The sequence below is a fragment of the Hymenobacter coalescens genome (assembly GCF_054783195.1).
In genome coordinates this window covers 1-57,671 of sequence record NZ_BAAGRA010000026.1, presented here as the reverse complement: position 1 = coordinate 57,671, position 57,671 = coordinate 1, and the positions used below count along the sequence as shown (strand labels likewise).

Annotated in this window: 46 protein-coding genes and 1 pseudogene (1 of these 47 running past the window's edge); 24 read left to right on the top strand and 23 right to left on the bottom strand. The window is 64.4% G+C overall.

The features are described from left to right. On the top strand, positions 1-1,230 hold the end of the coding sequence (locus ACYVKQ_RS21860) for a valine--tRNA ligase (RefSeq protein ID WP_460677496.1). It extends 1,401 nt beyond the left edge of the window; the window shows 1,230 of its 2,631 coding nt (coding positions 1,402-2,631); the start codon falls outside the window, past its left edge; its stop codon occupies positions 1,228-1,230. Positions 1,231-1,355: 125 nt separating this feature from the next. Here ACYVKQ_RS21860 and ACYVKQ_RS21855 read toward each other — a convergent pair whose 3' ends face one another. From ACYVKQ_RS21855 to ACYVKQ_RS21845, 3 genes are all read right to left on the bottom strand, one after another. Continuing rightward, the gene (locus ACYVKQ_RS21855; protein ID WP_460677495.1) at positions 1,356-1,574 is read right to left on the bottom strand and encodes a hypothetical protein; all 219 of its coding nucleotides are present in this window, start codon (positions 1,572-1,574) and stop codon (positions 1,356-1,358) included. Positions 1,575-1,643: 69 nt separating this feature from the next. Beyond that, positions 1,644-3,038: a dihydrolipoamide acetyltransferase family protein gene (locus ACYVKQ_RS21850; RefSeq protein WP_460677494.1), complete on the bottom strand. Its 1,395-nt coding sequence runs from the start codon at positions 3,036-3,038 to the stop codon at positions 1,644-1,646. 168 nt (positions 3,039-3,206) lie between these two features. Then, positions 3,207-4,487, bottom strand: coding sequence for a competence/damage-inducible protein A (locus ACYVKQ_RS21845; RefSeq protein WP_460677493.1), 1,281 nt, complete (start codon positions 4,485-4,487; stop codon positions 3,207-3,209). Positions 4,488-4,623: 136 nt separating this feature from the next. On the opposite strand from ACYVKQ_RS21845, the gene ACYVKQ_RS21840 reads away from it, so the two are divergent. Together ACYVKQ_RS21840 and ACYVKQ_RS21835 are read left to right on the top strand one after the other, a co-directional pair. Continuing rightward, positions 4,624-5,484 (top strand): DUF4197 domain-containing protein, encoded by an 861-nt coding sequence (locus tag ACYVKQ_RS21840; protein ID WP_460677492.1) that lies wholly within the window; start codon positions 4,624-4,626, stop codon positions 5,482-5,484. A gap of 87 nt (positions 5,485-5,571) precedes the next feature. Next, positions 5,572-6,330 carry a DUF4197 domain-containing protein gene (locus ACYVKQ_RS21835; protein WP_460677491.1) on the top strand — a complete coding sequence of 253 codons (759 nt, stop codon included), beginning with the start codon at positions 5,572-5,574 and terminating at the stop codon, positions 6,328-6,330. A 116-nt stretch (positions 6,331-6,446) separates the two neighbouring features. Here the strand turns inward: ACYVKQ_RS21835 and ACYVKQ_RS21830 are convergent, their stop codons facing one another. The 6 genes from ACYVKQ_RS21830 to ACYVKQ_RS21805 form a co-directional block, all read right to left on the bottom strand. Continuing rightward, positions 6,447-6,815 carry a hypothetical protein gene (locus ACYVKQ_RS21830; RefSeq protein ID WP_460677490.1) on the bottom strand — a complete coding sequence of 123 codons (369 nt, stop codon included), beginning with the start codon at positions 6,813-6,815 and terminating at the stop codon, positions 6,447-6,449. Positions 6,816-7,027: 212 nt separating this feature from the next. Next, the gene (locus tag ACYVKQ_RS21825; protein WP_460677489.1) at positions 7,028-7,657 is read right to left on the bottom strand and encodes an ABC transporter ATP-binding protein; all 630 of its coding nucleotides are present in this window, start codon (positions 7,655-7,657) and stop codon (positions 7,028-7,030) included. Then, positions 7,647-8,444 carry an acyl-ACP--UDP-N-acetylglucosamine O-acyltransferase gene (gene lpxA, locus ACYVKQ_RS21820; protein WP_460677488.1) on the bottom strand — a complete coding sequence of 266 codons (798 nt, stop codon included), beginning with the start codon at positions 8,442-8,444 and terminating at the stop codon, positions 7,647-7,649. The genes ACYVKQ_RS21825 and lpxA overlap by 11 nt, the downstream gene beginning before the upstream one ends. Positions 8,445-8,551: 107 nt before the next feature. Further along, positions 8,552-9,946 carry a bifunctional UDP-3-O-[3-hydroxymyristoyl] N-acetylglucosamine deacetylase/3-hydroxyacyl-ACP dehydratase gene (locus ACYVKQ_RS21815; protein WP_460677487.1) on the bottom strand — a complete coding sequence of 465 codons (1,395 nt, stop codon included), beginning with the start codon at positions 9,944-9,946 and terminating at the stop codon, positions 8,552-8,554. A 115-nt stretch (positions 9,947-10,061) separates the two neighbouring features. Next, positions 10,062-11,111 carry a UDP-3-O-(3-hydroxymyristoyl)glucosamine N-acyltransferase gene (gene lpxD / locus ACYVKQ_RS21810; RefSeq protein WP_460677486.1) on the bottom strand — a complete coding sequence of 350 codons (1,050 nt, stop codon included), beginning with the start codon at positions 11,109-11,111 and terminating at the stop codon, positions 10,062-10,064. Between the two features lie 95 nt (positions 11,112-11,206). After that, positions 11,207-12,445, bottom strand: a complete 1,239-nt coding sequence (locus ACYVKQ_RS21805) for an HD domain-containing protein (protein WP_460677485.1) — start codon at positions 12,443-12,445, stop codon at positions 11,207-11,209. A gap of 418 nt (positions 12,446-12,863) precedes the next feature. Between ACYVKQ_RS21805 and porX the strand changes: the two genes are divergently transcribed. Further along, positions 12,864-14,435, top strand: coding sequence for a T9SS response regulator signal transducer PorX (gene porX / locus ACYVKQ_RS21800; protein WP_460677484.1), 1,572 nt, complete (start codon positions 12,864-12,866; stop codon positions 14,433-14,435). A gap of 81 nt (positions 14,436-14,516) precedes the next feature. Here the strand turns inward: porX and ACYVKQ_RS21795 are convergent, their stop codons facing one another. The 7 genes from ACYVKQ_RS21795 to ACYVKQ_RS21765 form a co-directional block, all read right to left on the bottom strand. Next, positions 14,517-16,208, bottom strand: a complete 1,692-nt coding sequence (locus ACYVKQ_RS21795; protein WP_460677483.1) for a glycosyltransferase family 39 protein — start codon at positions 16,206-16,208, stop codon at positions 14,517-14,519. 47 nt (positions 16,209-16,255) lie between these two features. Continuing rightward, the gene (locus tag ACYVKQ_RS21790; protein ID WP_460677482.1) at positions 16,256-17,293 is read right to left on the bottom strand and encodes a UbiA family prenyltransferase; all 1,038 of its coding nucleotides are present in this window, start codon (positions 17,291-17,293) and stop codon (positions 16,256-16,258) included. Further along, the gene (locus ACYVKQ_RS21785) at positions 17,268-17,993 is read right to left on the bottom strand and encodes an HAD family hydrolase (protein WP_460677481.1); all 726 of its coding nucleotides are present in this window, start codon (positions 17,991-17,993) and stop codon (positions 17,268-17,270) included. Before ACYVKQ_RS21785 ends, ACYVKQ_RS21790 begins: the two co-directional genes overlap by 26 nt. Positions 17,994-18,343: 350 nt before the next feature. Continuing rightward, on the bottom strand, positions 18,344-20,917 hold the full coding sequence (locus ACYVKQ_RS21780) for a TonB-dependent receptor (protein WP_460677480.1): 2,574 nt from the start codon (positions 20,915-20,917) through the stop codon (positions 18,344-18,346). A 274-nt stretch (positions 20,918-21,191) separates the two neighbouring features. After that, the gene (locus ACYVKQ_RS21775; protein ID WP_460677479.1) at positions 21,192-23,690 is read right to left on the bottom strand and encodes a TonB-dependent receptor domain-containing protein; all 2,499 of its coding nucleotides are present in this window, start codon (positions 23,688-23,690) and stop codon (positions 21,192-21,194) included. Between the two features lie 204 nt (positions 23,691-23,894). Then, positions 23,895-24,326, bottom strand: coding sequence for a MarR family winged helix-turn-helix transcriptional regulator (locus tag ACYVKQ_RS21770; protein WP_460677478.1), 432 nt, complete (start codon positions 24,324-24,326; stop codon positions 23,895-23,897). Positions 24,327-24,439: 113 nt separating this feature from the next. Continuing rightward, positions 24,440-26,917 (bottom strand): outer membrane beta-barrel protein, encoded by a 2,478-nt coding sequence (locus ACYVKQ_RS21765; protein WP_460677477.1) that lies wholly within the window; start codon positions 26,915-26,917, stop codon positions 24,440-24,442. Positions 26,918-27,310: 393 nt separating this feature from the next. Here ACYVKQ_RS21765 and ACYVKQ_RS21760 point away from each other — a divergent pair, with 393 nt between their 5' ends. Beyond that, positions 27,311-27,619, top strand: a complete 309-nt coding sequence (locus tag ACYVKQ_RS21760; protein ID WP_460677476.1) for a VF530 family protein — start codon at positions 27,311-27,313, stop codon at positions 27,617-27,619. Positions 27,620-27,646: 27 nt separating this feature from the next. On the opposite strand, the gene ACYVKQ_RS21755 is transcribed toward ACYVKQ_RS21760, so the two are convergent. Next, positions 27,647-28,903 (bottom strand): pyridoxal phosphate-dependent aminotransferase, encoded by a 1,257-nt coding sequence (locus ACYVKQ_RS21755; protein ID WP_460677475.1) that lies wholly within the window; start codon positions 28,901-28,903, stop codon positions 27,647-27,649. A gap of 133 nt (positions 28,904-29,036) precedes the next feature. Here ACYVKQ_RS21755 and tsaE point away from each other — a divergent pair, with 133 nt between their 5' ends. From tsaE to ACYVKQ_RS21725, 6 genes are all read left to right on the top strand, one after another. Then, positions 29,037-29,471, top strand: coding sequence for a tRNA (adenosine(37)-N6)-threonylcarbamoyltransferase complex ATPase subunit type 1 TsaE (gene tsaE / locus ACYVKQ_RS21750; protein ID WP_460677474.1), 435 nt, complete (start codon positions 29,037-29,039; stop codon positions 29,469-29,471). A 95-nt stretch (positions 29,472-29,566) separates the two neighbouring features. Continuing rightward, complete coding sequence (locus ACYVKQ_RS21745; RefSeq protein WP_460677473.1) at positions 29,567-30,799, top strand: alanine dehydrogenase; 1,233 nt, start codon at positions 29,567-29,569, stop codon at positions 30,797-30,799. A gap of 101 nt (positions 30,800-30,900) precedes the next feature. After that, on the top strand, positions 30,901-31,713 hold the full coding sequence (locus ACYVKQ_RS21740) for a hypothetical protein (RefSeq protein WP_460677472.1): 813 nt from the start codon (positions 30,901-30,903) through the stop codon (positions 31,711-31,713). An 81-nt stretch (positions 31,714-31,794) separates the two neighbouring features. Beyond that, complete coding sequence (locus ACYVKQ_RS21735) at positions 31,795-32,643, top strand: GNAT family N-acetyltransferase (protein ID WP_460677471.1); 849 nt, start codon at positions 31,795-31,797, stop codon at positions 32,641-32,643. Between the two features lie 94 nt (positions 32,644-32,737). Then, the gene (locus tag ACYVKQ_RS21730) at positions 32,738-33,631 is read left to right on the top strand and encodes a hypothetical protein (protein WP_460677470.1); all 894 of its coding nucleotides are present in this window, start codon (positions 32,738-32,740) and stop codon (positions 33,629-33,631) included. Positions 33,632-33,636: 5 nt separating this feature from the next. Beyond that, the gene (locus ACYVKQ_RS21725; RefSeq protein WP_460677469.1) at positions 33,637-34,602 is read left to right on the top strand and encodes a hypothetical protein; all 966 of its coding nucleotides are present in this window, start codon (positions 33,637-33,639) and stop codon (positions 34,600-34,602) included. Between the two features lie 3 nt (positions 34,603-34,605). Here ACYVKQ_RS21725 and ACYVKQ_RS21720 read toward each other — a convergent pair whose 3' ends face one another. From ACYVKQ_RS21720 to ACYVKQ_RS21710, 3 genes are all read right to left on the bottom strand, one after another. Beyond that, positions 34,606-35,538 (bottom strand): flavin reductase family protein, encoded by a 933-nt coding sequence (locus ACYVKQ_RS21720; RefSeq protein WP_460677468.1) that lies wholly within the window; start codon positions 35,536-35,538, stop codon positions 34,606-34,608. A gap of 45 nt (positions 35,539-35,583) precedes the next feature. Further along, complete coding sequence (locus ACYVKQ_RS21715) at positions 35,584-36,123, bottom strand: hypothetical protein (protein ID WP_460677467.1); 540 nt, start codon at positions 36,121-36,123, stop codon at positions 35,584-35,586. A 132-nt stretch (positions 36,124-36,255) separates the two neighbouring features. After that, positions 36,256-37,530: a tetratricopeptide repeat protein gene (locus ACYVKQ_RS21710; RefSeq protein WP_460677466.1), complete on the bottom strand. Its 1,275-nt coding sequence runs from the start codon at positions 37,528-37,530 to the stop codon at positions 36,256-36,258. A 621-nt stretch (positions 37,531-38,151) separates the two neighbouring features. Here ACYVKQ_RS21710 and ACYVKQ_RS21705 point away from each other — a divergent pair. From ACYVKQ_RS21705 to acs, 10 genes and pseudogenes are all read left to right on the top strand, one after another. Continuing rightward, entirely contained in the window at positions 38,152-39,069 is a 918-nt protein-coding gene (locus tag ACYVKQ_RS21705) for a M28 family peptidase (RefSeq protein ID WP_460677465.1), read from the top strand. Positions 39,070-39,230: 161 nt separating this feature from the next. Next, positions 39,231-39,326, top strand: a pseudogene (locus ACYVKQ_RS21700) (transposase-like zinc-binding domain-containing protein); the annotation flags it as partial. 12 nt (positions 39,327-39,338) lie between these two features. Then, entirely contained in the window at positions 39,339-39,653 is a 315-nt protein-coding gene (locus ACYVKQ_RS21695; RefSeq protein ID WP_460677613.1) for a helix-turn-helix domain-containing protein, read from the top strand. A 359-nt stretch (positions 39,654-40,012) separates the two neighbouring features. Next, entirely contained in the window at positions 40,013-41,401 is a 1,389-nt protein-coding gene (locus ACYVKQ_RS21690; RefSeq protein ID WP_460677464.1) for a hypothetical protein, read from the top strand. A gap of 45 nt (positions 41,402-41,446) precedes the next feature. Then, complete coding sequence (locus ACYVKQ_RS21685) at positions 41,447-42,943, top strand: MFS transporter (protein ID WP_460677463.1); 1,497 nt, start codon at positions 41,447-41,449, stop codon at positions 42,941-42,943. Positions 42,944-43,072: 129 nt separating this feature from the next. Next, complete coding sequence (locus ACYVKQ_RS21680; RefSeq protein WP_460677462.1) at positions 43,073-43,291, top strand: hypothetical protein; 219 nt, start codon at positions 43,073-43,075, stop codon at positions 43,289-43,291. 90 nt (positions 43,292-43,381) lie between these two features. After that, entirely contained in the window at positions 43,382-46,126 is a 2,745-nt protein-coding gene (locus ACYVKQ_RS21675; RefSeq protein ID WP_460677461.1) for an ATP-binding protein, read from the top strand. Between the two features lie 92 nt (positions 46,127-46,218). Next, a complete protein-coding gene (locus ACYVKQ_RS21670; RefSeq protein ID WP_460677460.1) occupies positions 46,219-46,611 on the top strand; it encodes a response regulator transcription factor in 393 nt (130 codons plus the stop codon). A gap of 134 nt (positions 46,612-46,745) precedes the next feature. After that, entirely contained in the window at positions 46,746-48,731 is a 1,986-nt protein-coding gene (locus ACYVKQ_RS21665) for a propionyl-CoA synthetase (protein ID WP_460677459.1), read from the top strand. 124 nt (positions 48,732-48,855) lie between these two features. Beyond that, entirely contained in the window at positions 48,856-50,784 is a 1,929-nt protein-coding gene (acs, locus tag ACYVKQ_RS21660) for an acetate--CoA ligase (protein ID WP_460677458.1), read from the top strand. Positions 50,785-50,978: 194 nt separating this feature from the next. On the opposite strand, the gene ACYVKQ_RS21655 is transcribed toward acs, so the two are convergent. Beyond that, on the bottom strand, positions 50,979-51,530 hold the full coding sequence (locus ACYVKQ_RS21655; protein ID WP_460677457.1) for a hypothetical protein: 552 nt from the start codon (positions 51,528-51,530) through the stop codon (positions 50,979-50,981). Positions 51,531-51,542: 12 nt separating this feature from the next. Further along, a complete protein-coding gene (locus ACYVKQ_RS21650) occupies positions 51,543-52,697 on the bottom strand; it encodes a zinc-dependent alcohol dehydrogenase (protein ID WP_460677456.1) in 1,155 nt (384 codons plus the stop codon). Positions 52,698-53,031: 334 nt separating this feature from the next. Between ACYVKQ_RS21650 and ACYVKQ_RS21645 the strand changes: the two genes are divergently transcribed. Continuing rightward, positions 53,032-53,634, top strand: coding sequence for an SET domain-containing protein (locus ACYVKQ_RS21645; protein ID WP_460677455.1), 603 nt, complete (start codon positions 53,032-53,034; stop codon positions 53,632-53,634). 80 nt (positions 53,635-53,714) lie between these two features. Continuing rightward, entirely contained in the window at positions 53,715-55,073 is a 1,359-nt protein-coding gene (locus tag ACYVKQ_RS21640; protein ID WP_460677454.1) for an MATE family efflux transporter, read from the top strand. 84 nt (positions 55,074-55,157) lie between these two features. Here the strand turns inward: ACYVKQ_RS21640 and fahA are convergent, their stop codons facing one another. Continuing rightward, positions 55,158-56,438 (bottom strand): fumarylacetoacetase, encoded by a 1,281-nt coding sequence (gene fahA / locus ACYVKQ_RS21635; protein WP_460677453.1) that lies wholly within the window; start codon positions 56,436-56,438, stop codon positions 55,158-55,160. A gap of 242 nt (positions 56,439-56,680) precedes the next feature. On the opposite strand from fahA, the gene ACYVKQ_RS21630 reads away from it, so the two are divergent. After that, a complete protein-coding gene (locus ACYVKQ_RS21630) occupies positions 56,681-57,364 on the top strand; it encodes a hypothetical protein (RefSeq protein WP_460677452.1) in 684 nt (227 codons plus the stop codon). Positions 57,365-57,671 lie beyond the last annotated feature (307 nt).

Sequence of the window (57,671 nt, the reverse complement as noted above, 5' to 3'; positions counted from 1 at the left end):
ATTTCCGTATTCGACGGCTTCAAGGACCCGGACAACGCCGACGTCAACTATTACTACCCCACCGACGACCTGGTCACGGCCCCGGAAATCCTCTTTTTCTGGGTGGCGCGCATGATCATGGCCGGGCTGGAGTACCGCCAGGACGTGCCCTTCCGCAACGTGTACCTCACGGGCATTGTGCGCGACGACCAGGGCCGCAAGATGAGCAAGCAACTCGGCAACTCGCCCGACCCACTGGACCTCATTGCCAAATACGGCGCCGACGGCGTGCGCACCGGCATGCTGTTCTCCTCGCCGGCCGGCAACGACCTGCTCTTCGACATGAAGCTGGTGGAGCAGGGCCGCAACTTCACCAATAAGCTCTGGAACGCCTTCCGCCTCACCCAGGGCTGGGAGGTGGACGAAGCGCTGCCCTTCGCCAATGAGAAGGCTACGGAATGGTTTCAGGCCAAGCTGCAGGACGCCCTGCAGCAGCTCGACGAGCATTTCGACAAGTTCCGCATGTCGGACACGCTGATGACCGTCTACAAGCTGGTGTGGGACGACTTCTGCTCGGTGTACCTGGAAATGATCAAGCCGGCGTACCAGGCGCCCATTGACGCCGAAACGCTGCGCCGCACCACCGGCTTCTTCGAGCAGCTGCTCAAGCTGTTGCACCCGTTCATGCCCTTCATCACGGAGGAAATCTGGCATCACCTGGCCGAGCGTGGCCCCAAGGACTACGTTTGCGTGGCCGCCTGGCCCAAGCAGCACCCCGTGGCCGGCGGCGCCGAGCTGCTCAGCCGCATGGACAAGGCCCTGGACATCGTGGCGGGCGTGCGCAACATCCGCAACCAGAAGGGCCTTGGCCCCAACAAGCCCCTGACGCTGGCCGCCAAAACCGACGACGCGCAGCTGTTGCAGGAGTACGACGGCATCATCCGGAAGCTGGCTTCGCTGAGCGACATCCGCGTAGTGGAGGCCGCGCCGGCCGCGGCCGTGGGCTTCGTGTCGGGTGGCGTGGAGTTCTTCGTACCGCTGGAAGGACAGATTGACCTGGGGGCGGAAAAGGAGCGCCTCTCCAAAGAGCTGGAGTACGCCCAGGGCTTCCGCGACTCGGTGCTCAAGAAGCTGGCCAACGAGAAGTTCGTGCAGAATGCCAAGGCCGACTTGGTGGAACGGGAGCGGCAGAAGCTCGCCGACGCCGAAGCCAAGATTGCGGCGCTGGAACAAAGCATGGCCGCGCTGTAAACGCCTTTCGGCCGACAACAAACCGGCTGCCCTCCGCAAGGAAGGCAGCCGGTTTGTTTTTGGGCAGACTGGAAAATCGGGCCTCATCCTGAGCGCAACGCAGAATGACGGGCATTTCGGCTGGGCTAGTGCTGCTCCCCCGGAATCGGTTGGCCGGCCTGGGCCTCCTTGGCGCGGTTCAACTCGGTAAGTTGGTTTTGCAGCTGAAACGTTACCTGCTCGCAGTCGGCGGCCCGGCGGCGGACCAGGTCCAACTCCCGCTCGGCTGCGGTGAGGCGCATGTAGAGGTACACAATCAGGGCCAGCGAGATAATCAAGGCCCCGAGGGTTGCGAAGTTTTTCATAACCAAAAGAAAGTCAAAAAGAAAAGCCCGCCGGGATGACGGGCTTCTTTAAGTACGGGCATGCCGGCACTAGATGGCCGTGTTCGGGTCGAACTGCTCGAGGTAGTCGGCCACGCGGCGCACGAACATGCCCCCGAGCGAGCCGTCCACCACGCGGTGGTCGTAGCTGTGGGAGAGGAACATGAAGTGGCGCACCCCGATCAGGTCACCCTGCGGCGTCTCGATAACGGCCGGCTTCTTCTTGATGGCGCCCACGGCCATGATGGCCACTTGTGGCTGCATGATGATGGGCGTGCCCATCACGTTGCCGAAGGAGCCCACGTTCGAGAGCGTGTAGGTGCCGCCTTCCAGGTCCTCGGGCTTCAGCTTGTTGGCCCGGGCGCGGGTGGCCAGGTCGTTCACGCGCTTCGAGAGGCCGTTCAGGTTCAGCTGATCGGCGTTGTGAATCACCGGCACGATGAGGTTGCCCGAGGGCAGGGCCACGGCCACGCCGATGTTGATGTCGCGCTTCTTGATAATGTAGTCCCCGTCCACCGACACGTTGATGTTCGGGAAGTCCTGGATGGCGCGGGCCACGGCCTGGATGAAGATGGGCGTGAAGGTGAGGTTTTCGCCTTCGCGCTTTTTGTAGGCGTCCTTGTGCTTGTTGCGCCAATTCACGATGTCGGTCACGTCGGCTTCCACGAAGCTGGTCACGTGCGGCGAAATGCGCTTCGAGTCGACCATGCGTTGCGCAATCATCTTGCGCATGCGGTCCATCTCGATCAGCTCCTGGGTGCCGCTCACCGAGGGCGCCGGCTTGCTCGCGGCGGCAGCCTGCGGAACGGGCGCCGCGGCCGGGGCTGCTTGCGGAGCCGGCTGCACGGGCGCGGCCTGTGGGGCCGGGGCGGCAGCGGCTGCCGGGGCTGCCGCTTGCGGGGCCGGCTGCTGACTGCGGCCTGCCACGTAGTCCAGAATGTCTTTTTTGGTCACGCGGCCCTGCTGGCCGGTGCCCGGCAGACGCTCCAGGTCGCTCATCGAAATGCCTTCCTCGCGGGCGATGTTGAGCACCAACGGCGAGTAGAATCGGCCGGGCTGGGCCTCGCCGAGCTGCGCACCGCCGGCAGTGGCGGCGGCGGCGGCGGCATTCGGCACGAAGGGAACGGCTTCGGCAGCCTGCGCTTCCTGGGCAGCGGCCGGCGCAGCGGCGGCCGCCGGCGCCTGGCCGTTGGAGGCCGCCGCGGCATCGGTTTCGATGACGGCAATGGGGGCGCCCACGGCCACTACCTGGCCTTCCTCCACCAAGATCTGCTGCAACACGCCGGCGTGGATGGCGGGTACCTCGGTGTCCACTTTGTCGGTGGCCACTTCCAGCACCGATTCGTCCTGCTCAATGGTGTCGCCCACCTGCTTGAGCCATTTCAGGACGGTGCCTTCCATGATACTTTCGCCCATTTTGGGCATCACCATTTCCACTCGTGCCATGCGGAGGTTGCTTTGATAATTGGGGGTGGGAGGAGCTTGGTCTGTTCGGGGATGAAAGCGGCTGGGAAAGCCGAAATCGGGGCCAAAGGTAGCGGATTTGCCAATTGCCGCGTAATCCGACCCGAACACTTGTTAGGCAGCGCTGAAAAGGTGCTGCCTGTCAGCTGCCTACGTGCGCGAAGCCGCCGTTTGCTCCGCCGCCGGCAGGTGCTGGCGTACCAGATTCAGGGCCACGGTGCTGATGTATTCGATGTTGAGCTGCCGGCCGCGGTTGAAGCTGATCTTACGGGCTACGGTCTGGTGAGCGTCGGCGTAGGCCAGCCAGAATGTGCCCACGGGCTTCTCGGCGGAGCCGCCGCCCGGGCCGGCAACGCCGCTGGTGGCCACGGCCACGTCGACGCCCAGCTGGCGGCGCAGGCCTTCGGCCATTTCGCGCACCGTCGCCTCACTCACGGCGCCGTGGGCTTCGAGGGTGGCGGGCTGCACGCCGAGCTGCCGCACCTTCACGTCGTTGGCGTAGGCCACCACGGCGCCCTGGAAGTAGGCCGAGCTACCCGCCACGCTGGTCAGGCGCTGCGCGATAAAGCCGCCGGTGCAGCTTTCGGCCGTGCCGATGGTAAGGCCGCGCTCCTGCAGCTGCGCGCCCAGGGCGGCCTCCAGGCTCACTTCGCCCTCGGCGTAGAGGTAGGGGCCGAGCAGGGTGCGCACGGCGGGCAACTGGGCTTCCAGGCGGCCGCGCAGATCGGGCTGGCCGTCGTCGGTGGCGGTGAGTCGCAGGCGCACGCCGCCCAGGTAAGGCAGGTAGGCCAGCTTCATGTTCGGGGGCAGCTGCGCCTCCCAGCCGGCAATCTGCTCGGCCAGGAAAGATTCGCCTTGCCCGACGGTCTGCAGCACGGCGTGCTCAATGGGCGGCACCCGGAAGTGGGCCTGCAGCTTGGGCAGCACGTGCGTGGTCATCAGGTGCTTCATCTCGAAGGGCACCCCGGGCATGGACACGAACACCACGCCATCCTCGCCGTCGAACCACATGCCGGGCGCGGTGCCGACGGTGTTGCGCAGCGGCGTGCAGGCCGTGGGCAGAAACGCCTGTTGGCGGTTTACTTCCAGCATCGGGCGGTTGAAGCGGGCGAAGATGGCCTCCACGTCGCGCAGGGAGGGCTCGTACAGGGCCAGTTCCGAGCCGAAGTAGCGGGCCAGCACGTGCTTGGTCAGGTCATCCTTGGTCGGGCCCAGTCCGCCGGTCATGAGCACCACCTGCGCGCGTTGGCGAGCCTGGTCAAGGGCGCGCACGATTTCCTCGGCCTGATCGGAGACGGAGCTGATCTGGCGGATGCGCAAGCCGATGCGGCCCAGCTCCTGGCCCATCCAGGCCGAATTCGTGTCGATAACCTGGCCGTAAAGCAGTTCGTCGCCGATGGTGATGATTTCGACGGCTGGCGTATGGGGCATAGCGAAAGGGAATGGTAAGCAATTTCGGCGCAATTTGCGCACGGCGTTTGTAAGACCGCCGCCGGGCGGCGGCGGTCTTACAAACGCCGGCTCTTTTACGCCGCGTTTTTCCTTGATTTCTCTCAACTCCCACAGCATGAACTGCATTCGTTATTCGGCCTTCGTCCTGGCCCTGGGCCTGCTCACGGCCGCTCCCGACGCTTTGGCTCAAACCAAGTCGAAGACCACCGCCAAGACGACCACGACCAAAACCACCACCGCCAAGAAAACCACGACCAAGACGCCCGCCAAAACCACGGCCAAGGCACCGGCTAAAACGAGCGCCAAGCCGGCCGTTACCAAAGCCGCGCCGACGCCACCCCCGGCGCCCACCCCCGTACCGCTCACGGCCGAGGAGGCCAACGCCGGCGTGCGCGAAGCGCTGAACCTGAGCGTCACCCGCGCCCTGGAGGCCGGCGCCACGGCCGACGGCTTCAACGCCAACGCCGACATCCGACTAGCTTTTCCGCCGGAGGCCGAGCTGGTCAACACCACCCTGCGCGGCCTGCGCATGGGCGCGGTCATCGATAAGTTCGAGGTGCAGATGAACCGCAGCGCCGAGGCCGTGGCGGCCAACCCGCAAACGCAAACCATCCTGGCCAGCGCCGTGCAGCGCCTGGCCGTGGCCGATGCTCTGGCCCTGGTGAACACCCGCGAAAGCCGCGCCATGGCCAAGCTGCTGAAAGAGCAAACCCAGGCCCAGGTGCAGCAGGAGCTGCGCCCGCTAATGGACGCCGCGCTCGAGCAGACCGGCGCCAAGCAGGCGTACGGCGAGCTGATGCTGCGCTACAAGAAAGTGCCGCTGGTGACGCCCATCACCACGAACCTGACCGACTACGCTACCGGCAAGACCACCGAAGGCCTGTACACGCTCATCGCCGACGAGGAAAGCCGCATTCGGCTGAATTCCGCCGCCCGCACCACCAGCACGCTCAAGCGCGTGTTCAGCGGCGACTAAAACCGGAGCCAGCCCCTCGTTCCGCGTATTTGGTCCGGTTTCTGCCTTTCGGCGAACCGAAAGCCGCTTTACTGGATTTACTAGCTCATGAAGACCTTCCGCTCCGCCGCCCTGCTCACCGCCGCTGCCCTGGCCCTGGCCGGTGCTACCACCGTCCAGGCTCAGATTCGCCTGCCCAAAATCGGAACCATCAGCCTGCCCAAGCCCACGACCAAAACCACCACCGGCGGCAGCGTAACCCAGCAGGAAGCGGCCCTGGGCCTGAAGGAAGCCCTGACGCAGGGCATCAGCAAGGGAGCCGATCAGGCATCAAAGCAGGACGGCTTCTACCTGAACAGCCTCATCCGCATTCCGTTTCCGCCCGACGCGCAGCGCGTGGCCACCACGCTGCGCAGCCTCGGCCTGGGCGGCGAGGTTGATAAGTTTGAGCTGGCGCTGAACCGCGGGGCCGAGCAGGCCGCCATCAAGGCCAAGCCCATCTTCATTTCGGCCATCAAGAGCCTCACGTTTACGGATGTTTGGAACATCCTCACGGGCCAAAAGGACGCCGCGACGCAGTACCTGAAGCGCACGACGACCAGCCAGCTCGTGTCGGCCTTTTCCCCCATCATGCAGCAGGCCCTCGATCAGACGCAGGCCACCAAGTACTACTCCGGCCTGGTGTCGCGCTACAACAAGATTCCGCTGGTAAAGCCCGTGAATCCGAATTTGAACGAATACGCCACGGGGAAGGCAGTGGACGGGCTGTTCACCCTCATTGCGCAGGAGGAAGCCAACATCCGCGAAAACCCGGTTGCGCGCACCACGGAGCTGCTGCGCAAAGTGTTCGGCAGCAAAAAGAGCTAACCGGCTGCTACAGCCGCAATTTTTGGCGTCGGGCGCCCTTCAACAGCCCGAAAAAAAAAGCGGTGCCACGACCTTCGGGAGTCGTGGCACCGCTTCACGTTAGGGGCTAAGCCGGCCTAGTATTCGTCGTCGTCGTCGCGGCCACCGCGGCGGCTGCGGCGCTGCGCTTCGTAGCTGTCCTCGTCGTCGAGGCCCAGGTCGTCGTCCTCGTCGTCGAGCCCGCCGTAGCGGTTTGAGCCTTCCGGATCTTCCTGCGCTTCGGCCGCGGCAAATTCATCTTCGGTCAGGCTGGCCAGGTCCAGGGCCTCGTCGTGCGAGGAACCCGTGTCGCGCCACATCAGGTAGTCGGCGTACTTGGCCGACAGGGAGTCTTCGGCCGAAGCGCCTTTGCGGCCGCCGCGGGCCGGGCGCGCACCAGCCGGGGGAGTATCCAGCTCGTCGTCGTCATCGAACAGATCGTCGTCGAGGTCGTCGTAGCTTCTCATGAGGAGGTAAAGTAAGGAGGTTAAGCTGGAGGCAAAAATAGGGGACAGGCCCGAACCAAGCCCGAAAACGCAGGTGCCTCGGACGGGGTTACACGTATTTTCGTGCGTGCCGGAAAGGCACGAATGTTGAGCGGCCGCAACGCCAGGCAAGCCAGCTGGACCTTTGGCTGGGAACAGCTGAGGTGCTTAGACGGGAGAGAAAGGCCGGGCGGCTACGTACGGCGGGGCGCAAAATCCGTCACCATCAGCCGCTCTTGGCAGAAGGCGTATTCCTCCTCCACGTTGGAGCTGACGAGCACCAGCCGGCCCGGCGTCGTGGCGGCCACGTGCTCGTGGTACCAGGCCACGCCGGCGCGGTCCAGGTTGGTGGTGGGCTCGTCGAGCAGCAGCAGGGGGGCCTCGGCGTATAGGGCCAGGCCGAGTTTGACGCGCTGCTTCATGCCGGAGGAAAAGTCGCGCAGCAGCTTGTGGCGCGCGTGCGGCAGCTGCAGCCGGTCGATAAGCTGCGGGGCCGAAAGGCCCGCCTGCAAGGGGCGGAAACGGGTGTGGAAGTGCAGCAGTTCCGCCAGCGTAAGCTCCTCGATCAGTTCGAGGTACGGCGCGCAAAGGGCCAAGTGTCGGGCCACCTCATCGGGCCGCACCGCGCGGCCCTGCAGGGTGTAGCGCAGCTCCCCGGCCGTAGGCAGCGTGTAGGCGGCTAGTACCTGCAGCAGGGTGCTCTTACCTGAGCCGTTCGGGCCCAGCAAGGCCGTGGCCGAGCCCGGCCCGAACGTACGCGTCAGGTCCCGGAAAATCCAGTCGCGGCCGAAGCGCTTGCCCAGCCCGCGGGTCTCAATCTGCACCGTTGCCGTTGCGCGAATAGCCCTTGATGATGCCCCGGCTGGAGTTGCGCACGAAGTTGACCACCTCGTCGCGCTCGGGCGAAGGAGCCAGCTCCAGCTCGATCTTGTCGAGGGCGTCACTGGTGTTCAGCCCGCTCATGAACAGCAACCGGAAGCACTGCTGTATCTGCAGGATGGCGGCCTCGGAGAAGCCGCGGCGGCGCAGCCCCACCGAGTTGACGCCGGCGTAGGTCAGCGGCTCGCGGCCCACCTTGATGAACGGCGGCACGTCTTTGCGCACCAGGGAGCCGCCGCCGATGAAGGCGTGCTGGCCGATGTTGACGAACTGGTGCACGGCCGAGGTGCCGCCCAGAATGGCCCAGTCGCCGATGACGACGTGGCCCGCCAGCTGGGTAGCGTTGGACAGGATGCAGTAGTCGCCCACCACGCAGTCGTGGGCCACGTGCACGTAGGCCTGCAGCAGGCAGTTGGCGCCCACCACGGTTTTCATGCGGTCCACGGTGCCGCGGTTCACGGTCACGCACTCGCGCAGCACGGTGTTGTCGCCGATGTGCACGGTGGTTTTCTCGCCGGCAAACTTGAGGTCCTGCGGAATGCCGGCCACCACGGCGCCCGGGAAGATCTTCACGTTCTTGCCGATGCGCGCCCCCGCCATGATGGTCACGTTGGGGCCGATCCAGGTGCCTTCCCCGATTTCTACGTCCTGCGCGATGGTGGTGAATGGTTCGACCACCACGTTCTGGGCAATGCGGGCTTCGGGGTGAATGTAGGCGAGCGGCTGAGTCATTTCGGGGAAGTCAGATTCAGAGGTTCCGGCCGGGGCAAACGGAAGGGTGTGGGCGGAAGGCAAAAGGCTTGCCGAAAAGCGGTGATGAAAAACGAAACCGGGGCCAATCAGACGTCTTTGCGTACGATGCTGGCCGACATCTCAGCCTCCATCACCACCTTGCCGTTGACAAACGCCTGGCCGCGCATCTTGGCAATGCCGCGCTTGATGGGCGACACCAGCTGGCACTTGAAGATGATCGTGTCGCCGGGTATAACCTTGCGACGGAACCGGCAGTTTTCGATGCCCAGGAAATACGTCCAGTAATTTTCCGGGTCGGGCACCGTGTTCAGCACCAGGATGCCGCCCGTTTGGGCCATGGCCTCGATCTGCAGCACGCCCGGCATTACGGGGTTGCCGGGGAAGTGCCCGGTAAAGAACTGCTCGTTCATCGTCACGTTCTTCACGCCCGTCACCGTGGTGGCGTCGAGGTGAATGATCTTGTCGATGAGCAGGAAGGGGTAGCGATGGGGCAGGATCTGGGCAATCTGGTTGATGTCCATCACCGGCGGGCGCGACGGGTCGTACTGCGGCACCGGCGAGGAATCCACCTCCAGCATCTTCTTCTTGATTTTCTTGGCGAAGGCCACGTTGGCGGCGTGGCCGGGGCGGGCCGCCAGGATCTGGCCTTTCAAGGGGCGGCCTACCAGGGCCAGGTCGCCCACCACGTCGAGCAGCTTGTGGCGGGCGGGCTCGTTTTTGTGGCGCAGGTCCACGTTGTTGAGGATACCTTCCTTCTTGACGGCCACCTTGGGTTTGCCCAGCATGGTGGCCAGCTCACCGAGTTCTTCTTCGCTCACCACGCGGTCCACCACCACGATGGCGTTGGACAGGTCGCCGCCCTTAATCAGGTTCGACTTGTAGAGGGCCTCGAGCTCGTGCAGAAAGCAGAAGGTGCGCGAAGCGGCAATGTCGTCGGCAAACTGCGTGATGTTGGTCAGCGAGGCGTGCTGCGAGCCCAGGACCGGCGAATTGTAGTCCACCATCACCGTCACGCGGTAATCGTTCAGCGGCAGGGCGGCAATTTCCACGCCGCGGGCGTTGTCGATGAAGCGGATTTCGTCGGGAATCTCGAAGTAGTTGCGCAGCGCGTTCTGTTCCTCGAGGCCCACTTCCTGCAGCGCCTCCACGAAGGGCAGCGAGGAGCCGTCCATGATGGGGGGCTCGGGGCCGTCGAGCTGAATCAGCACGTTATCGATCTGCAGGCCCACCAGGGCGGCCAGCGTGTGCTCCACGGTGTTCACGCGGGCACCGTTCTGCTCGATGGTGGTGCCGCGGGAGAGGTCCACCACGTTGTCCACGTCGGCATCGACGGTGGGCTGCCCCTCCAGGTCCATGCGCCGGAACTTGAAGCCGTGGTTGACCGGGGCCGGGCAGAAAGTCATTGTGGCCTGAACGCCCGTGTGCAGCCCCACGCCGCTCACGGTTACCGGGGCCTTAATCGTATGCTGTTTGTCGAACATGATGTCAGTAGGGAGTTGACAGCGGCGGGTTGTCAGCTGGCAGCTCGTTCAAGGGCGGAACGCCCCTGAGAACTGACAACTTCCAACGGATAACTGCCAACATCGGCCCGCAAAGCTATGACTTTTCCGGCGCGTCTGACTTTCCCTGGGCCCGCTCCAGGTTCAGGAGGCGGCGTTCCAGCTCCGGCAAATGGCGGAATACGGCGTTGGCCCGCAGCGAGTCACGCAGATTGAACGCCGGCGCGCCCTGCAGAAACTGCCCTTCCTCCTTCACCGATTTGCCCACGCCCGACTGCGCCGTGACGGTGGTGCGGTCGGCCAGGGTAAGGTGCCCGGCCAGGCCGGTCTGGCCGGCCAGCACGCAGTAGTTGCCGACTTTGGTGGAGCCCGAAATGCCGGACTGCGAGGCCACGACCGTGTGCCGGCCGATTTCCACGTTGTGGGCAATCTGCACGAGGTTGTCAATCTTGGCGCCCTCCCGGATGATGGTGGAGCCCATCGTGGCGCAGTCGATGGTGGCGTTGGCGCCGATGCTCACGTTGTCTTCGAGCACCACGTTGCCGATCTGCGGGATGGGCCGGTAAGAACCGTCGGGCTGCGGGGCGAAGCCAAAGCCGTCGGAGCCGATAACGGCGCCCGCGTGGATGACGCAGCGCGCCCCGATGACGGTGTCGGCGTAGATCTTGGCCCCGGCGTAGATGATGGTGCCGTCGCCGATGCGGCACCGGTCGCCGATGGTGGCGTGCGGGAAAATGAGCACGCCACGGCCGATCTGGCAGCTTTCGCCGATGTACGAGAAAGCGCCGCGGTAGCCGTCGTCGCCGACTTCGGAGCCGGAGCCGAGGAAGCTGGGCTGCTCCACGCCGCGCTTGCCGGTGCGGGCAAACTGCTGGTAGAACTCGAGCAGGGTGGTAAAGCCCAGGTACGGATCATCGACGCGGATGAGGGCCGCCCGTACCGGCTGGCGGAGCACCAGGGCCTTGCTCACGATGACCGCCGTGGCCTCGGTGGAGTAGAGGTGGGGCTCGTACTTGGGGTTCGACAAAAACGCAACGGCGCCCGTGCGGGCTTCTTCGATTTTGGCGAGCCGGTCGACGCGCAGGGAGGAGTCGCCCTCCACCGTGCCGTTCAAAACGCCCGCAATCTGGCCTACCGTGAATTCCATAGGCGGCAAAAGTAAGCAGTTGGCAGTTGTCCGGAGCGGGTTGCCGGCCTCAGCTGCCCGAACCGCCGCCCAGTCCGTCTCGAACAACCGTCAACTCACTCCTGGGTTATTTCCTTGGGGTAGCAGACGTAGTACTTCTCCACGCGCTTGCTCAGGGAGGTAATATTCGGCAAGTCAGATGCTTGGGCGACGTCGATGACGTGGCCACGCTTGGTGAGCACGTTGATGGCGTCGTCGCCGGTGGCGTCGTAGGCATTGTTGCTGATGCGGCCGGCAATCATGAGCATGGCCGCTTCGGCCATGGGCAGACGGAAGTGGTCGGCAATCAGCTCGGTGATGCCCAGCTTGAAGTCCTCATCGAGGGGCTGGTTGTCGAGCGTGATTTTAAAAAGGCGACGCTCCAGCAGGCTGTGGGCCAGAAACGACAGCACGAAGTCGGGGTGCGCGGCCCAGCTTTTGATGGCCGACCAGATGTCCGTGTCGTCGAGGCGCACGAAGCGTTGCATGATGGCCGGGTCCTGTTCGAAATCCAGCATCCGCACCGGGTTCAGCAGGAAAAAGCCCAGCTCGGGCGAGGCCGGCACCAGCACGCCGGCGCGGGCCAGGTCGCGGGCCCGCTCCATGAGCCGAATGACCATCTGCTCGGCCGACGTAACGGCTTTGTGCATGTACACCTGCCAGTACATCACGCGGCGGCTCACCAGGAAGTTTTCGATGCTGTACACCGCTTTTTCCTCCAGCACCAGCCGCTCGTCGGGGCTCACGGTGAGCATCTTGATGAGGCGGTCGGCGCCGGGCTGGCCTTCCTTCACGCCGGAGTAAAACGAGTCGCGGTTGAGGTAGTCGAGCCGGTCCATGTCGAGCTGGGAGCTGACCAGCTGGTGGAAAAACGGCCGCGGGTAGGAGCCCTGGAAAATATCAATGGCCAGCTGCAGCCGGCCGTCGAATTCCTGGTTGAGCAGCTCCATCAGGTGCAGGGAAATCCGCTCGTGCGGCACGTCCTCGAAGAGGGAGTGCTCCAGGGCGTGGGAGAGGGGGCCGTGGCCGATGTCGTGGAGCAGGATGGCAATCTGGGCCGCCTGGCCTTCCTGGGCCGTTATGCGCACGCCTTTGTCCTTGAGCGTGCGCAGCGCCAGCGACATCAGGTGCATGGCACCCAGCGCGTGGTGAAAGCGCGTGTGCAGGGCGCCGGGATACACAAAATCCGTCAGGCCGAGCTGCTTGATGCGCCGCAGCCGCTGAAAGTAGCGGTGCTCGATGAGGTCGAAGATCAGCTCGGTCGGGACGCTGACGAACCCGTAGACCGGGTCGTTCAGGATTTTTTTCTTATTCAAGGGGCGCAGGGCGAGGGTTGGCGGCCGAAAAGTACCGCGAATGGATGGTACAGACATACGCGGCCGGCGGGCAAATGTAGCGCTGCGCGGTCCGGGGCCTCGTATGGCCGCTGCGGGGCGGGCGCAGGCCCCACGCGCCAGAATGCCGACAGTAGTGCGGGGCGCAATGCCTCGGATGAGGCCAATAAAAGTCGGTGGTCAAGCGCTGCTGCGGCTACATAGCGCGGCGCGAATGCAACCCTTGGCCCCGGTTTGGGGTTACCTTCTCTTGAAGCTGACCAAACCCACGTACACCGGGCTGTATCATAAATCAGCCCCGTTGCGTTAGGTTGCGCACCGCAAACGCTGCGGCGCGGCCGGCTTCGGCTGCCGCAAGGGGCTATGCAAGCCCCCATACTCTCAACCCGAATCCAACTGCATGCAACGGTACAACATCCTCTGGGCCGACGACGAAATAGACCTGCTCAAGCCGCACATCCTTTTTCTGAAGGAGCGCGGCTACGACGTGACCGGCGTCAACTCCGGCGCCGACGCCATTGAGGAAGTCCAGGAAAAAACCTTCGACCTGGTTTTCCTCGACGAAAACATGCCCGGCATCACCGGCCTGCAGGCCCTGGCCGAAATCAAGGCGGCCAAGCCCACGCTGCCGGTGATTATGATTACCAAGAGCGAGGAGGAGCACATCATGGAGGAGGCCATCGGCTCCAAGATTGCCGACTACCTCATCAAGCCGGTGAATCCCAACCAGATTCTGCTGTCGGTGAAGAAGGTGCTCGACAACAAGCGCCTGGTGTCCGAGAAAACCAACAGCTCCTACCAGCGCGACTTCCGCCAGCTGGGCATGCAGCTCTCCGACCGCCTCACGCCCACCGAATGGGCCGAAGTGTACAAGAAGCTCACGTACTGGGAGCTGGAAATCAACGAAACCGAGGGCAAGAGCATGGCCGAGGTCTTTAACATGCAGAAGGACGAGGCCAACACCTACTTCGGCCGCTTCATCACCGAGAACTACGAGGACTGGGTAAACGGCGACGACAAGGACGCCCCGCTCATGTCGCACCAGCTCTTCAAGGAGCGGGTGTTCCCCCTGATGAAGCAGACCGGCGAGCAGCCGGTGTACTTCGTGCTCATCGACAACCTGCGCTACGACCAGTGGAAGGTGCTCGAGCCCATCATCGCGGAGATGTTCACGGTGGATCAGGAGGAAATGTACTATTCCATCCTGCCCACCACCACCGCCTACGCCCGCAACGCCATCTTCTCGGGCATGATGCCCGGCGAAATCCAGAAGAAATACCCCAACCTGTGGGTGTGGGACGACGACGACGAGGGCAAAAACCTGCACGAGGCCGAGTTCATGGAAATCATGTTCCAGAAGGCCAACCAGAAGCAGAAGTACAGCTACAACAAGGTGACCAACCTGCAGGCGGGCAAGGACCTGCTGGGCAAAATGGCCAACCTGCACAACAACTACAAGCTGAACGTCATCGTCTACAACTTCGTGGACATGCTCTCGCACGCCCGCACCGACATGGCGATGATCCGCGAGCTGGCCGCCGACGAATCGGCGTACCGCAGCATCACCCGCTCGTGGTTCCTCCACTCGCCGTTGTACGAGATGCTGCAGCAGATTGCGGACCGCAAGGGTAAGCTCATCATCACCACCGACCACGGCACCATTCGTTGCAAGCGGCCCTACAAAATCGTGGGCGACCGGAACACCAACACCAACCTGCGCTACAAGCACGGCAAGAACCTCGGGTTCGACGAGACGCGCGACGTGTACGTGGTGCGCAAGCCGGAGCGCATTTTCCTGCCCCGCGAAAACGTGTCCACGGCCTACGTGTTCACCCTGGGCGACTACTTCTTCGCCTACCCGAACAACTACAACTACTACGTGAACTTCTACAAGGATACCTTCCAGCACGGCGGTATCTCGCTGGAGGAGTGCATCATCCCGTACATCACGCTCAGCCCCAAAGGCGCGTAAGCAGATCGGGCGAAGCCCCCACAAAAAAAGGAATGCCAGCCCGGCATTCCTTTTTTTGTGGGGGCTGCAGCCGCCGCGGGCTTACGGTTTCAGCTCGTAGAGGTCCACGGTGCTCCGGTTGCGCTGGAAGTGCCCCACTCGCTGGCCGAACCCGGAGAAGTGGTTGTGCAGCAGCTCCGGTGCCTTGAAACCGGGCCGGTGGTACCATTCCGGCAGGGTCACGTAGTCGCCGATGGCGGTCTGGCTGTCGTTGTCGTAGATAAACCAGAGTCGTTGGTGTCCTTTGAATTGGTCGAAATCGGGCTGGAGGTTGCGTAAATAGTCGGCCGGGCTGCGGGAAATATTTTTCACGAAGCTGCCTTCCACGGCGGTGTACTTCAGGGGGTACGTGAGCTTGTAGTACTGGTAGCCCTGTTTCATGTTCCAGAACACGTACACCGCGTCGCCTTCCCGGAAATGGTCGTTGACGTACAGCAGCACGTCCCGGTTGTATTCGGCGTGCATCATGCGGCGGTCGGCCACTTCCATGCCGGCCGTAACCACCGTGGGCGCAAAAAACAGCGTTACCAGAACCGCAAATACTCCTTTGTAGCGTGCCAGCAGCAGCTGCAGGTGCTCCAAACCCAGGCACACGACGATGATGAGCGCCGGCATCAGAAAGAGGGTAAACCGCTCGTGGAAAGGGTACACCCGCAGGGCCGAGGCGGCCAGGGCCAGCAGCAAGGGCAGCAGCAGCACGGCAAAATTCAGCCGGTCTTTGCGAAAGAAATACGCTAGGCCCACCACCAGGCACGCCGCGTGCAGCCAGCCCATTTTGATGAGGTGCCGGATGGGGTGGTGTTTTAGCGGTTCCATGCTGGCCTCGCCGTCCAGATCGAGCAGCAGGTTGAGCGGATACAGCAGGGTCAGGTACACCTTGTGCGCCAGCCACTTGGCCATGCCCAGGGCGGAAGCAGACAGCGGAATAAAGGCCTGGTCGATGCGGTCAAAGTAGTCGATTAGCCAGCCCGACTGGTGGTACTTGCTGGTAATCAGTACGTACTGAATGCCGAAGCTGAGCAGCCACAACGAGAACGGAACAGCGTACTGAAACATGCGCCGCCACTGCCGGCGCAGGACGGTATCAAGGCTAACGGCTATGCCGATGCTGGCCAGGATGAAGATCAGCGAAAACGAAAACCAGAGCAGCACGCTCCCGAGTACTCCCCAGGCCAACAACGAGCCCGCGTCGGTTTTGTCGCGGAAGCGGATGTATAGCCACAAGGATAGCACAGCCGCGAATAGCTCGGTGGAGTACTGCTTGGCTTCCACCGAGTGGAAAACGCACCCGGAGGAAAAGGCCATGATGGCCACGGCGGCTACCACCGTCCACGACTTCAAAAAGTAGCGGGCCACCGGCACTAGGACAAACAAGGAACCGATGCCGCTCAGCAAAGGGACCAGCCGCAGGGCTTTCTCGCCGTTGCCAAACAGTAGCGTCACCGCCTTCACCACCCACAGGTACCCGATGGGCGCTTTTTGCTCGTACTCAAAAGGCTCGGTCGCCAGGGCCCAAAAGCCTTTCTGCACCACGTTGACGCCGAGGTACAGCTCATCGGTGACAAACGAGCGGTTGTGGAAGTAGTGAATTAGCCGGAGCATCACGCCCAGCGCCAGCACCAGGTATACCAAGCGGCGTTGGAAATCATCGGTGGAGGCAGGGTGCGCGGAAGCCGTGCGCACGGCGGGCTCGAGCAGGCCGGGCGTGCGAACTTTCTTTAATAGAAGAAGCATTATGCCGGGTTCTGGGTAAGGGTGGAGAATAGCATAAGCCGCCGCTGCTAGCGCCCTAGGTTGTAATGGTCCTGCAGCAGGTTGTGCAGCGCCGGAATCTTGACGAACATGAGCGTGGTGAGCAGCAGGCAGAACAGCACCACGTAGGTCATAAACCAGTAGCGGGTGTAGAGCTTTTCGGAGCCTTGCACCGGTGAGTCTTTGAGCAGCCCGATGCGCAGGTACCACGAGAAGAGCAGCGCGAAGAAAGGGAAGCTCACCAGCAACTCGATGCGGTTCTTGATCAGGAAGATGCCCAGGAAGAACGCGCACGTGAGGGCGTAGAAAAACATGGAGATGAGCAGGCTGTGCTCGGTGTAAAACTTAAAGGAGCGGCGGTAGAGCCCGGCGCGCTCCGGGTCGCCGATGAGGCGGTACTCGGCAAAGCGCTTGGTGGCCATCAGGAAGGCGCCGCCCATCCAGTAGGCCACGATGATGCTCGAGGGCGGGAAGCTGTTGAGCATCTGTAGCAGGTCCATGTTGGCCAGGGAGAGGGCCGGCGCCACTGTAAACCACCCCAGTGCGAAGCGGATGGGGTTGTTGACGGACTCCGACAGCACGTCGATGTACGGGCGCTCCTTGGTGCGGAACGGCCGCACGTTGTACATCACGCCCATGAAGAGTAGGAACATGGACACCAACAGGAACTGCATGCTGATCTGGTAAGCCAAGGTAAAGCCGGCCAGCGCCAGGCCCAGCCACTCCGCGTATACCAGCGCCGGCTTCACCACCCGCACCACCGAGGTGCGCTTTTTCTTCAGGGGATGAAACTTGTCGAATTCGGCATCGAGGTACTCGTTGATCACGTAGTTGGCGGAGGCCACCAGGCAGGTACTGATAACCCCCAGCACCACCTTCGCCAGCAGCGACGAATCAATGACCGGGCTGTATACGATCAGGGCAAACAGCACCCCGGGCATCATGAAGACGTTTTTGACCCAGTTGTCGGGGCGGGCTATGGCCACGTAATCCTTCAGGCCGGCGGGAATGGTGGCAATACCGGGGCTGGCGGCTTCGGAATCAGGAAGTAAGGATGTTGGCTGCATAATCAGTGGACGTGAAGTGGGCGAAGAGTTGCTCGGTGAGTTGGGGGTAGAAATCCGGCACGCCGGGCGCCGGGCGCGGCACCAGCAGGTAAGGCATGCCCGCCTGCCGGGCGCAGGCGCCGTCCAGTTCGGGCCGGTCGCCGATGAAAAGGCACGCCTCGGGGGGCAGGCAGAAGTAATCGGCCAGGTAGAGCAGGCCCTTGGGGTCCGGTTTGAGCCGGTCGATTTGCGGGTCGATGGAACTGACGACGGCGTCGGCCTGCAGCCCCATGGCGGCGAGTTTGGCGTGGGCCGGGTAATCGGAGTAAATACCGATGGCTATGCCCTGGGTCCGTAGCCCCCCCCAAAACTCCTGGACGCCCGGCAGCATGCAATCGGTGAGGTATTGGTTGGGGTGCTCGAGCATCCAGCGCGTTACCGCGCGCCGGACCGTTGCCGGGCTGTAGGGCGTGCCGGCAGATGCCCAGTCGTACTGGACCTCCGCCAGGTTGCCGCCGGCGTAGCCTGGCCGCTTTTCGCGCGCGGCCCGGAAGCGCTGCAGCAGCCACAGCTCGTGGGCTTGCCAGGGCCGCCGGGCGTAGTAGCCCAGCAGCGCCCGCATCATCTTGCGGCGCAGTACACTCTGCGTGTATAGAGTGCCGTCCACGTCAAATAGCACAGCTTTAACGGAACTCCACTCGACTTTGTATACTTGTGTCATGCCGTTAAAGTAGTATTAAATGTTGATTAACTACAATAATTTACTTGTTTATTTTTTGATATGGGCTGGTGTTTAACAAAGAATAGGTGGCGGCGCTACTGGGTAAGTAGCCCTTGGCTGCCAAGCTCAACCGTACATGGATGGCGGCTACCGGCCGCGCTGTGCCGCCCAGCCCAAGCACTGATTAGCGCGGTAAATCAGGCCATAGAGTAGAGGTAGGCAACAGGGAAAGTGCCCGCGGTCCGGGTGGTGAAGTGAGGAATGCGGATGCCGCATCAAGCCAAAGCCCCGGCCCCGGCGCAGTTGCGCGCCACGGACCGGGGCCAGGAACAGTAGCCAGGGTGCTACGCTCAGCCGTTGCCGCCGCCGCTGCCCTGCTTCTGGTCGTCGTTCTGGATGCTTTTCTTCGGCCGGCTCGGGCCGTTGTCGAGCTTGCCGAAGCGGTAGCCGAAGGTCACGCGCAGTTGGCGGTTGTAGAAATACGCGTTGTTCTCGTAGTCGAAGCGCGGCGACGTCAGCTCGTTGCGGAAAGCCAGCGTGCGGTTGAAGGGGTTGATGACCGACACCACGACGTTGGCTTTCTTGTCCCAAAACTCCTTTTTAGCCCCGAAGCTGTACACGCGGTAGCCCGAGGTGCGGCCCTGCAGCGCCACCTGCCGCGAGTTGACGAAGCCGAAGAACTGCGCGCTCCAGCCCTTTTCGAACTGCCAGCTGGAATTCAGGTTCAGGTTGAACATGCCCCCGCCGTTGGAGATGCGCAGCGTGGGGCTGGTCACCTGCCGGTAGTAGAAGTTCACGTTGCCGCTCAGGCTCCACTTCGGCGTAAGCTTGGTTGAGCCAAAGGCCGACAGGCCGTAGTTGGCGTTGCGGGCCAGGTTGCGGAAGGTGGTGAAGAGGATGCGCGTGGTGTCGTCGGTGGGGAGCAGTTGGGTACCGGGCACCAGCCGGGCCACGCTTTCGATGGCGTTGTTGGTCTGCCGCCAGTAGCCCGAAAAGGTGACCGAGCTTTTCTTCACGAAGGTGGTGTACGTCAGCTCGTAGGCGTCGGTCAGCTCCGCGTTCAGGTCCGGGTTGCCCGACGATACGTTGCGCCGGTCCGCTGTGTTGATGTACGGGTTCAGAAACCAGATGCCCGGCCGCTGAATGCGCCGCGAGTAGCTGAGCTTCAGGGTGTGGTCGGGCGTCAGCTTCCAGGCGGCCTGCAGGTTGGGGGCCAAGTTGGTGTAGTCGGTGCGCAGCTGGGTCTGGCTGCTCCGGAATTCCCCGTCGATGCGGGTGTGCTCCAGCCGGGCGCCGCCCTTGAAGGTCCACTTTTTGCCCAGCGCGAAGCCGTAGGAGGCGTAGCCGGCGTACACGTTCTGGTCGTAGCGAAACTCGTTGGAGCGCGCCGGCACCGGGCGGTAGCCGCGCCCGTCCAGGCTGTCCCCTTCGATGCGGTAGTCGCTGTTGACGTGGCGCAGAATGGTCTTCACCCCGGTTTCCAAAGTGCTCGTGCTGTCCATGGGCTGCACGTAGTCGGCCTGCAGCGTGATTTCGCGGTTGCGGTTGTCGTTGAAGCTTTTCTCGCGGTAATCCGTGAATTCGGCCCGCTTCTGGTCCAGCTGGTAGCGCGTATGGCCCGCGTTCAGGCTGTAGAGGCCCAGCACGCTCAGCTCCTGCTTGGGCTTGCCCAGCGTCTTGGTGTAGCCGAAGTTCACGTCCACGTTCGCGTTCCGGTCCCGCGTGTCGATGTTGCGGTCGTACGCGTCGAGAAACAGCAGCCGGTCGGGCCCGTCGGAGGTGCGAAACAGCTGGTAGGCCGTGGTCTGGGTCCGGTCGTTCACGAAGCCCCGGCCGTTGCCCTGCACCCCGAACGTCAGCACGTCCTTGGGCGTCAGGTCGTAGTCGAGGCCGAGCTGCAGCCACATGCCGCCGCCGAGGTTGGTGAAGCGGCCGTTCTGCTCGAGCAGGCTCCGGGTGGTGTCGGTCAGGAAATCCGAGCGCCGCGTCATGTTGCGGGCCAGGTTGTAGAAGGGGTTTAGCCCCAGCCCCGAGTTCAGGCCGAGCTTGCCCCGCCGGCGGTTCAGGTTGCCGCCGACGTACGCGTTGCGGTTGCTGAGGCCGGCGTTCAGGTTGCCGTTCATTCCTTCCAGGTTGTTTTTCTTCAGGATGATGTTCACCACCCCCGCCGTGCCCTCCGCGTCGTACTTGGCCGAGGGCGCCGTGATGACTTCCACCGCCTTGATCTGGTCGGCCGGAATCTGTTTGAGGGCCTCCGCCAGATTGGTGGCCAGCAGGGTGGAGGGCTTGCCGTTCACCAGCACCCGGATGTTGGAGGAGCCGCGCATCTGCAGGTTGCCTTCCAGGTCCACGGTCAGCAGCGGGGCTTTCTGCAGCACGTCGGCTGCCGTGCCGCCCGCGTTGGTCAGGTCCTTTTCCGCGTTGTACACCAGCCGGTCCACCTTGCTTTCCACCAGCTCCCGCTCCCCGGTCACCTGCACTTCCCCCAGCTGCTGCACGGCCGGGACCAGCAGCACCGGCGGCAGCTCCAGCGTGGCCTGCCCGGCGGCTAGCCGGATACCCTCCACGCGCCGGGGCTGAAATCCCACGAAGCTCACGCTCAGCGTGAACTCGCCGGCCGGCACGTTGCCAAACACAAAGCGCCCCTGCTCATCGCAGGCGCCGGCCAGCACGGCTTTGTCGCTGCCGGGAGCCAGCAAGGCCACCGTCGCAAATTCCACGGGCTGCTTGGTGGTGGCGTGCTGCACCGAGCCGCTCAGGCGCCCCACCGCCCGCACGGGCGCCGCGGCGCCCGGCAGCTGCTGGGACAGCGCGGGGCCGGCGGCCGTCAGCAGCAGCCCCAGCGTGGCGGCCACCGGCAAGAGGTAGCCCTGGCAGCGGGGAATGGGAGATGCGAAACGAACGGGCGTAGAAGGTGTCGGCATCGGAATGGGTGCAATTATGTGTACGAAATGTTTCGTATTTTGAAGCGGCAATCCGGCCGGCTACCCCCGGCAGCCAGCCGATGTTGAAACCCGAAATCAAAGGATGAATGGCCGCACGAGCCCGGAAAGCCGGCTCGTCAGAACTGGCGGCGGCCACTCTGGACCAAGGACCGAGCAGGTATTATGAGCGTTGCATATTGTCGACGAAATTTTTCGTATATAAATTATTGTGCTGACTATTAGCTAATTATGTGTGTGTAAAACTGGCGGTGGCTTACGAGCCACCGGCGCGGCGCTTCTCGTCCTCGGCGCCGCCCGCGCGGCGTTTGCTCGGGGCCAGCTTGTCGTTGCCGAAGCGGTAGCTCAGCGACAGGGTCACCACCCGCGACTCGTAGCGCTGGTAGAAGCGTTCCGTATAGTTGTCGAAGTTGACGGTGGCGCGGGTCTTGTTGGTGAAGAACAGGTCGGTGGCGTTCAGCTTCACAGTGGCTTTGTTGCGCCAGAGGCTCTTTTGCGCCCCCAGCGACACCTGCCCCTGCGGCTGGCTCACGAAAAAAGCGTAGCGGTTCTTCGAGTCGTAGTTCGCGTTCAAATCGGCTTTCCAGTCGTGGCCGAGGTTGAAGGTGCTGTTCGTGCTCAGGTTGAAGGCGGGCCGCCCGGCGTTGAGGGCGGTGCCGGCCAGGTTGCCTTGGAAGCGGCTGTAGTAGAACACGGCGTTGTTGTACACGCTCCACCACTTGGTCAGCTCCACCGGCGCCGTCAGGGTGAGGGCGTAGTTGTACTGCCGGTCCAGGTTCTGCGTCGTCGATACCACCGTGCGGCTGGTTTCCGATTCGGGCTGCACCGTGCCCACCAGCGGGTTCGAGGTAATGGCGTAGCTCAGGCCCACGCTGTACTTCTGCGCGATGGTGTGGGTCAGCTCCACGTTGTAGCTGGTCTGCGGCAGCAGGTCGGGGTTGCCCGCGCCGTAGGTCGTCACGTCGATAAAGCTCTTGAAAGGGTTGAGCTGCCCGTAGGAAGGCCGGTCGATGCGGCGGCTGAGCGACACGCTGGTTTCGTGCTTGTCGGAAAAGCTGTGCTTGACGGCCGCGCTGGGAAACAGCTGGAAGTAGTGCCGGTCAAAATTCGACTTCCGGCCCTGCTGCTGCACGTCCTGCTTGCCCACGGCGTTGGTTTGCTCGCCGCGCAGGCCCAGCTGCAGCGTCCACTTGGGCAGGGTCTGGTTGAAGTTTACGTAGCCGGCCACGATGTTCTCGTCGTAGCGGAAGCGGTTGGAGAGCAGCGTATCGCGCACCAGCTCGTCGATGCGGCCCGGCACCAGGGGCTTGCGAAAGTCCAGGTCGTTGTCGGCCTTCACCCAGCTGATCTTGCCGCCGGCCTCCAGCCGCGCGGCCTTGCTCAGCGGGCGGGTGTAGTCCAGCTTGATGGATTGGATGGACAGCAGGTTGTGCTGGTCGCTGGTGCGGCGGTCGGCCGAGTCGCGCGGGAAGGTGAAGCGCGTGTCCAGCAGCTGCCCGCGGCGCGAGTCGTAGCGGGCGTAGTCCGCGTCGGCCGACAGCTCGTGCAGCCCGAGCGAGTCGCGGAAGGTGTGGCGGAAGTTTGCGTTGCCCGAGTAATTGGGCAGGTTGCCGTCGCGCAGGTTGTCGGAGCGGTAGCGGCTGGTCGGTTCGCCGGCGGCCGTGGTAAATTCCGACACGTTGCCGCCCTTGCTGTCGGTGCGCAGGGCCAGCCCGTTAGCCACCACGCCCACGGTGGTGCGCTCCGTCAGGTTGTAATCCAGGCCGAGCTTCCAGCTGTGCGAAGTGCCGTGGCTGCGCCCCGCGTTGTCCTGAAACGACTTGGCATCCAACCTGCGGCCGCCGTTCTCCAACTCGTAAAAGTCCCGGTTGATGGTCAGCGCGTTCCAGGTGCGGCGGTCGGCAAAGGTGTAGGTGCCAAACGCGTTGAAGCGCTTGCGGCGGTGGTTGAGCGAGAGGCCCGAAGTGAGCTTGTGGTAGCGCCCGTAGCCCAGGCTGGTGTTGACGGAGCCGTTGGTGCCCAGCTTTTGGTCCTTCTTCAGGTTGATGGCGATGATGCCCGCGCCGCCCTGTGCGTCGTACTTGGCCGGCGGGTTGGTGATCAGCTCGATGCTCTTGACCTGGTCGGCCGGCAGCCCGCGCAGGTAGTCGGCCAGCTCGGTGCCCGTCATGGGCTGGCGCTTGCCGTCGATGAGCACCAGCAGCCCTTGCCGCCCGCGCAGGGCCAGGTTGTCGTTGTTGTCGACGGTCACCCCCGGCGAGCGGCGCAGCACGTCCAGCGAAGTATTACCAGCCGAAAGCGGGGAGCCCTCCACGTTGACGACGGTGCGGTCGGCCAGGCGCTCAAACTGGGGCTTCTGGCCCACCACCTGCACCTCTTTGAGCTGGGTGGCCGCGCTGGCCGCCAGCGTCAGGGCCGGCAGGTTTACGGCCGCGCCGGCCACCTCGAAGGGCCCCGACCACCGGCGCCCGAAGCCCACCTGCGAAGCCGACACGAGGTAGCGGCCGCCCGGCGCGGGCTCGAACTTGAAGCGGCCTTGCTCGTCGCTGAACTCGGTTTTGACCACCGTTGAGTCCTGCGCCCGGTGCAGCGTGACGGTGGCGTAGTCCACGGCCGCGCCGGCCCCCGTGCGTACCGCCCCGCTTACCGCCCCCGCGTTTTGGGCGCGCGCCGTGAGGGGCAGGACCAGTGCGCCGCACAGCAGCGCCAGCAGCGGCCGGGTAGTCGAGCAAGCAATAGTAAATGGTTTGTTCATAGCTGTGAACGGTAGGAGTGAGGGCTTGGGGAAAAAATCGTTAGCCTGAGCAGACTTTGGGCTGTTGGCACGCCGCGCCTGATTGGGCTAAGCAGCAGTCGATGTTGTACGAACTATTTCGTAGTAAACATACGAATGTGTTCGTACTTGTCAAGAGGTTTATGGTTTTTCTACCGAAAGCGGGTCCAGGAGCCGTCTAAACGGCTAAGAAGCCGGCGCGCAGTTCAGGGCAATGCGTTCGAGCAAGGGGCGCAACACGGCCAGCTCCTCCTCCGAAATGCCCGCCAGCGCCGTGGCCCGGTTGCTGAGCACGATGGGCTGCACGGCGTCGAGGATGCGCTGGCCCTGCTCGGTCACGCGCAGCTGGCTGCGGCGGCCGTCGTGGGGCAGGGGCACGGCCGAAAGCAGGCCGCGCTTGGTGAGCAGGGCCAGGATGCGGGCCACGGAGGCCTGGTCCTTGAACACGCGCTCGGCAATGTCGTGCTGGGTCAGGTCGTCGTGCTCCAGCAGCACGCGCAGCACCAGCCACTGGTCGATGGTGATGTGGATGCCGGCCCGGTCGATGTTGGCCTGCGCCATGCGGCGGTAGCTGCGAATGGCCTTGTCGAGCGAGTAGAAAATGATGGAGGACAGCATGCGGAAAAGGGCGGAGTTGCGGCAAAGACTATGATGTATCATAAAGGTTGCGCGAATGGTGAAATGCCCGACTCCGGTACACCGGAGCCGGGCAAGAATCCGGGAAGGGAAGGTTAGTCGGCGCGGCGCTTCTCGTCCTCGGCACCGCCCAGGCGGCGCTTGGCGGCGGCCACCTTGTCGTTGCCGAAGCGGTAGGAGAAGGAAAGCGTGACCACGCGCGAGTCGCCGCGCTGGTAGAAGTTTTCCTGGTAGTTGTCGTAGGTGGAGCGGGCGCGCGTCACGCTGGTGTAGAGCAGGTCCGAGGCGTTGAGCTTGAGCGTGCCTTTCCGGTCCCAGAGGCTTTTTTGCAGGCCCAGGGCCACCTGCCCGCGCGGCCGCACATTGAAGAAGCCGTACACTTCCCGCGACTGGTAGAGGGCGTTCAGCTCGGCCGTCCAGCCCTTGCCGAAGGTGTAGGTGCTGTTGCTGCTCACGTTGAAGGCGGCCTGGCCTCTGTTGAGCGCGGTGCCGGCCACCGAGCCCACAAAGCTGCGGTAAAAGAGCACGGCGTTGTTGTACATCGTCCAGCCCTTTACCGGCACCAGGGGAGCCGTCAGCGTCAGGGCGTAGTAGTCCTGGTGGCCCAGGTTCTGCACCGTGGCCACCACGATGCGGCTGGTAGCCGATTCGGGCTGCACGGTGTTCACGATGGGGTCGGAGGTGCGGCTGTAGCTGGCCCCCAGGCTGAATTTCTGGCGGTAGGTGTGGGTCAGCTCCAGGTTGTAGCTGGTTTGGGGACGCAGCTTGGTGTTGCCTTCCTGGTAGGTGGTGGCGTCGGCGTAGCTCTTGAAGGGATTGAGCTGGTTGTAGGAGGGCCGGTCGATGCGGCGGCTCAGCGACACGCTGGTTTCGTGCTGGTCCGAGAACGTGTGCTTGGCCCCGGCGCTGGGAAACAGCTGGAAGTAGTGCCGGTCGAAGTTGGATTCCTGGCCCTCTTGCTGCACGTCCTGCTTGCCCACGGCGTCGGTCTGCTCGCCGCGCAGGCCGGCCTGCAGGTGCCACTTGGGCAGGGTTTGGCTCAGGCTGACGTAGCCGGCCGTGATGCGCTCCTGGTAGCGGAAGCGGTTCGAGCGGGTGACGTCGCGGCTGGTCACGCCGTTCTGGGTCTGCCAGAAATCCACGTCGTTGTCCGAGTCAACCCAGCTGGCCTTGGCGCCGGCTTCGGCCCGCAGCGTTTTGCTCAGCGGGTGCACGTAGTCGGCCTTGCCCGAGCGGATCAGCAGCTCGCCGCGCTGGTCGCCGTCGAGGGCGTACGGAGCGCGGATGATGCCCTCGTACTCCGTGTACAGGCCCTGCTGGCGGCGGCCGTCGTAGCGGGCCACGTCGAAGTCGGCGCTCAGCTCGCGGTTGCCGGCCGCCGCGTTGGGCAGCGTGTGGCGCAGGTTCAGGTTCAGGCCGTAGTTGGGAGACGTGGCCGCCAGGGCATTGCGCGTGGCGTACACGCTGTCGGGGGCGCTGAGGCCGGGGCGGCGGAAGGTGGAGCGGTTGGTGCCGGCCACGTCGAAGCGCCCGTACACGCCGCTGGCCACGGCCCCAATCACCGTGTTCGGGCCGAGGTTGTAGTCGATGCCGGCCTTCCAGGTGTGGGAGCTGAATTCGCTCTCCTGCCGGTTCACCAGGTCGGAGAGGCTGTAGAGCGTGCGGCTGGCGTCGCCCGGGCGGAAAAACTCGCGGTTGATGTCGAGCCAGTTGAAGCCGGCGCGGTTGGCGTAGCTGTAGGAGCCGAAGACGTTCAGGCCTTTGCGGCGGTGGTTGAGCGAGAGGCCGGAGGTGAGCTTGCCGTACTGCCCGCGGCCGTAGCTGGTGTTGACGGAGCCGTTGGTGCCCAGCTTCTGGTCCTTCTTCAGGTTGATGGCGATGATGCCCGCGCCCCCGGCCGCGTCGTACTTGGCCGGCGGGTTGGTGATCAGCTCGATGTTCTTGACCTGATCGGCCGGCAAGGCCCGCAGGTACTCGGCCAGCTCGGTGCCCGTCATGGGTTGCCGGCGCCCGTCGATGAGCACCAGCAAGCCTTGCCGCCCGCGCAGAGCCAGGTTGTCGTTGTTATCGACGGTCACGCCCGGCGCCCGGTTGAGCACGTCCAGCGTGGTGTTGCCGGCGGCCAGCGTCGAGCCTTCCACGTTCACGATGGTGCGGTCGGCTTCCCGCTCGTACAGGGGCCGCGATGCCGTTACTTTCACTTCCTTCAGCGTAGTGGCGGCGCTGGCGGGCAGGGCCAGGGCGGGCAAGCTCACGGCGCCGCCGGCCACCTCGAAGGGCTTGGACCACTGGCGCACGAAGCCGAGCTGCGAAGCCGACACGAGGTAGCGGCCGTTGGCGGCCTGCTCAAAGCGGAAGGCGCCCTGCGCGTCGCTGAACTCGGTTTTGACCACGGTCGAGTCCTGGGCCCGGTGCAGCGTGACGGTGGCATAGTCGACGGCCGCGCCGGCGGCCGTACGCACCGCCCCGCTCACCGCCGGGCTCTGGGCGTGGGCCAGCGTGCCGGTGAGCAGGGTGGGCAGCAGCGCCCAGCAGGCGCGGTGAGCGGGGCGGAGGGAGGCAAGTTGTTTCATAGCGGAGGTAGGAGGAAGTTGAGTTGGGGCAGGGGGAGCGTTGCGGAGCGACTGGATCGAAGTGTCCGGTTCTGACTGGCCGAAGCGGTTTCTGCCAAGGGAATAGCCAAGCACGATGCCATTTTTGCAAATGGTTATGAATCAATTTATTGTCGTGATATTGGTGATTTTACGTTGCGCGGATACTGTCCGGAAGCGGACAACCCTGTTCACAATTGGAAGGGCTATAAAACAGAATCGACCAAGCCTGCTTCCGCCGCCGTTTCGGCGGTGCGGACGACCGGCTCCGGCGCCCGATACGCCCGGCCGGGAACGCGCCTGCGCATGGGGACGCGCCGCTTGGCTAATACCCGGCCGCCGACTGTACCTTTGTGCATTACCAGTCTTTTGCCCATGCCCGCCCACCCCGACGAAGTCCGCGACGAAAACGGCCACCTGATCCGCGAGCTGCACGGCGTCAAGCTCACCCAGATTCTCGACTATCTCGTGCAACACTACGGCTGGCAGGAACTGGACCGGCTGATCCGCATCAACTGCTTCGCCAACAACCCGACCATCAAAAGCAGCCTCAACTTCCTGCGCCGCATGCCCTGGGCCCGCGAAAAAGTGGAGCAGCTCTACATCGAGACGCGCATTGAGGAAGTGCTGCGCCAGCAGGCGGCCACCAAAAAAGCCGCCGACCCTGGGGCCGGCGGCGAGTAACTGATAACCTGAAAAAGCGGGCGTGCGCTACTGCAGCGCGTCCAGCGCCGCTTGCAGGCGCGGCAATGCGGCCTGAATGGACGCCAGCGAGGCGCCGCCCACCGAGGCCCGGAACCACGGCGCCGAATGCGGCGTGCCGAAGGCGCTGAAGGGCACCAGGGCCAGCCGGGCTTCGCTGATCAGGTAGGAAGTCAGCTCCTTGGTGCTGCTCAGCACCTGGCCCGCCGGCGTCGTTTTGCCGAGTACGTCGAGCTTGATGGTGAGGTAGATGGCCCCCATCGGCACCACCGCGTCGACCGGGTAGCCCTGTTGCTGCAGGTTTTTCAGGCCTTGGTAGAGCGTGTCGAGGCTGACCTGGATTTTATCCCGGAAGCCGCCGACGAAGCCGTTGACCTCGGCGGTACGGGGCAGGTAGTGGGCCGTGGCCACCTGCTCGGCCTTGGGGGCCCAGGCCCCGATGTGGCCCAGAATGGCTTTCATCTTGTCGATGACCACGCTGGGGCCGAACGCGTAGCCCACGCGCACGCCGGTGGCGGCCAGGGCCTTGCTGATACCGTCGATGTAGATGACGTAGTCGCGCAGCTCGGGGCGCAGGTTCACCGGGTCGTAGTGCTGGGTGTCGCCGAAGGTCAGCAGCCAGTAAATCTGGTCGTACATGATGTACAGCGGTTTCGCGTCGGGGCCGCGGCGCTTGTTTTCGGCAATGACCAGGTCGCAGATTTCCTCCAGGTCGGCCTTGGAAAACACCGTGCCGGTGGGGTTCAGCGGCGAGCAGAGGGCCAGGAGCGTGGCGCCCGCCAGGTGCGGGGCCACGTCGGCCGCCGTGGGCATGAAGTGGTTGTCGGGGCCGGTTTCCACCAGCGCCTGCCGGGCGCCGGAGAGGTGGCAGTAGTGGTTGTTGTTCCACGACGGCACCGGGAATACCACCGTGTCACCTGGGTCGATCAGCGCCAGGTAGGTGGCGTAGATGAGCGGGCGCGAGCCGCCGGCCACCAGAATGTCATTGGGGGAGTAGCTGAGGCCCAGGCGGCTTGCCAGAAACTGGCTGACGCTCTGCCGCAGCTCGTTCACGCCGTTGGCGGGCGGGTAGTTGGTGTTGCCGGCTTGGTAAGCCTGGGTGATGCCCGCTTCCAGCTCGGCCGGAATGGGGAAGATGCCGGAGTCGAAGTCGCCGATGGTGAGGTTGCAGATCTGCTCCCCCTTGCGGATCATGTCGTTGACTTCGTTGCCGATTTTGATGATTTCGGAGCCAATGAGGCTGCCGGCCATTTTGGAGACTTGCATGAAAATGGGTGCTGGTGCGCGGGCAAAAGCGGCAGCCCCGGCCGGGCCACGGCGCCGCAAGTTAGGCGGCTAAACGTTGCGGCGCCGGAAAAGTGGCACCGCGGCTATGCCCCGGCGCCAGTACCTTCGCGCCATGCTTGCTGACATCGGTATTCCGTCCTTGGCCGCGCTGCCCGCCGCGGCCCGGCAGCTTCGAGCCGCCATCGAAGCCGCCAATTGCCCCATCGTGCTGCTGGAAGGGGAGATGGGCGCGGGCAAGACCACGCTGATCCGGGCGCTGTGCGCCGCCCTCGGCGTGCCCGACGAGGTAACCAGCCCCACCTTTTCGCTCGTCAACGAATACCGCGACGCGCGCCACCGCCCCGTGTACCACTTCGATTTCTACCGCATCGACTCCGTGGACGAGGCCGTGCGCATCGGGGCGCAGGAGTACTTCGATTCCGGTTATCTTTGCCTGATAGAGTGGCCCAGCCGCATCGGGCCGCTGCTTCCGCCGGATCGGCTGCTCGTCACCGTGCACGTCACGGGGCCGGAGTCGCGGCGCATTGAATTAAAAATTGAGAATTAAAAATGAAGAATTGGTCGTTGCACGGCTCGTCTGGCCCGGCCGATTTCTAATTTCTCAAATTCTTAATTTTTAATTTTTAATTCTCAATTGGAAACATGCCCGATCAGCTCCCCCCCGGTTTTTCGTCGCTGACCTCGACCAGCCGGGCTTACGTGCCCCAGGAATCCATGCTGGCCGTCGAGACGCGCCGGCGCCGGCTGTTTATCGGGCTGCCCCGCGAGACGTCGCTGCAGGAAAACCGCGTGGGCCTCACGCCCGAAGCGGTGAAGCACCTCGTCAACGAAGGCCACGAGGTGGTGCTGGAAAGCGGGGCCGGGGAGCCCAGCAAGCACTCCGACCACAACTACTCCGAAGCCGGGGCGCGCATCGTGTACACGCCCAAGGAGGTGTACGAGGCCGACATCATCCTGAAAATCGCGCCGCCGACGCTGGAGGAAATGGAGCACCTACACGCGGGCCAGACGCTGATTTCGGCGCTGCAGCTCGGGGCCGTGTCGGTGGAGTACCTGATGGCCCTGCAGCGCAAGAAAATCAACGCCATTGCCTTTGAGCTGATCAAGGACCCCTCTGGGGCCAAGCCGGTGGTGCGGGCCATGTCGGAAATTGCCGGCTCTACGGTGATGCTGGTGGCGGCCGAGTACCTGGCCCGCGGCAACGAGGGCAAGGGCATCATCCTGGGCGGCATCACAGGCGTGCCGCCTTCCCAGGTGGTTATCCTGGGCGCGGGCACCGTGGCCGAGTACGCCGCCCGGGCCGCCATCGGCCTCGGCGCCGACGTGAAGGTGTTCGACAACCACCTCTACAAGCTGCGCCGCCTCAAGCAGAACCTGGGCGCCCCGCAGCTGTTCACCAGCACCTTCGACTCGTTTACGCTCAACCAGCAGATCCGCCGCGCCGACGTGGTCATCGGTGCCCTGAACGCCGAGGAAGGCCGCATTCCGTTTATGGTAGCCGAGGACGTGGTCAGCACCATGGCCCCGGGTTCCGTCATCATCGACGTGAGCATCGACCAGGGCGGCTGCTTCATGACCAGCGAAATCACCACGCACTCCAAGCCGGTGTTCCGCAAGTACGACGTGATTCACTACTGCGTGCCCAATATTGCCTCGCGGGTGCCGCGCACGGCCACCAATGCGCTGAGCAACATCTTTACGCCCATTCTGCAGGAAATCAGCCAGCACGGCGGCATCAACGAAGCCCTGTTTGCCGACGAGCATTTCCGCTCGGGCGTGTACCTCTACAAAGGCGCCCTCACCAACGCCATGATTGCGCGGCGCTTTAACCTGCGCTACAAGGAGCTGGGGCTGATGATTGCCGTGCGAAACTAACGGAGGAACCCAGGGGGCGGGCAATTGCCCCTGGTCCGTCTTGCCAGCCACCGGCCCGCCAGGGCGGGTGGCTTTTGTCTGCCACCGTTATTCTACCACTGTTGAAATCCGCATCGTCATCCTCTTTGCCGCGGCGCTGGGCGCTGGGTGCCCCGTTCTTGTTTTTAGCTACGTCGGCCTCGGCTCAGCAGGAGTACATCCACATCGAGCCCCTGAAACTGGCCGTTGGGGCCAAAGCCCCGTTGATCGGCTCGTTTAGCGACACGGTGCGCGCCGTGCACAAGCTCGCGGCCGGCGACTCGGTGCAGGCCATCGGCCGCGCGGGCCGCGGGCACTGGGCCGTGGTGCGCCGCGACGGGCAGCTGCTGATGCTGAGCACCCGCAGCATGACGCCCGCCAGCAAAGCCGCGTTTGCCCGGGCCCGGGGCCTGGTGAGCATCGACGCCCCCATCGACTGGGACACGAACCGCATTGCGCTGACGGAAGTGGTGGAGGTGCCCGGGGCGGGTAAGGCGCTGCTGTACGCCCGGGCCCGGGAGTGGGCACTGGCCAACGGCGCCACCGTCGCCCAAGACGTGCCGGGGGAGCGGTTGGTGCTCAAAAGCGCGCTGCGGGCCCGCGTGAAGGCCGGCATCAACGCCGGCACCGTGGCCCACACCATCAGCCTGTACTTCAAGGATGGCCGCTACAAGTGCGTGCTGACGGACCTGATCCACGAGGTGGGGCCCGATGTGGCAGCCGTGGCCGCCGGCGGACCGCTGGAAACCGAAGGAGCGCGCATCACGCCGGTGGGCGGGCTGGCCCTTTGGCAAAGCCTGCGACGCAACGTGGTGGAAGACGCGCAAGCTCGTGTGGCCGATATCCGCCGGAAGCTGAGCGCCACCGCGCCGGCCAAGGACCCAGCCGACTTTTAAGCCCCAACCACCCCCGGGCCGCGGCCGCCCCGGCGCCACGGCCCGGGGCCGTCAGCGCCCGGCCACCTTTACCCGCTTGCTATGCCCTTTTCCGCCGACCGCCTCACGTCCCGTACCCTGCTGGAATGCTCCGCCGCCGAGCAGTGCCAGGCCATGAACCGTTCCTTCGAGCAGTACATCGTACCTCTGGTCTTCGACGAAGCCAGCTTCCAGCGCCGCTTCCGCGCCGAGCACCTCGACGCCGCGGCCAGCCGCCTCTGGTACTGCGACGGGGCGCTGGTGGGCGTGGTGCTCATCGCGCGCCGGGGCTGGACGAGCCGGGTGGCGGCCATGGGCCTGGTGGTGGAAGCGCGCGGGCAGGGGCTGGGCCGGCCCATGCTGCAAACGGCCATAGCCGAGGCCCGGCAGCGCGGCGACCGGCTCCTCCTGCTGGAAGTGTTTACCAACAACGAGCCGGCCATCCGCCTCTACGAGCGGCTGGGGCTGCGGCGCACCCGGCGGCTCAGCGGCTGGCAGCGCGCGGCCGGCCCCGCCCCCGCCCCGACCGACGAACTGCTGGAACTGGACCCGGCCGAGCTGGCCGCGCAGCTGGCCCGGCACGGCGACGCGGGCCTGCCCTGGATGCTGGCCCCAGCCACGCTGGCCGCTACCACTGCCCCCTTCGTGCGGGCCTGGCAGCTGGAGGACAAGGCCTACGCTCTGCTGCGCCCCGAGGCCGACAAAACCGTGCTGCTGAGTTTGGTAGTGCCCGCCGCGCACCGCTGCCAGGGCTGGGGCACCCGCCTGCTGCGCGCCCTGGAAGCCCGCTACGCCGATAAGCCGCTGCTGATGCCCTGCCTGCTGCCGCCCGGCGCGGGCCAGGACTTCCTGCGGCGCAGCGGCTGGCAACCTACGGCGCTGGAGCTGGACGAGATGGAGCTGCCCCTATAAGCTTCCGCCCAATAATCTGGCCGGGCAACAGCTGGTTTGCGGTGAGAATACCCCGAAAGGACTATACTGCCACCTTATTCACTGCGCTGCGTTTATGAGCCCCCGGCTACCCGTTACCTTCCCCCGCGCCGCCCCCCTGCTGCTGAGCCTGGGCGCCTGCCAGTTTGGTTCTGCCGACGCCGAGCGGCGCCAGTACGAGTCGCTGGAACAGACGCTGATGCTGCTCGGTCAGCGGCAGCAACGCGCGGCCCGGGCTACGGAGCAACGCCTGGCCGACGCGGTGGAACGCAACCACTGGCAGGACCGGGACGTGGCCGTGCTGCGCCAGGCCCAGGCCATCTGCAGCCGCACCGACAGCCTGAGCCGCTACCTGCAGCGCCTGCGCGGCACGCCCGGCTCCAGCGGTTTGGAAGGGGCCGCCGCCGACACCCTGCAGCGGCGCCTGAACGGCTACGCCCTTTACATCAAGCAATTTGTGCCCGCAGTTGGGCCGCTGGCGATGCACGGGCCCGACGACCCGCGCCTGCGGGAAGCTGGCTACCGGGCACTCAAAGAATGGCGCTTCGGCGAGCTGGCCTTTAAGGGCGCGCCAGCGGCGGCGGCCCGGGCTACCCTGCAACGACTGGAAGTAGAGGCGCGCCGCCTGGAGCACGACGCGCTGAACGAGCTGAGCAAGAAGGTGGGCGCGGCGGTTATCGTGTTCGATAAGATCGGGGTGGGGGCAGTGCCGGAAAGCCAGCAGGTGCCCGCCGGCGGCTCCTACCGGGCGGCCCTTTTCCTGGCTTCCAGCATGGGTGGCCGGGTGACCATGGAAGCCGACGGCCGCCCCGTACCTGTCGGGCCCGATGGCCGCGGCCGGGTGGAGTTTGTGGTGCCCGCCAATGCGCCGGCCGGGCCCGCTGCCTGGGAAGCCCGCTTCCACGCGCGCTACCAGGGCCGCGACACTACCCTCCGCCTACGCGTGCCCTACACCATCCAACCCCGCTAGCTGCCATGACTGCCGCATTTTCCCGCTGCCGCGCCGGCTTAGGCCGCCGCACCCTGCTGGCCGGGCTGCTGGCCGGGCTACTGACGGGCTGCCAGTCCGACGAGCGGACGGCCGCGCTGCTGCGCCTGCAACTCATCGACGACGCGCTGCTGAGCGGCAGTGAGCAGCTGTGGAAAGCCAACGAGCAAACCCTCCGGGGCATTCAAGCCCAGGTCGAGCGAAACCGGGCTAACCGCAGTGACCAGCCGGCCGCCGACTCCCTGGTGCTGCGGCAGGCCCAGCAGGCCCGCGCCGCTACCCGGGCCGTGGTCGACCACCTGCGGCGCCTGCGCGAGCAGCTGCGGCGGCAAACCGGCAACCTGCCTTACCTGAAGCAGCCCGACGAGCACCACGCCGTGGCCGCGTTGCTGCAGGCCGGCCCCGCCGGCGCCCGCGTGGCCGACAGCCTGGCCCGGCACCTAAGCGCCCACGCCCGCCAGCTGCGGCAACTGGCGCCCGCCCGTCCGGCTGCCCCGGCCGACTCTCTGCTCGAACTGCCGGCGCTAACCGGGGAAGACATGCCGCTGGTGGGGGCGCTGGCTGCCCTGGCGGAGCACGAAACCCGGGCCCTGCTCCGGGAAGAAGCGGCTCTGAACCGGCTGCGGGCGCGGATTCCCAACGGCGTGCTGCAGCCGCGGCTGCAGCCCCTTGTCACGGCCCAGGCCCGCACCGTGGCCCCGGGCGCTACCTACCGCGCCGAGCTGCTGCTGGCCCGGGTGCTGGCGCCCTCCGCCGCCTCGCCGCCGCTGCGCATGACGGCCGACGGCCAGCCCGTGCCGGTGGATGCGGCCGGGGTGGGCCGGGTGGCGTTTGCGGTGCCGGCCGGCCAGACCGGGCGGGCCGTTTGGACGGGCACCATCACCTACCGCTACTTCGGCCGCGACACCACGTTCCGCGTGCAGGTGCCCTACACCATCGTGCCGGCGAAATAAGGCTTATTCGCTCAGCAGCAGTACCTGCCAGGCTTCGCGCAGGCGGCCCTGCTCCAGCAGCTGCTGACCCAGCAGCTGCAGCTGCCGGCGTTGCAGGGCCGGGTCGTGCTGAAACTTGTTCAGCGTGTAGGCCACCAGCGGGTCCTGGCGAAAGGCCTCGACTTCGGCGGCGGTGGGCAGGGCTTCCCGCTCGATATTGGCCAGGCGGCCCAGGTTGTTGCCCGTCAATATTTCCGAGTGGCGGATGTACGCCGGCAGCTCGTCGAAGCCGATGCCCTTGTTGCGGTTGGGCTTGGGCACCTCAAACAAGCTCTCGGGCGTGACGCGGCTGTACCAGTCGCCGCCGAGGCGGGCCACCGCGTCGAACTTGTGCGGATCGACGCCGCGGTTGTCGGGCAGCAGGATGTCCTCGCGGAAATGGCTCTGCACCACCCGGCAGACGACCAGGTTGCCGCCGCCGTTGGAGTCGCCGATGGCAATAACCTGCTCCACCACGCACTCAAACGACACCGGGCACTCGGCCACGCGCGGCGGGCGCACCATGTCGGAGGCCAACTCGGTGAGGCCGGCCTTGCGGAATTCGTTGACGCTGCGCTCGTACTCGGTGGAGGCCAGCGACATCTGCTCCACCAGCGGGTAGTCGCAGATGTTGATGACGCACTCGGGCACCTCGTCGCGCACGTTGTAGAGCGTATGCTTCTGCGTGTTGTCGCGCACCCGGTTGGCGGGCGAGAAGATGAGGGTAGCGGGGTTGGAGCTGAACACGTTGAAAAACGAGAACGGGCTCAGGTTCACGTTGCCTTCCCGGTCGATGGTGCTGACAAAGGCAATGGGCCGCGGGGCCACGGCGCCGAGCATGAACTGGTGCCACTCGGGGCCTTTCAGGGTGCCGGGCGTGATGGTGCGGAAAGCTGTGGTGGGAGCGGGGAGGGGCATGGCAGGGGAGAAAATGCGCGGCCGAAGTTCTGGGTTTGGCGCGAATTAGTCGTCGTAAACCCAGCTTCCGTCTTTGCTGGAATAGTGCGCGTCAACCATAACGCCAACGTAGTAGCTTAGGTAATAACTGCTCATCACGTTCGCAGACTCCAGGTGCGGCTGATACTCAATTGGGCGCGGATGCAGCAGCCCATAGGCCGTAGTTGGCCGGCTCGGCAGATAGCGCGGCACGAGCTGGGCCAGCGAGTCGGGGTACCAGCCTTGCTGCCGATGATACGTTTCGAGCGTCGTAATCAGTTGTGACAGGCGGTTCTCGGTGCGCGTGTCCTGCCATTGACTGACAAAAACGTCCAAGAGAATACTTGCCGTGCTGGCCAGCAGAAACGTGCCGATCCACCGGGCCACCGGTACGGCTTTGGTGCTGAAAACGAAGTAGGCGCCCAGGGCCAGAAGGCCGAGCAGGCCCATGAACACGAGTTGGAACACTACCAGGATTCCATCGGCGTACTCGGCATGGAAGAGCAGCAGCCCGACCAGCATCACGCCGAAGCCGAGTTGACGCTTGCTAATGGCTATGAGAGGCATGGCTACGGTCGCTAAAGGCCGCGCAGTTTACAGGTTTTGCCGCCGCCGTCCCTAAAACCAGCAGCCCCGGTACGTTTCCGCACCGGGGCTGCTGTTGGGTTCAACTTGCGTAGGAAAAAACGGGCGGCGTGCTTAGTGGTTCAGGCTCAGCGTCTGAACGGCGGCCTCGGGGCGTTTGCTGGTTTTGCGCGCCCCGCGCTTGGCCTTGAAAAAGGCGGCTGCTTCCTCGGCCATCGGCGAGGCTGGTTCGGCCCGCTCGCGCACCAGGGCAAAGCAGCGCGTGGCCAGGGGCCAGTCCTGCTGCTGGGCCGCTAGCTTGGCCAGGTTCCAGTTGGCGTGCAGGAAGTAGCCGCGCTTGGTGTCGCCGGTGCTTTCGGCGAAGGCTATGCAGCGCTCGAAATACGTGCGGGCCGTGGCGGTCTGCTTGTACTTGTGCTGGGCCAGGTAGCCCAGAAAGTACGCAGCGTAGCGGCCGCTGATGCCTTCGTAGCCGGTGTAGCCGGCCGCAGTTTTGTCGAGGATTTCGCGGCTCACCCGCTCACACTCACGCAGGTCGCCCTGGTTGAAGCACAGCTGGGCGTAGAAGCGCTGGAAGTAGGGGTTGTCGGGGTATTTGGCGGCCAGCGTGCGAGCCAGGGGCAGCGCGTCCTGCGGGCGGTGCTCTTCAAAGTGGAGGATCTGCAGCAGGAAATACTGCGTTTCGGGGGCGGTGTACGTGGCATTCTGGGCCACGTGGCGCAGCTGCTGCAGGCCCAGCTGCCGGTTGCCCTTCGGAAACAGCCACAGCACCGGCCGCAGCAAGGGGTAGCGCTCCGAAATCCACACGGCGTAGTAGTTCAGCAGGCCCTGGCCAAACAGGAATTCCGGGCTCAGACCGTTGGCTTCCTGGCTTTTGCCGAGGTACTCCAGGGCGCGTTTGCTGCTCACGGTGGCGCGGGTCCAGTTGCGGCGCTCCGCGTTCAGGCGCGCGTCAAAGCCGTAGGCGGCGGAGAGGAAAAAGCAGGCCTCGTAATCCGCCGGGTCCTGCGCGTAGCGCTGCTCGGCCTTGACGATGGCCGTGTCCATGTACGCGAGGAAGGGCCGGTCGTGGGCGGTGGCGCGCAGCTGCGAGGGTACCATTTTCCACCACTGGCTCAGGCCCATTAGGAAGTAGGGCATGGGGTGGTGTGGGTAGCGGCGGCGCAGGGAGCGAAACTGTTTTTCGGCCCGGTCAAACTTGAAGTTGTAGAGGTTCTGCACCGCGCCCTCCAGCTCCAGCGCAATGTCGGGGTTGAGCAGCAGCCAGCCCTTGGTGTCCACCGCATCCGGGGCCACGTCGATGTTGTCGAGCTGCACGATGCGGGCGGCGCGGGCAGTGTCCGTCTGGCCCCACGCCGCCGGGCTGCCCAGCAACAGGGCTGCTGCCACCAGCAACCCTGCGCGGAGTCTCCTCGCTAACCACTCAAACCTGAAAATACAACCGTAGAGTTTACTCATGCAGGCAGGGGTGAAGCGGAAGAAAGGCGGCAGGGCCGCAGGTAGGATTTATTTTATTCCGCTCGGGTAAAAATGCAGGGAGCAAGCAGTTGAAAGAATCTTATCAAACTGCTTTTTTGTGCCGGGCAGAGTAATGCGAATACAAAGCTAATTAGGAGTCATATGGCTTGCTTTGTTTGACTGGGTAAATATTTTTCAGCCCTTGATTTAGACAAGTGTATGTTTGATAAGTTTAATTTAATGCGCCGAATTCCATTGTTGGGAAATATTCTTATTTTGGGAGTATGTACTCGGGTATCCCCGTGAATCAGGTTGGCTGGCCGTCGTAGCTGCGGGGTATTGGGCGGGCAGCATCCCTTGGCATCTCCCGTTGATGCCAGCCGGGGCACGCCGAAAAAAGCGGCTTCGATACCGCCGGTAGCGGGCTGCGGTCTGGCAATGAGTAACTTAAGCGAGCAAACGCGCTTCGGCCGACAGTACCTGGGAGCACGGCCGCTCGTGCGTGGTTGATATCTTCACGCATCAGTTGAAAGGTTTGTTATCCGACGACATATGCACTTGCGCCTATTGATCCTGCTGGCAGCGCTGCTGAGCGGCACCGCGGCCTGTGCCGCCCCGGCCGATTCCGTGCGACTGCGCCAGCACCTGCGCTACCTCACTAGCACCCCGCAGCCGCGCAACCACGAGCACGTCGCCGTGCTCGACTCGGTGGCCCGCTACCTCGGCCGCGAACTGGCTCGTAGCGGCGCCCGCGTTTCGGAGCAACCCTACGAGGTCAACGGCCGCACGTACCGCAACGTCATTGCCTCCTTCGGGCCCGAAACCGGTTTGCGCCTGGTGGTGGGGGCGCACTACGATGTGTGCGGCGCGCAGCCCGGCGCCGACGACAACGGCACGGGTGTGGCAGCTCTGCTGGAGCTGACGCGCCTGCTGGGGCAGGAGCCCGCGCTGCCCGGGCGCATCGACTTGGTGGCCTACACCCTCGAAGAGCCGCCGTATTTCCGCACCCGCCACATGGGCAGCTACGTGCACGCCAAATCCTTGCGCGACGCCGGCGTGCCCGTGCGCGGCATGGTGGTGCTGGAAATGCTGGGCTACTACGACGACCGGCCGGGCTCCCAGCGCTACCCCTTCGGGCCGCTGAAGCTGATGTACGGCAGCCGCGGCAACTACGTCACGGCCGTGCGCAAGCTGGGCGGGGGCGCGTTTGCCCGGCAGTTCAGCCGCCGCTACGACCGCGCCGCCCGGTTGCCTGTGAAGCGCTTTCTCGGGCCGGCCTGGTTGCCCGGCATCGACTTCTCCGACCACCTTAACTACTGGCAGTTCGGCTACTCGGCCCTGATGCTGACCGACACTGCCTTCTACCGCAACCGAAATTACCACCACGCCACCGACTCGCTGGAAAAGCTGGATCTGCACCGCCTGGCCCTAGCCGTGGATGCCGTGCTGGGCGCGCTGATGCACAAATAGTTACTCGGTTGTTGAATTGCGGCAGCACGCGCAACGACTGCTGCAAACTCTAGAGCGGCAGGTGTAAGTGAGTGGTTACTTATGAGTTGATGTATTTTGCTAATCTGGTATATCTTTACTAAATAGGTATAGTTTCTTTCAAATGCTTGTTACTTCCGCCCGTGAATAAACCTTCCTGTCCAAAATGCGATTCGGCAGAATCTACTAAGAGCGGTGTAATTGGAGACCGGCAGCGCTACAAGTGCAAAACATGCGGGTACCATTTTACCGTGGCTAAAGTTGGTCGGGAAATTAATTCCTACTATGTCATCAAGGCCTTGCAGCTGTACATCGAAGGAGTAAGCTACCGGGAAATTGAGCGGTTGCTAGGCGTAAGCCACGTGTCGGTGATGAATTGGGTTAAAAAGTACGGCTTGAAAGCCCCGCGCCAGACCGATTACCACCCCACGTACCAAATCCTCAATCAGAAGGAATTAGCGGAATTTTTTCAGAAGCCCGACAACCTCAAAGGGACTGGCCTGGTGGTTACGGAACTCGGGGATAAGTACATGATGATTCGCTGGGAGCGGTTCCGGCAGGGCTGAACGGAGGGATTAGCTATAGGCCTTAGCAGAAGTATCGCACGGGTATGACTTCCGCCGCCGGATTCGCCTACTTAGTAGCGTCCGCTGGCTGATCCGGACGGCGACGGACAGTGTGCTCTTACTCACTGCCATTCCCACCAGAAATCATGCGAAATGCTTGTCACGCCCTAGCCGCGGGTGCGCTGCTAGCTGCCGCTTCTGTCGCGCAAGCTCAAGTGCAGCCCACTCCGTCGCCATCCACACCCGCGCCACCGGCTACGCCCTCTGCTGCGCCAACCGCGCCGACGGCGCCACCTGCTACGCCGCCCGCCCCCGCTGCGCCAACCGCGCCGGCCGAGTCGGTGCCCTACGGGGCGGGCATGAAAGTAAACCTCTCGCCCGACGGCTCCAAGTACCTGCGCTTCATCACCTGGCACCAGGTCTGGACGCGCTGGACCCGCAACAATACCGGCACGCTACGTGCCCCGGGCAAGCCGCAGGACGAACAGGTGGATTTCGCGCTGCGCCGCTCGCGTCTGCTCATCCTCTCGCAGCTGAACCCGCGCTTCCTCATTTACACCCACATCGGCATCAACAACCAGACGGCCGTGAGCGGGGGCGTGGCACCGGCCGCGGACGCGAAGAAGCCCCAGTTGTTCGTGCACGAGGCCGTGGTGGAGTACAAGGTCAACCAGTACCTGAGCCTGGGAGCCGGCATGCACTACCAAAACGGCCTGTCGCGCCTGACGCGCTCCAGTACGCTCAACTTTCTGACCCTGGACGCGCCGCTGACCAACTGGCCCATCATCGAAACGGCCGATCAGTTTGCCCGGGGCATCGGGGCGTACGCCAAGGGGCGGATCCGCCAATTGGACTACGCCTTTTCCATCAACGAAAGCTTTCTGACCAACCAGACCGGCGCCTTCAGCACCCCGATCGGGCTGGGCGTGACCACCGGATCGGGCGCGGCGGCGGTGAGCACCGGCACCAACACGGCGCAATACAACCCGCAGAGCACCAAGCACATTTTTCAGGGGTACCTGAGTTGGGCATTTTTTGAGCTGGAGTCGAATATGCTGCCCTTCAACGTGGGCACGTACCTGGGCACCAAACGCGTGCTCAACGTGGGCGGGGGCTTTCTGTACAACCGCGACGGCATGTACTCGCGGCCCGCGACCAGCGTGGTCAACGGCCCGGTGATGGTAGCCGCCGGCCAGCCCGGAGCCGACCTGTTTGCGCTGATTCCCACCCGCAAGCACGACATCGTGCTGCTGTCGGCCGATGCCTTCTTCGACACCCCCCTGAACAAGGAAAAAGGCACCGCCTTCACGGCCTACGCGGTGTACTACCACTACAATTTCGGCCCGAACCACGTGCGCTACGTCGGCGCTGCCAACCCCGGCTACGGCCCCAGCGCCCTGCGCGGCAACGCCGTGCCGCACTCGGGCACGGGCCACGTCGGCTTCGTGGAAACGGGCTACCTGCTGCCCAAGCACGTGCTCGGCCCCAAGGTGCGCCTGCAGCCTTTTGCCTCGGGCCTGCTGGCGGGGTACGAAGGCCTGCGCAAGCCCAACGGCGACCAGCAGCGGGTGTTGACGCTGGACGGCGGGGCCAACTTCTACCTCGACGGGCACAACGCCAAGTTCACCCTCAACTACCGGCGCCGGCCTGATTTTACCGACCAAACGGCCCGGCCCGAGGGCGGTGCGCAAGTCAACCGGGTGCGCTACCGCCCCGAAATCACCCTGCAGACGCAGGTGTTCCTCTAAGTCCTTGTTCAACGAACCACTACACGCTTCCACTTCCACAACAACATGGCACAGAACCTTCCCAACCGGGCGGCGGTGGCTACCGCCGGTGGCACCCTGGCCCCCGACGCGGTGGCCCACGACAACAACTCCGTATCAAAAAGCAAGATCTGGCAGGTCATCACGGCCTCCTCGGTGGGCACGGTCATCGAGTGGTACGACTTTTACATCTTCGGCTCCCTGGCGGCCATCATCGGGCCGGTGCTGTTCGGCTCGGCCGGCAAGATCGAGGATACGATTCTGGGCGCCCTGGCCGTGTTCGGGGCCGGCTTTGTGGTGCGGCCCTTCGGGGCGCTGGTGTTCGGCCGCGTCGGCGACATGATCGGGCGCAAATACACCTTCCTGCTCACGCTGCTCATCATGGGCGGGGCTACCTTCGTGACGGGCCTGATTCCGGGCTACGACAAGATCGGGGTGGCCGCGCCGCTGATTGTGCTGGTGCTGCGCCTGCTGCAGGGCCTGGCCTTGGGCGGGGAGTACGGCGGGGCCACCACGTACGTGGCCGAACACTCGCCCGACAAGCACCGCGGCTATTACACCTCCTTTATCCAGATTACGGCCACGGCGGGCCTGCTCATCAGCATCCTGGTCATCATCGCCACCCGCAAGGCCATGGGCGAAGACGCTTTCAAAGACTGGGGCTGGCGCATTCCCTTCCTGCTGTCGGGCTTCCTGGTCATCGCCTCGTATTACATCCGCCGCAAGTTGCACGAGTCGCCGTTGTTTGCCAAGGCCAAAGCCGAGGGCAAAACCTCCACGAACCCGCTGAAGGAGTCGTTTGTGAACCCGGTGAACCGCCGGTTGGTGCTCATCGCCCTGTTTGGGGCCACCATGGGCCAGGGCGTGGTGTGGTACACCGGGCAGTTCTACGCCTACTCGTTCATGCAGAATACGCTGAAGATGGACATCGTCGACGCCAGCCTGGTGCTGTGCGCGGCCCTGGTGCTGGCCACGCCCTTCTTCGTGTACTTCGGCTCGCTCTCCGACCGCATCGGCCGCAAGAAAATCATCATGATGGGCCTGCTGTGCGGCGCCCTGTTCACCATCCCGATTTTTTACGGCCTGAAGCAGTTTGCCGGGCCGCTGACGGAAATCACGCCCGCCACCGTGGATGCCGCCGGCAAAGCCGTGCCCGCCGTGCTGAAGGCGCTCAACCCGCAGTTGCTGCCCATGACGGCCCTGGTATTCTGCCTGGTGCTGTTCGTGACGATGGCCTACGGTCCCATTGCTGCTTACCTGGTGGAGCTATTTCCCACCAAAGTGCGGTACACTTCGCTGTCGTTGCCCTACCACATCGGCAACGGCGTATTTGGGGGCTTCGTGCCGCTGATTGCCACCGCCCTGACGCTACGCGCCGCCACGGCCGACGCGCCCTGGATCAAGGAGCATAGCTTTCTGGCCGGCCTGGTTTACCCGGTGGGCATTGCGCTGATCTGCTGGCTAATCGGCTCGGCCCTGATGAAGGACGTGCGCAACGTCAAGCTCATCGAAGAACAGCCGTAGCCTCCGCGCCCGGCCCTGTTCCGGGTATGGGGAAACCCTGTCCGCTGCGCGCCGGGCGCAGCGGACTTTCTTCCGGCCCGCCTTTTCGGTACCTTCTGCCCGCCGCCACGCCTTCTCCCTACGCCCGCCATGCTGCCGCCCTCGCCCCAGGAACAAGCCGAACAACGCCGTGGGCAGCGCCTGCTCTTCGTGGCGGCGCTGTTCACCGCCTTGCTCACCTTTCCGCTGCTGGGCCTCGTCGACCGGCCCGTGCGCGTGGGCGGCGTGCCGGTGCTGTACCTCTACCTGTTCGGCGTGTGGCTCGGGCTGCTGGCGCTGACGGGCTGGCTGAGCCGGGAAAAAAAGTAAGGCGGGAAGGCGGTGATTCGGCGCCCAACGCCCCAAGCCCGCGCCCGCCACGTCGCGCCTCCCATCTGACCACCTCCCCAACTCGGTCCCTTGAATAAGCTGCTCGTCATTGGTTGTTCGCTCGGCTACCTGCTGCTGTTGTTTGCGGTGGCCTATGCCGCGGAGCACCGCTCGGCCCGGCGCCGCAGCCTGGTGAGCAACCCGTACGTGTACGCCCTGAGCATGGCCGTGTACTGCACGGCCTGGACGTACTACGGGTCGGTGGGGCGGGCTACGCGCACAGGGCTGGAGTTTGCGGCCGTATACCTGGGCCCGGCGCTGCTGGCCCCGGCGTGGTGGCTGGTGCTGCGCAAGATGATTCGCATCTGCCGGCAGCAAAGCCTCACCTCCCTGGCCGATTTCGTTTCGGCGCGCTACGGCAAGAGCGCGGCATTGGGCGCCTTGGTGACGGTGCTGTGCGTGCTCGGTGTGGTGCCTTACATCGCCCTGCAAATCAAAGCAATTGCCCAGTCCTTCGTCATCATCACCGAACCCACGGCCGCGGTGGCGGGGCTGGGCTTTGGCCCCGACGCGGCCCAGGTAACGGCCCTGTATACGACGGTGGCGCTGGCGTTTTTCAGCATCATCTTCGGGGTGCGCTCCGTGGAAGCCACCGAGCGGCACGAAGGCATCGTGCTGGCCATTGCCCTGGAGTCCTTGCTGAAGCTCGTTGCCTTCCTGGCCGTGGGGCTTTTCGTGTGCTACGGCCTGTTCGACGGGCTGCGGGACGTGTTTGACCGGGCCGCGGCCGTGCCGGCCCTGCAGCGCCTGTTCACCCTGCAGCAGGCCGACAGCAGCCCCGCCCAGTGGCTGACGGTGCTGCTGCTGAGCGCGGCGGCCATTCTGCTGCTGCCCCGGCAGTTTCAGGTGGCCGTGGTAGAAAACGCCCGCGAAGACCACCTGCGCAAGGCCATGTGGCTGTTTCCGCTCTACCTGTTGGTCATCAACCTCTTCGTGCTGCCCCTGGCCCTGGGGGGCGCCCTGCGCTTCGGCCTGGGCGACCACGCCCCGGACGCCGATACCTTCGTGCTGGCCCTGCCGTTGAGCAGCGGGCGCCCCGGCCTGGCCCTGCTGACTTACCTGGGCGGCGTGTCGGCCGCTTCCTCGATGATCATCGTGGAGACGGTGGCGCTGAGCGTGATGATCAGCAACCACCTGCTCATGCCGCTGTTGGTGCAGGTCCCCGCGGCGCGGCCCGCGCTGCAGCAGCGCTGGTTTGCGTACCTGGGCCGGGTGGTGCTGCACAGCCGGCGCCTAGCGGTGGTGCTGGTGCTGCTGCTGGCCTTTGTCTATTACGCCACCATCGGCCGGCAGCTGCCGCTGGTCAACATCGGGCTGGTGAGTTTCGCCGCGGTGGCCCAGCTGGCGCCGGCGGTGCTGGGCGGGCTGTACTGGAAAGGGGGCACCCGGGCCGGGGCCGCGGCCGGGTTGCTGGCCGGCTTTGCGGTGTGGTGTTACATCTTGGTGCTGCCCACCGTCATCAGCCCCGGCGCCGCGCCCAGCCTGTTTGGGCAGGCGCTGCCGCCGTGGCTGCGGCTGCAAGGGCTAGACCCGCTCACCGACGCCCTGTTCTGGAGCTGGCTGCTCAACATCGGCTGCTACGTGGGCGTGTCGCTGGCCGGGCAGCCCTCGGCGGTGGAGCAACGGCAAGCCGAAGCCTTCGTCGATGTGTTTCGCTTCCGCAACCTGTTCGACTCGCCCTCGGCCTGGCAGGGCCTGGCTCCCTTGCCCGATTTGCGCGCCGTGCTGGTGGGCTTCCTGGGCCGCAAGCGCGCCACCCAGGCCCTGCGGGAGTTCGACGCGCAGTTTCCGGACGCGGCCTCGCACGCCGCCGACGGCACCCCGGCGGCCCACGCCGACCCGCGCCTGCTGGCCTACGCCGAAACGCTGCTGGCCGGCACCATCGGCCCGGCCTCGGCGCGCCTGCTGCTGGCCTCCTCGGTGGGCGCCGAGGAAATGAGCTTCGACCACGTGGTGGGCGTGCTGCGTGAGTCGCAGCTGCTGCTGGAAGCCAACCGCGAGCTGCGCAAGCAGCAGCGGCAGCTGCAGCGCCTCACCGAGGAACTGCAGTCGGCCTACGACAAGCTGCAGGAGCTGGACCAGCAGAAAGACGAGTTTCTGTATACCGTGACCCACGAGCTGCGCACCCCGCTGACCAGCATCCGCGCCCTCTCGGAAATCTTGTACGACAACCCCGACCTGGACGAAGCGGAGCGGCAGCGCTTTCAGGGCACCATCACCAAGGAAACCGAGCGGCTGAGCCGGCTCATCTCCCTGGTGCTCGATCTGGAGAAGTTCGAATCGGGCAAGGCCACGCTGGAGCGCACGCCGGTCGACGTGGCCGAGGTCATTCACGACGCCACCGAGGCCGTGGGGCAGCTCGTGCGCGACAAGCAGCTGCGCCTCGACGTGGTGGTGCCGCCCGGCCTGCCGCCCGTGTCCGGCGACCGGGACCGGCTCATACAGGTGCTGGTGAACCTGCTCTCGAACGCGGTCAAGTCGTGCCCGGCCGGGGCGGGGCGCATTGCCATCGAGGCCCGCCACACCGGCAACGGCGTGCGCCTGACCGTGGCCGACAACGGCAAGGGCATCGACCCGGCGTTTCACGAGCTGATCTTCGACAAGTTTTTCCAGGCCAAAAACCAGACGGTGCGCAAGCCCGAAGGCTCGGGCCTGGGGCTGGCCATCAGCAAGCGCATCGTGGAGCTGCACGAGGGCCGCATCGGCGTCGACTCGGCCCCGCAGCAAGGTGCCCGCTTCTGGGTGGAGCTGCCCGCCGCGCCGGCCCCGGGCTGAGGCCGGCCCGCGGCGGCAGTCAACGCCCCCGGCTGCGTGGCAACAACGGTTTTTTGCGTTCCTTAATCCGCCGTTGCCGCGTACTTCTGCTTATGAACCCAACCAACCCAACCGCCCCCAAAGTCCTGGTGGTGGACGACGAGCCCAACATCGTGATGTCGCTGGAATTTCTGCTGCGCAAGGCGGGCTACGCCGTCAGCATCGCCCGCAACGGCACGGAGGCCCTGGAGGCCCTGGACCGGGAGCCTTTTGGCGTGGTGCTGCTCGACATCATGATGCCCGACCTCGACGGCTACCACGTGTGCCGCCACCTGCGGCGGCTGCCCGGCCAGCAGGGCACCAAAGTCATTTTTCTCTCGGCCAAAAGCCGCGAAGCCGACGTGCAGAAAGGCCTGGATGCCGGCGCCGATCTGTACCTGACCAAGCCCTTCTCCACGCGCCAACTGCTGGAAAAAGTCCGCGAGCTGGCTCCGCTGACGACGTAGCGCCGCTGCGGTGCGGACTTGCAAGTCCGCACCGCAGCGGCGCTACGCCCAATCGTTGGCCGACGAAGAGTACCATCCGGGACGCGGCCTGCGCAGGCCGCGCCACACCGCGCCGTTCCTCCCCAACCAATGCCATGAAACCCGCCCCACTACCTTCCGCTCTTTCCTACCCGGCGGCCCACGCCGCCAGCCTGGCCGATCCGGCCGCGTTCTGGGCCGAGCAGGCCCGCGCGCTGACCTGGTTCCTGGCCCCGCCGGCGCCGACGCTCACCACGGACGAGCAGGGCTTCTACCGTTGGTTTCGAGGCGGGCAGCTCAACACCTGCTTCCTGTGCCTGGATTACCACGTGGCCCACGGCCGGGCCGAGCAGGTGGCCCTGGTGCAGGATTCGCCCGTAACCGGCACGGTGCGCCACTTCACCTACCGCGAGCTGCTGGACCGCACGGCCCGCTTTGCGGGCGGGCTGCGCGAACTGGGCGTCGGGCAGGGCGACCGGGTTATCATTTACATGCCCAACGTGCCCGAAGCCGTCGTGGCCATGCTGGCCTGCGCCCGCCTCGGGGCGGTGCACTCGGTGGTGTTCGGCGGTTTTGCCCCGCATGAGCTGGCTGTGCGCATCGACGATGCCCGGCCCAAGGTCGTCGTGTCGGCTTCCGGCGGTATCGAAATCGACCGCATCATTCCCTACAAGCCGCTGGTGGATGCCGCCATCGAGCAGGCCCGCTTCAAGCCCGAGCACGTGGTCGTGCTGCAGCGCGAGGCCCTCAGCCACGCAGTGCACGCCCGCATGCAGCCCGGCCGCGACGTGGACTATGAGCAGCTGCTGGCGGCTGCCCCCGTGCCCTGCGTGCCCCTGGACGCCACCGATCCGCTCTACATCCTGTACACCTCCGGTACCACCGGCAAGCCCAAGGGCGTGGTGCGCGACCACGGCGGGCACGCCGTGGCGCTGAAGTTCAGCATGAGCGCGGTGTACGGCGTGCAGCCCGGCGAGGTGTTCTGGGCCGCCTCCGACATCGGCTGGGCCGTGGGCCACAGCTTCAGCGTGTACGGGCCGTTGCTGCACGGCTGCACCACGGTGCTCTACGAGGGCAAGCCCGTGCGCACGCCCGACGCCGGCGCGTTCTGGCGAGTGGTGCAGGCCCACGGGGTAAGCGTGCTGTTCACGGCGCCCACCGCCATCCGCGCCATCAAGAAAGAAGACCCGGATGGCCGCCTGCGCCGCGGCTACGACCTGAGCACCTTGCGTCAGCTGTTTCTGGCCGGCGAGCGGTGCGACCCGGCCACCTATGCGTGGGCGCAGGCCCAGCTCGGCGTGCCGGTGGTTGACCATTGGTGGCAAACGGAATCGGGCTGGCCGATGCTGGCCACGTGCGTGGGCCTGGCCGCGGCGCCCGCGCCGCGCGCCGGCTCGGCCGGGCACCCGGTGCCGGGCTACGACGTGCAGATCCTGGACGACGCCGGGCAGCCCGTGCCTGCCGGTACCACTGGCTTGGTGGCCGTGCGCCTGCCGCTGCCGCCCGGCTGCCTGCCCACGCTCTGGCAGGACGATGCGCGGTTTCAGCAGTCCTACCTGAGCACCTTTCCGGGCTACTACTTCTCCGGCGACGGCGGCTACCGCGACGCTGAGGGCTACGTTTACATCATGGGGCGCGTCGATGACGTCATCAACGTGGCCGGGCACCGCCTGAGCACCGGCGAAATGGAAGAGCTGCTGGCGGCCCACCCGGCCGTAGCCGAGTGTGCCGTGCTCGGCATCCACGACGAGCTGCGCGGGCAGCGCCCCCTGGGCCTGGTGGTGCTCAAAGACGGGCAGACCATCGGCGAAGCCCAGCTGGAAGCCGAACTGGTGCAGGACATCCGCGCGCAGATCGGAGCCGTGGCCTGCTTCCGCGAGGCCTTGGTGGTGAAGCGCCTGCCCAAAACGCGCTCCGGCAAAATTCTGCGCAAGGCCATGCGCCAGCTGGCCGACGGCGAGGATTGCCCCGTGCCGGCTACCATCGACGACCCGCTTATTCTCGACGAAATCCGGGCCGCGCTGGCCGCCCGCGGCCTTGGCTGCGCCGGCCGGGAGCCGCAGGCCGCGTTGGCCCCCCTGGCTACCGGCCCGCGCTCCTGACGCCGCCACCGCCGGCGGGCGGCCGGCCCCAAGTACCACTTTCTTCCCCCTGCTTCCGCACACCTTTACCCAGCCCGCTGCCATGCCTACCGACACTTCTCTTCTTACTCCTTCTTCCGCCGCCATGACGACCCGTGTTCCGCAGCATCCGCGCATCCGCTCGTTCGAAGACTACCAAACCGCCTACCGCCGCAGCATCGACGACCCCGATGCTTTCTGGGCTGAGGTGGCCGAACCCTTTACCTGGCGCCGCAAGTGGACCTCGGTGCGCGGCGGGGAGTTTTCGCCCGCCGGCCGCAGCACCTGGTTCGACGGCGCCCGGCTGAACATCACCGAGAACTGCCTCGACCGCCACTTGGCCCAGCGCGGCAACAAGCTGGCCATCATCTGGGAGCCCAACGACCCCAAGCAGCGCCACCTGCGCCTCACGTACCGCGAACTGCACCAAGAGGTGTGCAAGTTTGCCAACGTGCTCCACAACCTCGGCGTGGAGAAGGGCGACCGGGTGTGCCTCTACATGCCCATGATTCCGTCGCTGGCCATTGCCGTGCTGGCCTGTGCCCGCATCGGCGCCACCCATTCGGTCATCTTCGCCGGCTTCAGTAGCACGGCCATTGCCGACCGCGTCAACGACGCCGAGGCCAGCTTCGTCATCACGGCCGACGGGCTGAACCGGGGCGCCAAGCAAATTCCGGTGAAACGCGTCGTGGACGAGGCGCTGGAGCACTGCCCCTCCGTGCGCAAGGTGCTGGTAGTGGAGCACCTGGGCTGGCCGGTGCACATGCACGAAGGCCGCGACGTGTGGTACCACGAAGAAGCGCTGGACGTAGCCAAGACCTGCCCGGCCGAGGAAATGGCCGCCGAAGACCCGCTGTTTATTCTCTACACCTCCGGCTCCACCGGCAAGCCCAAGGGCGTGGTGCACACCACCGCTGGCTACATGGTGTGGGCCGATTACACCTTCCGCAACGTGTTTCAGGTAGAGGAAAACGACGTGTACTGGTGCACCGCCGACGTGGGCTGGGTAACGGGCCACTCGTACCTGCTCTACGGCCCGCTGCTGGCCGGGGCCACCTCGCTCATGTTTGAGGGCGTGCCCACGTACCCCGACGCCGGCCGTTTCTGGGAAGTCATCGACAAGCACTCGGTCACCATTTTCTACACCGCGCCCACCGCCATCCGCTCGCTTATGGCGGCCCCCCTGGACAACGTGCTCAGCTATTCGCTCGACTCGCTGCGGGTGCTCGGCTCGGTGGGGGAGCCCATCAACGAGGAAGCCTGGTACTGGTACTACCAGCACGTGGGCAAGGAGCGCTGCCCCATCGTGGATACCTGGTGGCAAACGGAAACCGCCGGCATCATGCTGTCGGCCCTGGCCGGCATCACGCCCAGCAAGCCGGCCCACGCCGGCCTGCCGCTGCCGGGCGTGCAGCCCGTGCTGCTCACGCAGGAGGGGCAGGAAATCGAGGGCAACGAGCAGGAAGGCTATCTGGCCCTGAAAGCCTCGTGGCCGGGCGTGATCCGCACCACCTGGGGCGACCATGAGCGCGCCCAGCAAACCTACTTCCAGCCGTACGCCGGCTACTACTTCACCGGCGACGGCGCCCGGCGCGACGAGAACGGCCTGTACCGCATCATCGGCCGCGTCGACGACGTCATCAACGTATCGGGACACCGCTTCGGAACCGCCGAAATCGAAAACGCCATCAACCAGAACCCCCACGTGGTGGAATCGGCCGTGGTGGGCTACCCCCACGACGTGAAGGGGCAGGGCATCTACGCCTACGTCATCTGCCGCTCGGGCGACTGCGACAGGGAAACCGACCGGCACCACGTCGAGGCCAGCATCATCGAAACCGTGGTGGCAGAAATCGGTAAAATCGCCCGGCCCGACAAAATCCAGATTGTCTCGGGCCTGCCCAAAACGCGCTCCGGCAAAATCATGCGCCGCATCCTGCGCAAGGTGGCCGAAGGCGAAACCGGCAGCCTCGGCGACACCACCACCCTGCTCGACCCGGCCGTGGTGGACGAAATCATCGGCGGGCGGAAATAGCGTAGCTTGAATGCACCAATCCAGAGGAGCCGTGGAATTAGGCTACCGGCCCCAGCATCAGCAGTTGCCTTAGACGCAGCGAGTGCCCTACGTGGTCTTGGCCACAAAAAGCAATGAGGCCGCCTCTTATACACACGGCCCGGCAGGTTCAGTACCTGCCGGGCCGTGTGTATGTACGGGGAGAATAAAGCAACTTAGTCCTGCTCGTAGTAAGCGCCGCGGTAATGTTTCGGCTTTTTCTTTGATTTTTTGCCGCCGGAGCTAAGCAGGTATAGGCCGCCGACCGCTAACGCTGCTACCGTGGTCAGCTTCAGGATCAGGCTGGTGCGGTTGTGCTTCCACTCCACGGGGTAGCCCTTCTCGGCGTAGATGTTGGGAACCTTGCCGTGCACCAGGTCGCTCAGCACGCCTTCCACCACGTTCACGCGGTCGGCCAGGATCAGCGGCAGCCAGTGGGCGTACTCGTTTTCGCTGTAGTGAAAGGCCGCCCGCCGGATCCAGCCGCTCAGGCCACTGGGCGGCGCGGGCGTGCCGAACACGGCCGACACGTTGGGGCGCTCCACGGAGCGCAACACCTCCGTATCTTCGGGCTGCAGCGACTGCGGCCGGTGCTTGTAGTCGGGGTCCTGCGTGATGTTCATGCGGGCCCGCATGGGGTACGTAGGGTCGTTTTCGGGGTCAGCATCGATGCCCCAGCCTTTGATCTGATGGGGGTCGATGGGCGTATTAATCACGTTCTTTTCCATGGTTGGGCGGCGTTATTGGTTGGCGGTGGGAGGGAGCAGCACGGTTTTGATGCAGTTGTCCAGCTTGGCCGAGAACATGCGGTAGCCGTCGGCCACTTCCTCCAGGGGCAGGCGGTGGGTAATCAGGCCCTTGGGGTTGAGCACCCCGTTCTGCACGTGGTCGATCAGGCGCGGCAGCAGGCGCTTCACCGAGGACTGGTTGCCCCGGATGGTGAGGCCCTTGTTGAGCACGTTGCCGATGGGCACCAGGTTGTCGGTGGGGCCGTACACGCCCACAATCGACACCACCCCGCCTTTTTTCACGGAGTTGATGGCCCAGTGCAGCGCGGTAGCCGAGCCGGCTTGCAGCAGCAGCTTGCGGCCGGTGATGGTTTGCATGGTGTTGCCGGCCGCCTCGGCGCCCACCGCGTCAATCACGCAGTCCGGCCCCAGCCAATCGGTGATTTTCTTGAAGAACAGCACCGGGTCGCCCATCTCGTTGAAGTTGTAGGCCTCGCAGTAAGAATAGTTGCGGGCAAACTCCAGGCGGTAATCCTCTTGGTCGACAATCATGACGCGGCCGGCGCCAAACAGCCAGGCGCAGCGGGCCGCCATGATGCCGATGGGCCCCGCGCCGAACACCAGCACGGTGTCACCCTTCTGGATGCCAGCCATTTCGGCAGCCTGGTAGCCGGTGGGCACTACGTCGGTGAGCAGCACGGCGTCGTCCAGGTCCATGCCCTCGGGAATGATGGTGGGGCCCACGTTGGCGTAGGGCACGCGGCAGTACTCGGCCTGGCCGCCGTTGAAGCCGCCGGCGGTGTGCGAGTAGCCATAAATGGCCCCCACGGCCGTGGCCTCGGTATTGGATTCGTGGCAGTTGCCGAACATGCCCTGGCGGCAAAAGTGGCACTCGCCGCAGGCAATGTTGAAGGGCACAATCACCCGGTCGCCAACCTTTACTTTGGTGACTTCGCTGCCCACTTCCACGATTTCGCCCACGAACTCGTGGCCGAAGGTGGAGCCCACGCGGGTATCGGGCACGTTGCCGTTGTAGAGGTGCAGGTCGGAGCCGCAGATGCAGGTGCGCAGCACCTTCACGATGGCGTCCTGCGGGTGCTTAATTTCCGGCATCGGCTTCTGCACGGCGCGGACCCTTTTCGGGCCCCGGTAATCCATGGCTAGCATACAGATCTGGGTTTGGTTGTGGATGTGGGTGGTGATGATGCTGAGGAGGCGGTGCGGCCCGCGCGCTGTCGAGCCGAGCCACAAACCATAGCCAATAAGTACTATCCCCTCTGGGTAAGGTTACGGCGCGGGGCGCTATTCGGCTGAAATACGTGTTTGACTGAATGGCTACGTATAAAAACGGATAAGAGGCCGCGCTTTGCAGGAAGATTGCGCAGGCTGCTTGCTTATCCGATGGCCGCCGGCCCGGTGGTTTGCGTAGGCTTCGGCGCCCGGGCTAGGGCCGCCACCGGGATTTGGCTACTATTGCACTTCTCCGCTTTCTGCTCCCTCCATGATTCACCCCAACACCGAACTACGCTTCATTTCCCCCGAAATCGGCTACGGCGTGGTGGCCACGCGCTTCATTCCCAAGGGCACGATCTGCTGGATCTTCGACGCCTTCGACCAGACTTTCAGCCCGGAGCGGGTGCAGCAGCTGGACCAGATGCACAAGGACATCCTCAACAAGTACAGCTACCGCGACGCCAAGGGCGACTTTGTGCTGTGCTGGGACAACTCCCGCTTCGTCAACCACTCCTTCAACAGCTCGCTGGTGTCCACGGCCTACAACTTCGAGCTGGCCGTGCGCGACATTCACCCCGGCGAGGAACTGACCGACGACTACGGCTACCTGAACGTGTGGGAGCCGTTCGATTGCCTGCCCGAGCCCGGCAGCACCCGCACCCGGGTGCTCCCCGACGATTTATTGAACTTCCACCCGGAGTGGGACGCGAAGCTGATCGACGCTTTCCGCCACTTCAACCACGTGGAGCAGCCCCTGCTGCCGCTGCTGGAAACGGCCCACCAAGCCACCGTGGAAGCCGTGGCCGCCGGCCGCCGGCCCATGGATTCCATCCTGAACTGCTACTACAAAGGCGAAATGGTGAAGTTGTGAACCGGTGAGTTGACGTTCCGCTTGCCCCGTTCGAACATCAACTCACCGGTTCGCCGTTTCACCATTTCACCGCCCACCCCATGCCTCGTCGTCGGCGCCCGGCCTCTTACCGCGCCATCCTCGACATCGCGGCGCCCATCATGCTGGGCAGCCTGGCACAGAGCGCCATTTACCTGACGGATTCGGTGTTTGTGGGCCGGCTGGGCGAAGTGCCGCTGGCCGCCATCGGCCTCGGCGGCCTGCTGTTCTACCTGCTCACCACCGTGGGCGCGGGCCTGGCCGTGGGCCTGCAGATTCTGACGGCCCGGCGCATCGGGCAGGGCCGCCGCCGCGCCGTCGGCCGCCTGTTCGACAACGCCCTGTACCTGAGCGCGGCGCTGGCGGCCGGGCTGGCCGGGCTCAGCTTTGCCCTGGCGCCGTGGCTGGCGGCGCGGCTGGTCGACGATGCCGCCGTGGCAGCCGCCATGTGCCGCTACCTGCGGGCCGTGGTGTGGGCGCTGCCGGCCAGCTTCGGGTGGCACTGCCTCGTGGGCTTTTACACCGGCATCGGCCGCACGCGCATCATCAGCCTGAGCACCCTGCTCATGACGCTGGCCAACGTGCTGTTCAACTACGGCTGGGTGTGGGGCGGGCTGGGCCTGCCGCGGCTGGGCATTGCCGGCTCGGCCTGGGCCACGGTGGTGTCGGAGGCCCTGGGGGCCGTGGTGCTGCTGGGGGCGCTGCTGCGGCCGGGACTGCGCCCGCGCTATGCCCTGCTGCGCTACCGCCCGTTGCGCCTCGCCTTGCGGCGGCTGCTGCTGATTGGAGCCCCCATCGTGGGCAAGCAACTGGTGGAAACGGCCGGCTGGTTTGGCTTCTTCGTGCTGGTAGGCGAGCTGGGCCGCGAGGCCCTGGCCGTGTCCAACATCGTGCGCAGCGTGTACACGGTGGTGAGCCTGCCCTCCCTGGCGCTGGCTTCGGCCATTTACACGCTCACCAGCCGCTACCTCGGCCAGCGCCGGCCCGAGCTGCTGGCGCCGGTGGTGGGGCGTACCGTGGTGCTCAGCCTGCTGGTGACGCTGCCCTCGGCCCTGGCCATCTGGCTGCTGCCCGTACACATCGGTGGCCTCTTCACCTCCGAGGCCGCGCTGAACGCCGCCCTGGTACCCCTGGCGCCGGTGCTGGCGCTGATCCTGGTGCTGTTTGCCATCAGCAACATTCTCTACAACAGCATCATTGGCCTGGGCGGCGCGGCGCAGGCGTTCCAGATGGAAGTAGTAGCCATTGGCACGTACCTGGCGGCGGCCTACGCGGCGGTGCGCTGGTGGCGGTGGCCGCTGGCTGGCGTGTGGGCCTCGGAGCTGGTGTACTGGCTGGTGCTCGGCGGGCTGGCCACCGGCTACCTGCTGCTGCGGCGCTACCGGCGGCTGCGTTTGGAAAGGATAGACTTCAAAGCGTAAAAGCCCGCCGTGCGGCTCAGCGCCGAACTTCGGTTCGCGCTGAGCCGCACGGCGGGCTTTTACGTGCTTTTATAGGCCGCTGCGCTACTCCGCCGCCGGCAGCACCGTGCCGCGCACCTCCCCGAAGCCGATGCGCAGCGGGCCGCGCTGGCAGAAGCCGCGCATCACCACCGTGTCGCCGTCGTTGATAAACTTGCGCTGCGAGCCGTCGGCGAGGGTAAGGGGCTTGGTGCCGCGCCAGGTCAGCTCCAGCATCGAGCCGTACGAATCGGGCGAGGCCCCGCTGATGGTGCCCGAGGCGTACAGGTCGCCGACTTCCAGCGGGCAGCCGTTGGAGGCGTGGTGGGCCAGCTGCTGGGCCATGCTCCAGTACATGTCGCGGAAATTGGTGCGGCTGATGACGGTTTCGGGGCCGCCTTGCGGAGCCAGGCTCACCTCCAGCTGAATGTCGAAGTTGTGCGCGCCCGACTGCTGCAGGTAGGGCAGGGGCTCCGGGTCCTGCTCGGGGCCGGCCACGCGGAAGGGCTCCAGCGCGTCCATCGTCACCACCCAGGGCGACACGCTGCTGCCGAAGTTCTTGCCCAGAAACGGCCCCAGCGGCACGTATTCCCAGCTCTGCAGGTCCCTGGCCGACCAGTCGTTGAACAGCAGCAGCCCGAAGATGTGGTCCTCGGCTTCGGCCAGCGGCACCGTGTCGCCCAGCTGCGTGGCCTGGCCCACCACCATCGATACTTCCAGCTCAAAATCTAGCTGCTGCGAGGGGCCGAAGGTGGGCACCTGCGCGTCGGGGGCCTTGCGCTGCCCGTTGGGGCGCCGAATGTCGGTGCCGCTCACCACGATGCTGCTGGTGCGGCCGTGGTAGCCGATGGGAATCCACTTCCAGTTGGGCAGCAGCGCGTTGTTGGGGTCGCGGAACATGGTGCCCACGTTGGTGGCGTGCTCGATGCTGCTGTAAAAGTCGGTGTAGTTCTGGGGCTTCACCGGGCGCAGCAGTTGCACCTCGCGCTGGCGCAGCAGGCAGGTGCGCATGGCCTCCTCGTTGTCGCGCAGCTCGCCGTTGTCGTGGCGCAGCAGCTCTGATACGCGCTGGCGCACGGCCCGCCACGCCGGCCGGCCCAGCCGGATGAAGCCGTTGAGGGAGCGGCGGCGAAACACCTTGGGCTCGGTGGGCAAATCCAGCCCGCGGAAAAAGCCGAACTGGCTCACGGCGTACAAATCCAGCACGTACTCGCCAATGGCCACGCCCACGCGGGTGCCGCGCTCCTCGGTGAAGAACACGCCGAAGGGCAGGTTCTGGAGGGGAAAGTCGCTGGTGGGCGCAATGTCAATCCAGGAGTGCAGGGCGGGGTCGTTGGGGTTGGCCATGGGGCGGAATGCGGAGGGTGGTACGGCGGCAAAGGTAGAAGCCGGGGCGGAATGCGGGAAAAGCCGCTCCCCCAGGGGGTGCTTGCACGCAATTAACGGCCGGGCTATCTTGAGCCGCATCCGGCCGCAGCAGCTGCCGCTACTGCTCCGGCGGTGGGGTTTCGGTTATAGCGCTACAGGTGGTACGATAACCGAAATTTCAGACTTACTTAATAGCGGCAATAGGAATGTTACCAGCAATTATGACGACTGACCGAAAACTTAAAATCATCTTTGGGTTTTTATCCATTGGGCTTTTAACAACTTTGCTTATCAAGTTGAAAGATGTCCCAGGCGGAATAGTTCTGTCTGGACTTTTTTTAGGCGGAATGATGATAGTTGGAATTGTTCTGGGCTGTTTGATATTGACAGGTGTTCTAAAACTGCTTTTTAAGCGAACTTCTTTTCTGACATTATTTTTCATCACGACAACGATTTCCTTCTTTGCATTCCACTATCAATTGTATTCACCGGCATTGACAATTAAAGTTCCTAATGGGTATAAGGGAGAAATCAATCTTGTATTATCCAACGTCAAAGAGAATATATTAACGATTGATAGTAACGGCATAGGCTATTTAACAGAGAGGGCCTTTAATAAAACATATTCCAGGCCAAAGGTTGAGCAGATTGACGGCAAAAATCTTGATGATTATTTAATTGGGTTCAATCCATCAGCCTTTTTTGGAAAGGGAAAAAGTTGTTGTATAGGAAAACGTGAAGTTCACAGCTTGTCTTTTAAAATCGGAACAAAACCCCATTTAGAAGACGAATACTTTGCAAGTAGGAATCTTATTGAAACAGTGGACACAGCCAAAGCAATACTTATGAAATTTGACAAATACTCGACTGTTGGCGAAACGACAGTTATAATAGAGCAAGAATAACTGCTGGTAACATCGGTTTTGCAATATGGTGGCTGAAGAACAAGTGCTGAACAAATGAACATCATTAAACATTATCAATAAATTTAAGCTAACGTAACACGGAATGCCACCACATCGCAAAGCCGTTTTACGTTAACTACACGCTCCAAAACTACCGCGCTCCGCCTCCGCTGAAACCGGCAAAAGTGGGGCGCTGCTGTTGTCGGCACGTTCGAAAAGCGAACAACCAATAACGAACACCTAAGGCATTGCTACAGTATCATAGATAGGGTACCGTTTTTCTTAGCGCGCAGCAGGAGTACCGCTT

Bases quoted from the DNA above. Each gene is read 5' to 3' on its own strand.
- ACYVKQ_RS21855 (WP_460677495.1), bottom strand. From the start codon at position 1,574: ATGAAAAACTTCGCAACCCTCGGGGCCTTGATTATCTCGCTGGCCCTG.
- ACYVKQ_RS21850 (WP_460677494.1), bottom strand. From the start codon at position 3,038: ATGGCACGAGTGGAAATGGTGATGCCCAAAATGGGCGAAAGTATCATG.
- ACYVKQ_RS21845 (WP_460677493.1), bottom strand. From the start codon at position 4,487: ATGCCCCATACGCCAGCCGTCGAAATCATCACCATCGGCGACGAACTG.
- ACYVKQ_RS21840 (WP_460677492.1), top strand. From the start codon at position 4,624: ATGAACTGCATTCGTTATTCGGCCTTCGTCCTGGCCCTGGGCCTGCTC.
- ACYVKQ_RS21835 (WP_460677491.1), top strand. From the start codon at position 5,572: ATGAAGACCTTCCGCTCCGCCGCCCTGCTCACCGCCGCTGCCCTGGCC.
- ACYVKQ_RS21830 (WP_460677490.1), bottom strand. From the start codon at position 6,815: ATGAGAAGCTACGACGACCTCGACGACGATCTGTTCGATGACGACGAC.
- lpxA (WP_460677488.1), bottom strand. From the start codon at position 8,444: ATGACTCAGCCGCTCGCCTACATTCACCCCGAAGCCCGCATTGCCCAG.
- ACYVKQ_RS21815 (WP_460677487.1), bottom strand. From the start codon at position 9,946: ATGTTCGACAAACAGCATACGATTAAGGCCCCGGTAACCGTGAGCGGC.
- lpxD (WP_460677486.1), bottom strand. From the start codon at position 11,111: ATGGAATTCACGGTAGGCCAGATTGCGGGCGTTTTGAACGGCACGGTG.
- porX (WP_460677484.1), top strand. From the start codon at position 12,864: ATGCAACGGTACAACATCCTCTGGGCCGACGACGAAATAGACCTGCTC.
- ACYVKQ_RS21795 (WP_460677483.1), bottom strand. From the start codon at position 16,208: ATGCTTCTTCTATTAAAGAAAGTTCGCACGCCCGGCCTGCTCGAGCCC.
- ACYVKQ_RS21790 (WP_460677482.1), bottom strand. From the start codon at position 17,293: ATGCAGCCAACATCCTTACTTCCTGATTCCGAAGCCGCCAGCCCCGGT.
- ACYVKQ_RS21785 (WP_460677481.1), bottom strand. From the start codon at position 17,993: ATGACACAAGTATACAAAGTCGAGTGGAGTTCCGTTAAAGCTGTGCTA.
- ACYVKQ_RS21780 (WP_460677480.1), bottom strand. From the start codon at position 20,917: ATGCCGACACCTTCTACGCCCGTTCGTTTCGCATCTCCCATTCCCCGC.
- ACYVKQ_RS21775 (WP_460677479.1), bottom strand. From the start codon at position 23,690: ATGAACAAACCATTTACTATTGCTTGCTCGACTACCCGGCCGCTGCTG.
- ACYVKQ_RS21770 (WP_460677478.1), bottom strand. From the start codon at position 24,326: ATGCTGTCCTCCATCATTTTCTACTCGCTCGACAAGGCCATTCGCAGC.
- ACYVKQ_RS21765 (WP_460677477.1), bottom strand. From the start codon at position 26,917: ATGAAACAACTTGCCTCCCTCCGCCCCGCTCACCGCGCCTGCTGGGCG.
- ACYVKQ_RS21760 (WP_460677476.1), top strand. From the start codon at position 27,311: ATGCCCGCCCACCCCGACGAAGTCCGCGACGAAAACGGCCACCTGATC.
- ACYVKQ_RS21755 (WP_460677475.1), bottom strand. From the start codon at position 28,903: ATGCAAGTCTCCAAAATGGCCGGCAGCCTCATTGGCTCCGAAATCATC.
- tsaE (WP_460677474.1), top strand. From the start codon at position 29,037: ATGCTTGCTGACATCGGTATTCCGTCCTTGGCCGCGCTGCCCGCCGCG.
- ACYVKQ_RS21745 (WP_460677473.1), top strand. From the start codon at position 29,567: ATGCCCGATCAGCTCCCCCCCGGTTTTTCGTCGCTGACCTCGACCAGC.
- ACYVKQ_RS21735 (WP_460677471.1), top strand. From the start codon at position 31,795: ATGCCCTTTTCCGCCGACCGCCTCACGTCCCGTACCCTGCTGGAATGC.
- ACYVKQ_RS21730 (WP_460677470.1), top strand. From the start codon at position 32,738: ATGAGCCCCCGGCTACCCGTTACCTTCCCCCGCGCCGCCCCCCTGCTG.
- ACYVKQ_RS21725 (WP_460677469.1), top strand. From the start codon at position 33,637: ATGACTGCCGCATTTTCCCGCTGCCGCGCCGGCTTAGGCCGCCGCACC.
- ACYVKQ_RS21720 (WP_460677468.1), bottom strand. From the start codon at position 35,538: ATGCCCCTCCCCGCTCCCACCACAGCTTTCCGCACCATCACGCCCGGC.
- ACYVKQ_RS21715 (WP_460677467.1), bottom strand. From the start codon at position 36,123: ATGCCTCTCATAGCCATTAGCAAGCGTCAACTCGGCTTCGGCGTGATG.
- ACYVKQ_RS21705 (WP_460677465.1), top strand. From the start codon at position 38,152: ATGCACTTGCGCCTATTGATCCTGCTGGCAGCGCTGCTGAGCGGCACC.
- ACYVKQ_RS21690 (WP_460677464.1), top strand. From the start codon at position 40,013: ATGAAAGTAAACCTCTCGCCCGACGGCTCCAAGTACCTGCGCTTCATC.
- ACYVKQ_RS21685 (WP_460677463.1), top strand. From the start codon at position 41,447: ATGGCACAGAACCTTCCCAACCGGGCGGCGGTGGCTACCGCCGGTGGC.
- ACYVKQ_RS21680 (WP_460677462.1), top strand. From the start codon at position 43,073: ATGCTGCCGCCCTCGCCCCAGGAACAAGCCGAACAACGCCGTGGGCAG.
- ACYVKQ_RS21670 (WP_460677460.1), top strand. From the start codon at position 46,219: ATGAACCCAACCAACCCAACCGCCCCCAAAGTCCTGGTGGTGGACGAC.
- ACYVKQ_RS21665 (WP_460677459.1), top strand. From the start codon at position 46,746: ATGAAACCCGCCCCACTACCTTCCGCTCTTTCCTACCCGGCGGCCCAC.
- acs (WP_460677458.1), top strand. From the start codon at position 48,856: ATGACGACCCGTGTTCCGCAGCATCCGCGCATCCGCTCGTTCGAAGAC.
- ACYVKQ_RS21655 (WP_460677457.1), bottom strand. From the start codon at position 51,530: ATGGAAAAGAACGTGATTAATACGCCCATCGACCCCCATCAGATCAAA.
- ACYVKQ_RS21650 (WP_460677456.1), bottom strand. From the start codon at position 52,697: ATGCTAGCCATGGATTACCGGGGCCCGAAAAGGGTCCGCGCCGTGCAG.
- ACYVKQ_RS21645 (WP_460677455.1), top strand. From the start codon at position 53,032: ATGATTCACCCCAACACCGAACTACGCTTCATTTCCCCCGAAATCGGC.
- ACYVKQ_RS21640 (WP_460677454.1), top strand. From the start codon at position 53,715: ATGCCTCGTCGTCGGCGCCCGGCCTCTTACCGCGCCATCCTCGACATC.
- fahA (WP_460677453.1), bottom strand. From the start codon at position 56,438: ATGGCCAACCCCAACGACCCCGCCCTGCACTCCTGGATTGACATTGCG.
- ACYVKQ_RS21630 (WP_460677452.1), top strand. From the start codon at position 56,681: ATGACGACTGACCGAAAACTTAAAATCATCTTTGGGTTTTTATCCATT.